This window comes from Streptomyces sp. MP131-18, from assembly GCF_001984575.1.
Classification (GTDB): domain Bacteria; phylum Actinomycetota; class Actinomycetes; order Streptomycetales; family Streptomycetaceae; genus Streptomyces; species Streptomyces johnsoniae.
Window position 1 is genome coordinate 3263874 of sequence record NZ_LZNS01000001.1, and the last position, 56463, is coordinate 3320336.

Annotated in this window: 54 protein-coding genes and 3 pseudogenes; 26 read left to right on the plus strand and 31 right to left on the minus strand. The window is 70.6% G+C overall.

The features are described from left to right. From STBA_RS14505 to STBA_RS14550, 10 genes and pseudogenes are all read left to right on the plus strand, one after another. A pseudogene (locus tag STBA_RS14505) lies at positions 1 to 226 on the plus strand (sensor histidine kinase); the annotation flags it as partial. 41 nt (positions 227 to 267) lie between these two features. Then, complete coding sequence (locus tag STBA_RS14510; protein ID WP_077059647.1) at positions 268 to 927, plus strand: response regulator transcription factor; 660 nt, start codon at positions 268 to 270, stop codon at positions 925 to 927. A 193-nt stretch (positions 928 to 1120) separates the two neighbouring features. Next, a complete protein-coding gene (locus STBA_RS14515) occupies positions 1121 to 3028 on the plus strand; it encodes a 2-oxoacid:acceptor oxidoreductase subunit alpha (protein WP_077059648.1) in 1908 nt (635 codons plus the stop codon). Then, positions 3018 to 4106, plus strand: a complete 1089-nt coding sequence (locus STBA_RS14520; protein WP_077059649.1) for a 2-oxoacid:ferredoxin oxidoreductase subunit beta — start codon at positions 3018 to 3020, stop codon at positions 4104 to 4106. The genes STBA_RS14515 and STBA_RS14520 overlap by 11 nt, the downstream gene beginning before the upstream one ends. 87 nt (positions 4107 to 4193) lie before the next feature. Next, positions 4194 to 5159 carry an EamA family transporter RarD gene (gene rarD / locus STBA_RS14525; RefSeq protein WP_077059650.1) on the plus strand — a complete coding sequence of 322 codons (966 nt, stop codon included), beginning with the start codon at positions 4194 to 4196 and terminating at the stop codon, positions 5157 to 5159. A 118-nt stretch (positions 5160 to 5277) separates the two neighbouring features. Beyond that, the gene (locus STBA_RS14530) at positions 5278 to 5694 is read left to right on the plus strand and encodes a hypothetical protein (protein ID WP_171987709.1); all 417 of its coding nucleotides are present in this window, start codon (positions 5278 to 5280) and stop codon (positions 5692 to 5694) included. Further along, complete coding sequence (locus STBA_RS14535; RefSeq protein ID WP_077059652.1) at positions 5694 to 6911, plus strand: Mov34/MPN/PAD-1 family protein; 1218 nt, start codon at positions 5694 to 5696, stop codon at positions 6909 to 6911. The genes STBA_RS14530 and STBA_RS14535 overlap by 1 nt, the downstream gene beginning before the upstream one ends. A 146-nt stretch (positions 6912 to 7057) precedes the next feature. After that, complete coding sequence (locus STBA_RS14540) at positions 7058 to 7615, plus strand: TetR/AcrR family transcriptional regulator (protein ID WP_079251921.1); 558 nt, start codon at positions 7058 to 7060, stop codon at positions 7613 to 7615. A gap of 16 nt (positions 7616 to 7631) precedes the next feature. Next, positions 7632 to 9155: an MFS transporter gene (locus tag STBA_RS14545; RefSeq protein WP_077059653.1), complete on the plus strand. Its 1524-nt coding sequence runs from the start codon at positions 7632 to 7634 to the stop codon at positions 9153 to 9155. Between the two features lie 93 nt (positions 9156 to 9248). Beyond that, complete coding sequence (locus STBA_RS14550; protein WP_077059654.1) at positions 9249 to 9659, plus strand: four-helix bundle copper-binding protein; 411 nt, start codon at positions 9249 to 9251, stop codon at positions 9657 to 9659. A gap of 20 nt (positions 9660 to 9679) precedes the next feature. Here the strand turns inward: STBA_RS14550 and STBA_RS14555 are convergent, their stop codons facing one another. Further along, entirely contained in the window at positions 9680 to 10282 is a 603-nt protein-coding gene (locus STBA_RS14555) for a CGNR zinc finger domain-containing protein (RefSeq protein WP_077059655.1), read from the minus strand. A gap of 21 nt (positions 10283 to 10303) precedes the next feature. On the opposite strand from STBA_RS14555, the gene STBA_RS14560 reads away from it, so the two are divergent. Continuing rightward, entirely contained in the window at positions 10304 to 10759 is a 456-nt protein-coding gene (locus STBA_RS14560) for a VOC family protein (RefSeq protein WP_077059656.1), read from the plus strand. A 78-nt stretch (positions 10760 to 10837) separates the two neighbouring features. Here STBA_RS14560 and STBA_RS14565 read toward each other — a convergent pair whose 3' ends face one another. Beyond that, a complete protein-coding gene (locus STBA_RS14565; protein WP_077059657.1) occupies positions 10838 to 11722 on the minus strand; it encodes a sigma-E factor regulatory protein RseB domain-containing protein in 885 nt (294 codons plus the stop codon). 175 nt (positions 11723 to 11897) lie between these two features. Continuing rightward, positions 11898 to 12908, minus strand: a complete 1011-nt coding sequence (locus STBA_RS14570) for a polyprenyl synthetase family protein (RefSeq protein ID WP_077059658.1) — start codon at positions 12906 to 12908, stop codon at positions 11898 to 11900. A 177-nt stretch (positions 12909 to 13085) separates the two neighbouring features. Here STBA_RS14570 and STBA_RS37785 point away from each other — a divergent pair, with 177 nt between their 5' ends. Beyond that, positions 13086 to 13232, plus strand: a complete 147-nt coding sequence (locus STBA_RS37785) for a hypothetical protein (RefSeq protein WP_171987710.1) — start codon at positions 13086 to 13088, stop codon at positions 13230 to 13232. A gap of 118 nt (positions 13233 to 13350) precedes the next feature. Then, positions 13351 to 13953 carry a hypothetical protein gene (locus STBA_RS14575; RefSeq protein ID WP_077059659.1) on the plus strand — a complete coding sequence of 201 codons (603 nt, stop codon included), beginning with the start codon at positions 13351 to 13353 and terminating at the stop codon, positions 13951 to 13953. Between the two features lie 83 nt (positions 13954 to 14036). On the opposite strand, the gene nuoN is transcribed toward STBA_RS14575, so the two are convergent. The 14 genes and pseudogenes from nuoN to STBA_RS14645 form a co-directional block, all read right to left on the minus strand. Then, positions 14037 to 15644, minus strand: a complete 1608-nt coding sequence (nuoN, locus tag STBA_RS14580) for an NADH-quinone oxidoreductase subunit NuoN (RefSeq protein ID WP_077059660.1) — start codon at positions 15642 to 15644, stop codon at positions 14037 to 14039. A 63-nt stretch (positions 15645 to 15707) separates the two neighbouring features. Continuing rightward, the gene (locus tag STBA_RS14585; protein ID WP_077059661.1) at positions 15708 to 17321 is read right to left on the minus strand and encodes an NADH-quinone oxidoreductase subunit M; all 1614 of its coding nucleotides are present in this window, start codon (positions 17319 to 17321) and stop codon (positions 15708 to 15710) included. Positions 17322 to 17331: 10 nt separating this feature from the next. Beyond that, positions 17332 to 19227 carry an NADH-quinone oxidoreductase subunit L gene (nuoL, locus tag STBA_RS14590; protein ID WP_077059662.1) on the minus strand — a complete coding sequence of 632 codons (1896 nt, stop codon included), beginning with the start codon at positions 19225 to 19227 and terminating at the stop codon, positions 17332 to 17334. A gap of 13 nt (positions 19228 to 19240) precedes the next feature. Beyond that, positions 19241 to 19540, minus strand: a complete 300-nt coding sequence (nuoK, locus tag STBA_RS14595) for an NADH-quinone oxidoreductase subunit NuoK (protein WP_077059663.1) — start codon at positions 19538 to 19540, stop codon at positions 19241 to 19243. Continuing rightward, complete coding sequence (locus STBA_RS14600) at positions 19537 to 20424, minus strand: NADH-quinone oxidoreductase subunit J (protein ID WP_077059664.1); 888 nt, start codon at positions 20422 to 20424, stop codon at positions 19537 to 19539. Before STBA_RS14600 ends, nuoK begins: the two co-directional genes overlap by 4 nt. Next, positions 20421 to 21032: an NADH-quinone oxidoreductase subunit NuoI gene (gene nuoI / locus STBA_RS14605; protein ID WP_077059665.1), complete on the minus strand. Its 612-nt coding sequence runs from the start codon at positions 21030 to 21032 to the stop codon at positions 20421 to 20423. The genes STBA_RS14600 and nuoI overlap by 4 nt, the downstream gene beginning before the upstream one ends. After that, entirely contained in the window at positions 21025 to 22383 is a 1359-nt protein-coding gene (gene nuoH / locus STBA_RS14610) for an NADH-quinone oxidoreductase subunit NuoH (protein ID WP_077059666.1), read from the minus strand. The genes nuoI and nuoH overlap by 8 nt, the downstream gene beginning before the upstream one ends. Then, positions 22383 to 24851 carry an NADH-quinone oxidoreductase subunit G gene (locus STBA_RS14615; protein WP_077059667.1) on the minus strand — a complete coding sequence of 823 codons (2469 nt, stop codon included), beginning with the start codon at positions 24849 to 24851 and terminating at the stop codon, positions 22383 to 22385. Before STBA_RS14615 ends, nuoH begins: the two co-directional genes overlap by 1 nt. Continuing rightward, a pseudogene (gene nuoF, locus STBA_RS14620) lies at positions 24848 to 26202 on the minus strand (NADH-quinone oxidoreductase subunit NuoF). The gene STBA_RS14615 and the pseudogene nuoF overlap by 4 nt, the downstream one beginning before the upstream one ends. Next, a complete protein-coding gene (gene nuoE / locus STBA_RS14625) occupies positions 26199 to 27053 on the minus strand; it encodes an NADH-quinone oxidoreductase subunit NuoE (protein ID WP_077059668.1) in 855 nt (284 codons plus the stop codon). Before nuoE ends, nuoF begins: the two are co-directional and overlap by 4 nt. Beyond that, positions 27050 to 28387, minus strand: a complete 1338-nt coding sequence (locus STBA_RS14630; protein WP_077059669.1) for an NADH-quinone oxidoreductase subunit D — start codon at positions 28385 to 28387, stop codon at positions 27050 to 27052. The genes nuoE and STBA_RS14630 overlap by 4 nt, the downstream gene beginning before the upstream one ends. Continuing rightward, the gene (locus STBA_RS14635) at positions 28387 to 29115 is read right to left on the minus strand and encodes an NADH-quinone oxidoreductase subunit C (RefSeq protein ID WP_077059670.1); all 729 of its coding nucleotides are present in this window, start codon (positions 29113 to 29115) and stop codon (positions 28387 to 28389) included. Before STBA_RS14635 ends, STBA_RS14630 begins: the two co-directional genes overlap by 1 nt. 52 nt (positions 29116 to 29167) lie before the next feature. After that, a complete protein-coding gene (locus tag STBA_RS14640) occupies positions 29168 to 29722 on the minus strand; it encodes an NADH-quinone oxidoreductase subunit B (RefSeq protein ID WP_077059671.1) in 555 nt (184 codons plus the stop codon). A 16-nt stretch (positions 29723 to 29738) separates the two neighbouring features. After that, positions 29739 to 30098 carry an NADH-quinone oxidoreductase subunit A gene (locus tag STBA_RS14645; protein WP_077059672.1) on the minus strand — a complete coding sequence of 120 codons (360 nt, stop codon included), beginning with the start codon at positions 30096 to 30098 and terminating at the stop codon, positions 29739 to 29741. A 323-nt stretch (positions 30099 to 30421) separates the two neighbouring features. Between STBA_RS14645 and STBA_RS14650 the strand changes: the two genes are divergently transcribed. Together STBA_RS14650 and STBA_RS14655 are read left to right on the plus strand one after the other, a co-directional pair. Then, a complete protein-coding gene (locus STBA_RS14650) occupies positions 30422 to 31201 on the plus strand; it encodes a TSUP family transporter (protein ID WP_077063328.1) in 780 nt (259 codons plus the stop codon). 250 nt (positions 31202 to 31451) lie between these two features. After that, positions 31452 to 32285, plus strand: a complete 834-nt coding sequence (locus tag STBA_RS14655; protein ID WP_077059673.1) for a C40 family peptidase — start codon at positions 31452 to 31454, stop codon at positions 32283 to 32285. A gap of 151 nt (positions 32286 to 32436) precedes the next feature. On the opposite strand, the gene STBA_RS14660 is transcribed toward STBA_RS14655, so the two are convergent. Both STBA_RS14660 and STBA_RS14665 read right to left on the minus strand, forming a co-directional pair. Further along, positions 32437 to 33705, minus strand: a complete 1269-nt coding sequence (locus STBA_RS14660) for a geranylgeranyl reductase family protein (RefSeq protein ID WP_077059674.1) — start codon at positions 33703 to 33705, stop codon at positions 32437 to 32439. Between the two features lie 45 nt (positions 33706 to 33750). Beyond that, on the minus strand, positions 33751 to 34452 hold the full coding sequence (locus tag STBA_RS14665) for a demethylmenaquinone methyltransferase (RefSeq protein ID WP_077063329.1): 702 nt from the start codon (positions 34450 to 34452) through the stop codon (positions 33751 to 33753). 95 nt (positions 34453 to 34547) lie between these two features. Between STBA_RS14665 and STBA_RS37790 the strand changes: the two genes are divergently transcribed. Further along, the gene (locus STBA_RS37790; protein ID WP_077059675.1) at positions 34548 to 34892 is read left to right on the plus strand and encodes a hypothetical protein; all 345 of its coding nucleotides are present in this window, start codon (positions 34548 to 34550) and stop codon (positions 34890 to 34892) included. Between the two features lie 33 nt (positions 34893 to 34925). Here the strand turns inward: STBA_RS37790 and STBA_RS37795 are convergent, their stop codons facing one another. After that, the gene (locus tag STBA_RS37795) at positions 34926 to 35099 is read right to left on the minus strand and encodes a hypothetical protein (protein ID WP_171987711.1); all 174 of its coding nucleotides are present in this window, start codon (positions 35097 to 35099) and stop codon (positions 34926 to 34928) included. A gap of 273 nt (positions 35100 to 35372) precedes the next feature. On the opposite strand from STBA_RS37795, the gene STBA_RS14675 reads away from it, so the two are divergent. The 5 genes from STBA_RS14675 (at position 35373) to STBA_RS14695 (ending at position 39632) form a co-directional block, all read left to right on the plus strand. Further along, on the plus strand, positions 35373 to 35795 hold the full coding sequence (locus tag STBA_RS14675; RefSeq protein WP_079251922.1) for a DUF4279 domain-containing protein: 423 nt from the start codon (positions 35373 to 35375) through the stop codon (positions 35793 to 35795). A 10-nt stretch (positions 35796 to 35805) separates the two neighbouring features. After that, on the plus strand, positions 35806 to 36267 hold the full coding sequence (locus tag STBA_RS14680; RefSeq protein WP_077059677.1) for a hypothetical protein: 462 nt from the start codon (positions 35806 to 35808) through the stop codon (positions 36265 to 36267). Positions 36268 to 36393: 126 nt separating this feature from the next. Continuing rightward, positions 36394 to 37308: a sugar ABC transporter permease gene (locus tag STBA_RS14685; RefSeq protein ID WP_171987712.1), complete on the plus strand. Its 915-nt coding sequence runs from the start codon at positions 36394 to 36396 to the stop codon at positions 37306 to 37308. 11 nt (positions 37309 to 37319) lie between these two features. Next, positions 37320 to 38270 carry a carbohydrate ABC transporter permease gene (locus STBA_RS14690; protein ID WP_079251924.1) on the plus strand — a complete coding sequence of 317 codons (951 nt, stop codon included), beginning with the start codon at positions 37320 to 37322 and terminating at the stop codon, positions 38268 to 38270. A 21-nt stretch (positions 38271 to 38291) separates the two neighbouring features. Next, positions 38292 to 39632, plus strand: coding sequence for a sugar ABC transporter substrate-binding protein (locus tag STBA_RS14695; protein WP_077059678.1), 1341 nt, complete (start codon positions 38292 to 38294; stop codon positions 39630 to 39632). A gap of 34 nt (positions 39633 to 39666) precedes the next feature. Here STBA_RS14695 and mqnC read toward each other — a convergent pair whose 3' ends face one another. From mqnC to STBA_RS14710, 3 genes are read right to left on the minus strand one after another with little or no spacing between them, the layout of a single operon-like run. Next, positions 39667 to 40863 (minus strand): cyclic dehypoxanthinyl futalosine synthase, encoded by a 1197-nt coding sequence (gene mqnC, locus STBA_RS14700; protein ID WP_077059679.1) that lies wholly within the window; start codon positions 40861 to 40863, stop codon positions 39667 to 39669. A gap of 53 nt (positions 40864 to 40916) precedes the next feature. Then, positions 40917 to 42551 carry a serine/threonine-protein kinase gene (locus tag STBA_RS14705; protein ID WP_077059680.1) on the minus strand — a complete coding sequence of 545 codons (1635 nt, stop codon included), beginning with the start codon at positions 42549 to 42551 and terminating at the stop codon, positions 40917 to 40919. After that, positions 42539 to 43408 carry a menaquinone biosynthesis protein gene (locus STBA_RS14710; protein ID WP_171987713.1) on the minus strand — a complete coding sequence of 290 codons (870 nt, stop codon included), beginning with the start codon at positions 43406 to 43408 and terminating at the stop codon, positions 42539 to 42541. The genes STBA_RS14705 and STBA_RS14710 overlap by 13 nt, the downstream gene beginning before the upstream one ends. A gap of 233 nt (positions 43409 to 43641) precedes the next feature. On the opposite strand from STBA_RS14710, the gene STBA_RS14715 reads away from it, so the two are divergent. After that, positions 43642 to 43845: a cold-shock protein gene (locus STBA_RS14715; protein ID WP_077059682.1), complete on the plus strand. Its 204-nt coding sequence runs from the start codon at positions 43642 to 43644 to the stop codon at positions 43843 to 43845. Between the two features lie 99 nt (positions 43846 to 43944). Here the strand turns inward: STBA_RS14715 and STBA_RS14720 are convergent, their stop codons facing one another. The 5 genes from STBA_RS14720 to STBA_RS14740 form a co-directional block, all read right to left on the minus strand. Continuing rightward, positions 43945 to 44574, minus strand: a complete 630-nt coding sequence (locus STBA_RS14720) for a hypothetical protein (RefSeq protein ID WP_077059683.1) — start codon at positions 44572 to 44574, stop codon at positions 43945 to 43947. After that, the gene (locus tag STBA_RS14725) at positions 44571 to 46511 is read right to left on the minus strand and encodes an AMP-dependent synthetase/ligase (RefSeq protein WP_077063332.1); all 1941 of its coding nucleotides are present in this window, start codon (positions 46509 to 46511) and stop codon (positions 44571 to 44573) included. The genes STBA_RS14720 and STBA_RS14725 overlap by 4 nt, the downstream gene beginning before the upstream one ends. Positions 46512 to 46716: 205 nt before the next feature. Beyond that, positions 46717 to 47148 carry an ATP-binding protein gene (locus tag STBA_RS14730; protein ID WP_171987714.1) on the minus strand — a complete coding sequence of 144 codons (432 nt, stop codon included), beginning with the start codon at positions 47146 to 47148 and terminating at the stop codon, positions 46717 to 46719. 766 nt (positions 47149 to 47914) lie between these two features. Beyond that, a complete protein-coding gene (locus tag STBA_RS14735) occupies positions 47915 to 48196 on the minus strand; it encodes a hypothetical protein (protein ID WP_077059685.1) in 282 nt (93 codons plus the stop codon). Between the two features lie 171 nt (positions 48197 to 48367). Beyond that, entirely contained in the window at positions 48368 to 48553 is a 186-nt protein-coding gene (locus tag STBA_RS14740; protein ID WP_107485051.1) for a hypothetical protein, read from the minus strand. Positions 48554 to 48810: 257 nt separating this feature from the next. On the opposite strand from STBA_RS14740, the pseudogene STBA_RS39480 reads away from it, so the two are divergent. The 3 genes and pseudogenes from STBA_RS39480 to STBA_RS39485 form a co-directional block, all read left to right on the plus strand. Continuing rightward, a pseudogene (locus STBA_RS39480) lies at positions 48811 to 48948 on the plus strand (helix-turn-helix domain-containing protein); the annotation flags it as partial. 382 nt (positions 48949 to 49330) lie between these two features. Then, the gene (locus STBA_RS38820; RefSeq protein WP_253194734.1) at positions 49331 to 49468 is read left to right on the plus strand and encodes a hypothetical protein; all 138 of its coding nucleotides are present in this window, start codon (positions 49331 to 49333) and stop codon (positions 49466 to 49468) included. An 834-nt stretch (positions 49469 to 50302) separates the two neighbouring features. Continuing rightward, entirely contained in the window at positions 50303 to 51748 is a 1446-nt protein-coding gene (locus STBA_RS39485; protein ID WP_366510799.1) for a replication initiator, read from the plus strand. 207 nt (positions 51749 to 51955) lie between these two features. Here the strand turns inward: STBA_RS39485 and STBA_RS14755 are convergent, their stop codons facing one another. Together STBA_RS14755 and STBA_RS37800 are read right to left on the minus strand one after the other, a co-directional pair. Then, positions 51956 to 53530, minus strand: a complete 1575-nt coding sequence (locus STBA_RS14755) for a recombinase family protein (RefSeq protein WP_077059688.1) — start codon at positions 53528 to 53530, stop codon at positions 51956 to 51958. A 127-nt stretch (positions 53531 to 53657) separates the two neighbouring features. Next, complete coding sequence (locus STBA_RS37800; protein WP_171987715.1) at positions 53658 to 53801, minus strand: hypothetical protein; 144 nt, start codon at positions 53799 to 53801, stop codon at positions 53658 to 53660. Positions 53802 to 54058: 257 nt separating this feature from the next. On the opposite strand from STBA_RS37800, the gene STBA_RS14760 reads away from it, so the two are divergent. After that, the gene (locus STBA_RS14760) at positions 54059 to 55429 is read left to right on the plus strand and encodes a sporulation protein (RefSeq protein WP_077059689.1); all 1371 of its coding nucleotides are present in this window, start codon (positions 54059 to 54061) and stop codon (positions 55427 to 55429) included. A gap of 5 nt (positions 55430 to 55434) precedes the next feature. On the opposite strand, the gene STBA_RS14765 is transcribed toward STBA_RS14760, so the two are convergent. Then, positions 55435 to 56352, minus strand: coding sequence for an aminoglycoside phosphotransferase family protein (locus STBA_RS14765; protein ID WP_077059690.1), 918 nt, complete (start codon positions 56350 to 56352; stop codon positions 55435 to 55437). Positions 56353 to 56463 lie beyond the last annotated feature (111 nt).

Below are 56463 nucleotides of genomic sequence, written 5' to 3' on the forward strand. Positions count from 1 at the left end.
GAGCGTCGACGTGTGGCGCGCAGGCGAGCGCCTGATGATCCAGGTCACCGACGACGGCCGCGGCGGCGCCGACCCCACCACCGGCTCCGGCCTTGCCGGCCTCGCCGAACGCCTCGCCGCCGTCGACGGCCTCCTCGCCGTCACCTCCCCCACCGGCGGACCCACCACCGTCAACGCAGAACTGCCCTGGCGCGACCGGGCGGGGTCCCGCGCCGCCGCGAGGTGAGATCCTTCCAGCACCTTGCCAACGCGAACGGGGAGTAGGACGTGCGGGTAGTCATCGCCGAGGATTCGGTGCTGCTGCGGGAGGGGCTGACCCGGCTCCTGAACGACCGGGGGCACGAGGTCGTGGCCGGGGTGGGCGACGGGGAGGCGCTGTTCGCGGCGGTGCGCGAGCTGGCGGACGCGGGCGCGGCACCCGATGTGGTGGTGGCGGACGTCCGGATGCCGCCGACGCACACCGACGAGGGGGTGCGGGCGGCCGTGCGGCTGCGGCAGCGCTACCCGGACCTCGGGGTCCTGGTCCTCTCGCAGTACGTGGAGGAGCAGTACGCGACGGAGCTGATCGCCGGGTCGAGCCGTGGGGTCGGCTATCTGCTGAAGGACCGGGTCGCCGACGTCAGCGAGTTCGTCGAGGCGGTGACGCGCGTGGCGGCGGGCGGCACGGCGCTCGACCCCGAGGTCGTCGCGCAGCTGCTCGGCCGCAGTCGTAAACAGGACGTCCTTGCCGGGCTCACGCCGCGGGAAAGGGAAGTCCTAGGACTTATGGCCGAGGGACGCACGAACTCGGCCGTCGCGCAGCAACTCGTCGTCAGCCACGGCGCGGTCGAAAAACACGTCAGCAACATCTTTATGAAGCTGGGCTTGGCGCAGAGTGACACAGATCACCGGCGCGTTCTGGCGGTTCTCACCTATCTCAATTCCTAGGCGCTGCTGACACGCTGGAGCGGGGATCGCGCGGGACACGGGCGAATCTTTAGGGGGGCTTCAGGAAGCTTCGAGCACGGTACGGGACGGTGACCCGGGGCTACCCGCGTCCATGATGTGATCACCGCCGGGAAGGTCACCCTTACCCGCGTACCATGGCTGACAAGAGCCGCCTCGAAGGAGGGCTACAGCAGTGACCACTGAGGTCGACCAGGCGAGCCAGGACAATAAGGACGTCAGGCGTCTGGACCGGGTGATCATCCGCTTCGCGGGGGATTCCGGGGACGGAATGCAGCTGACCGGGGACCGTTTCACCTCGGAGACCGCTTCCCTGGGTAATGATCTGTCCACGCTGCCGAACTTTCCGGCCGAAATCCGCGCCCCGGCCGGCACCCTGCCGGGCGTCTCCTCCTTCCAGGTGCACTTCGCCGACCACGACATCCTCACCCCGGGCGACGCCCCGGACGTGCTGGTCGCGATGAACCCGGCGGCCCTCAAGGCCAACGTGCCGGACGTGCCGCGCGGCGCGGAGATCATCGTCAACACCGATGAGTTCACCTCGCGGGCCCTGACAAAGGTCGGCTACGCGGGGAACCCGCTGGAGGACGGCTCCCTCGACGGCTACCGCGTGCACCGCGTGCCCCTGACGACGCTGACGGTGGAGGCCCTGAAGGGCTTCGACCTGACGCGCAAGGAGGCGGGCCGCTCCAAGAACATGTTCGCGCTCGGCCTGCTGTCGTGGATGTACCACCGGCCCACGGAGGGCACGGAGACGTTCCTGCGCCGGAAGTTCGCCAAGCGCCCTGAGATCGCCGAGGCCAACATCACGGCCTTCCGCGCCGGGTGGAACTTCGGCGAGACGACCGAGGACTTCGCCGTCTCCTACGAGGTCCTGCCCGCGGCCACCGCGTTCCCCGCCGGCACCTACCGGAACATCTCGGGGAACCTGGCGCTCGCCTACGGCCTGATCGCCGCCTCCCGGTGCGCCGACCTGCCGCTCTACCTCGGCTCGTACCCGATCACGCCGGCCTCCGACGTGCTGCACGAGCTGTCCCGCCACAAGAACTTCGGGGTGCGCACCTTCCAGGCCGAGGACGAGATCGCCGGCATCGGGGCCGCGCTGGGCGCGGCGTTCGGCGGCGCGCTCGGGGTGACCACGACCTCGGGCCCCGGCGTCGCGCTGAAGTCCGAGACGATCGGGCTCGCGGTCTCGCTCGAACTGCCGCTGCTGATCATCGACATCCAGCGCGGCGGGCCCTCCACGGGCCTGCCGACGAAGACCGAGCAGGCCGACCTGCTCCAGGCGATGTACGGGCGCAACGGCGAGGCGCCGGTGCCGATCGTCGCCCCGTCGACGCCCGCCGAGTGCTTCACCGCGGCCCTGGACGCGGCGCGCATCGCGCTGACGTACCGCACGCCGGTCTTCCTGCTCTCCGACGGCTACCTGGCCAACGGCTCCGAGCCGTGGCGCATCCCGGACGCGGACGAACTGCCGGACCTGCGCGTGCAGTTCGCGACCGGGGCGAATCACACGCTGGACGACGGCACCGAGGTGTTCTGGCCGTACAAGCGCGACTCGGCGACCCTGGCCCGCCCCTGGGCCGTGCCCGGCACGCCCGGTCTCGAACACCGCATCGGCGGCATCGAGAAGCAGGACGGCACGGGCAACATCTCCTACGACCCGGCCAACCACGACCACATGGTCCGCACCCGGCAGGCGAAGACCGACGGCATCGCGGTGCCGGACGTGGTGGTCGACGACCCGTCCGGCGCCCCCGGCGAGGGCGCCAAGGTGCTGGTGCTCGGCTGGGGTTCGACGTACGGGCCGATCACGGCGGCCGTCCGCCGCATCCGGCGGGCCGGGGGGCACATCGCGCAGACCCACGTGCGCAGCCTCAACCCGTTCCCCGCCAACCTCGGCGACGTGCTGCGGGCCTACGACCGGGTGGTACTCCCCGAGATGAACCTGGGCCAGCTCGCCACCCTGCTGCGTGCGAAGTACCTGGTGGACGTGCGGTCCATCACTCAGGTGACCGGGCTGCCCTTCAAGGCCGAGCAGCTCGCGTCCGCTTTCAAGGAGGCTCTCGACGATGTCCACTGAGGCGCCCGTTTCACCCCGCACCGCTCTGGCACTCGTCCCCACCGCCGACAAGCGCCAGACCGCGAAGGACTTCAAGTCGGACCAGGAGGTCCGCTGGTGCCCCGGCTGCGGCGACTACGCCGTACTGGCCGCCGTCCAGGGCTTCATGCCTGAGCTCGGCCTCGCCAAGGAGAACATCGTCTTCGTCTCCGGCATCGGCTGCTCCTCCCGGTTCCCGTACTACATGAACACGTACGGGATGCACTCCATCCACGGCCGCGCCCCGGCCATCGCGACCGGTCTGGCCACCGCCCGCCGCGACCTGTCGGTGTGGGTCGTCACCGGCGACGGGGACGCGCTGTCCATCGGCGGCAACCACCTGATCCACGCCCTGCGCCGCAACGTGAACCTGAAGATCCTGCTGTTCAACAACCGGATCTACGGCCTCACCAAGGGCCAGTACTCGCCCACTTCGGAGCCCGGCAAGATCACCAAATCCACGCCGATGGGCTCCCTGGACACCCCGTTCAACCCGCTGTCGCTCGCGCTGGGCGCGGAGGCGTCTTTCGTGGCCCGCACGATCGACTCCGACCGCAAGCACCTCACGGGCGTGCTGCGCGAGGCGGCTGACCACCGGGGCTCGGCCCTGGTGGAGATCTACCAGAACTGCAATATCTTCAACGACGGGGCGTTCGAGGCGCTGAAGGACAAGCAGCAGGCGCAGGAGGCCGTGATCCGCCTGGAGCACGGCGAGCCGATCCGCTTCGGCGCGCCGGCCGAGGACGGCCTCGGCGGCAAGGGCGTGGTCCGCGACCCGGCGACCGGCGATCTGAAGGTGATCGACGTCGCCGCCGAGGGCACCGAGGGAGTCCTGGTGCACGACGCGCACGCGCCGTCCCCGACCACGGCGTTTGCGCTGTCCCGGCTGGCGGACCCGCACACGCTCCACCGCACGCCGATCGGCGTGCTGCGCAACGTGCCGCGGCCCGCGTACGACGACCTGATGGCCGACCAGCTGGAGCAGGCGGTGGAGCAGCGCGGCAAGGGGGACCTGGCGGCGCTGCTGGCGGGCGGCGACACCTGGACGGTCGTCGGCTGACAGGACCGTAACGCAGAAACGGAAATGACAAACCGCCCGCCCGACGTTACGTTCATCAGGTCGTCGCAGCGGTAGCGGGAGGAAGTCGTGGCAGCAGGCAGGGGCCCGGCCGGGCGTTCGGGGCTGGCTTACGGACTCGCGGCCTTCGGCCTGTGGGGCCTGCTGCCGCTGTACTGGGACCTGCTGGCGTCCACCGGCGCCAGCGAGGTGCTGGCCCACCGCATGGTGTGGTCGCTGCCGACGGCCGTGCTGCTCCTGCTGCTGGCCCGTAGCTGGTCCTGGATACGGCCGCTGCTGCGCAACCCCGCGCAGCTGGCCCTGCTGGTCGTCTCCGCCACGCTGATATCGCTCAACTGGTATCTGTTCATCTGGGCCGTCGCCGAGGACCGCGTCCTGGAGGCGTCGCTCGGCTACTTCATCAACCCGCTCCTCACCATCGCCATGGGCGTGGTGCTGCTCGGCGAGCGCCTGCGCCGCATCCAGTGGATCGCCGTCGGCATCGGCGCCTGTGCCGTGGTGGTCATGAGCGTCGCCTACGGCCAGATTCCGTGGATCTCGCTGGCCCTCAGCGTGAGCTTCGCGCTGTACGGCCTGACCAAGAAGAAGACCGGCCTCGACGGCCTCCAGGGATTCACCGCCGACTCCGCGCTCCAGTTCCTGCCCGCCCTCGGCTTCCTGGTGGTGCTCGGCGCGCGCGGCGAGGGAACGTTCACCACGGAGGGCTCCGGCCACGCGCTGCTGCTGGTGGGCAGCGGCATCGCGACCGCGCTGCCGCTGATCTTTTTCGGCGCCGCGACCGTCCGCGCGCCGCTGTCCACCATCGGGCTGCTCCAGTACATCGCGCCGACGACGATGTTCCTGCTGGGACTGCTCGTCTTCGGCGAGGAGATGCCGCCCGAGCGGTGGGCCGGCTTCCTGCTGGTGTGGACCGCGCTGTGCCTGCTGACCTGGGACGCGCTGCGGAACGCCCGCCGCGGGCGGCGCACGGTGGCCCGCCACACGCCCGCCGCCCCCGCCGAGCACGGGCCGCGCCCGGCCCTCACCACCGACTGAACCCCGGCTCCGGGGAGGGCGGCGGCAGCCCCCGTCCCTGCCGGGTGGGCGGCAGGGACCGGGCGGCCCGGCCCGAAGCGCGGCGACCGCGGACTATGGCACCATCAGGCGGGAGACTGTGGCCGGGGAGAGCAGGGGGGCAGAAGGCATGCAGTTCCGGATTCGCATTGCGGCAGGCCAGGACGTGGCACGTGAGCTGGAGTCCCTCCGGCGGTGGCTGGAGTCCGAAACCGAACTGCGCGGCATGAGTGACGTCGAGCGACTCCCGGTCGGTACCGGCCAGATGGGGCTGCTTTCGGACACCCTGACGGTGGCGCTTGGCACCGGAGGTGCCGTCACGGTACTCGCGGGCTCGCTGTCCGGGTGGCTCCGGCAGCGCCGATCCGATGTGCGGATCGAGATCAGGACCGAAGACGGCAGGCACGTCTCGGTCAACGCTCAGCGGGTACGCGACGCGCCGGCCCTGATCGAGACCGTGCTGCGCTCCGAACAGGAAGACCGGGGCCCCGGCCCCGCACTGCCCAGCGCCGACTGATGGCCCGGCTCCCGGACCCGGCCGGCACCCGTGCCGTGCTCATCGGCGTCAGTCAGTACGAGCTGCTTCCCGACCTTCCCGGCGTGACCAACAACCTGTCCGCCCTGTACACGCTGTTCACCGCGCCGGACCTGCTCGGACTGCCCGCGGAGCACTGCGCGGTCCTGGACGGCCAGGTCTCCCCGGACGAGATGGACCGGGCCATCGCCTCGGCCGCGGCCGAGGCGACCGACACGTTGATCGTCTACTTCGCCGGGCACGGCCTGATCGACGAGTACGACGGGACCCTGCATCTCAGCTGGTACGGCACCGACGCCGACCGGGTCCACGCGACCGCGACTCCGTACGAATGGGTCCGCCGCACCCTGCCACGGGGCCCGGAGAGGCGTCTGGTCCTTCTCGACTGCTGCTTCAGCGGACGCGCGTTGAACAGCATGGCGGACGAGGACCGGATAACCGCCATCACCGCCGCGGAGGGAACGGCCGTGCTCGCCGCCGCCCACGAGAACCGCGTGGCTGCCGCGCCGCCGGGCGAGACGCATACCGCGTTCACCGGAGAAATCGTCGAGCTGCTGTCCCGGGGCATACCTGGCGGTCCCGAACTGCTCGACGTCGAGACCCTGTTCAACAGCATGCGGCGCGGACTGCGTGCGAAAGGGCGCCCGGCGCCCCAGGGGGCGTTCCGGAACACGGCCAAGAACCTCGCCCTCGGCCGCAACCGGTCCTGGACCCCGCGGAATGTCGTGCTGCACCAGCCTCCGCACGCCGCACCGCCGAGCGGGCCGGCCAGCCGTTCCGTGCTGACGATCAGCCGGGCCATCCGCGACGAGATCATCGCGCACGCCCGGGAGGACTACCCTCGCCAAGCCTGCGGGATGGTGGTGGGCCCGGACGGTTCCGACCGCCCGGAGCGGCTCATTCGGATCACCAACAGTTCGCCCACGCCCGAGACGACGTGGGAATTCGACATCCAGGAGTCGTTCCGGGCGTATCGCAGCATCGAGAGGACCGGCGAGGACATCATCGTCGTTTATCACTCCCGCCCGGAGCCGGGCGCCTACTTGTCGAGGCTGGACATCGCCTTCCTGGACGAGCAACGCACCGGCCGCCATCTCGTCATCGTCGCCATCCCGGAGCCGGACAGCGTCGAGCTGCGCTCCCACCGGATCTCGGACACCCGGATCATGGAGGAAGCCATCCACGTGCTGCCCTCGTAACCGCGGTCCTGACAGGCCCACGGGGATGGAACGTTTGCGTTTCATCGGGGACCCGGAGTACATTTTGGAACGAGACAGTTCCGTTCCATCTATGCCGGGAGTTCGTCATTTCCACGTCAGACGCGCCTTCGATCCGCCGCCCCCGCATGACCGAGGAGCGTGAGGCCGAGGTCCTCGCCACGGTCGTGGACGTGCTGCGGGAGACCGGTTACGAAGCACTGACGATGGATGCGATCGCCGCCAGGGCACGGTGCGGCAAGGCCACGCTGTACCGGCAGTGGCACAGCAAACCCCGGCTGGTGGCGGCAGCCCTGCACGCCCACCGTCCCACCCGGATAGATGGCGTGGACACCGGCTCGTTGCGTGGAGATCTGCACGACCTCTTCGTGCGCGCCTCGGAGCAGGCGCAGCAGGACACCGCCCTCATCGCCGGCCTTGCCAGGGCCACGCTCGACGCCCCGGAGCTAGCCCGGGCGCTTCGAGAGACCCTGGTGGAGCCGGAGATCGCGGAGTTCACCATCTTCATCGATCGCGCCATAGAGCGCGGCGAGCTGACCGGCCGGCCGGCCGCGATGGACTTTCTCCCGCAGATGGTCCTGGCCGCCGTGCTGACCCGCCCGCTGATCGAGGACGAGTTCGCGGACGCGGACTACCTGATCCGTTACCTCGACAGTGCACTGCTTCCTGCACTGCTACACAGTTGACCGGAGCCAGACGAACATGTCTCACTCTCAGACCACCGCCGAAGTTCCCGACGCACCCGATGTCCCCCCGGGGGGATCGGCCGCAGCCGCACGTGCGCACGCCCGCCGCTGGTGGGTCCTGGCCGTCATCGGGACAGCCCAGCTGATGGTGGTGCTCGACGCCACCATCGTGAACATTGCCCTGCCCTCGGCCCAGCAGGACCTCGGCTTCTCCGACGGCGACCGGCAGTGGGTGATCACCGCCTACGCGCTGGCGTTCGGCAGCCTGCTGCTCCTCGGCGGCCGGATCGCCGACCTGTTCGGCCGCAAGATCGTCTTTCTCGTCGGCGCGGTCGGGTTCGCCGCGGCCTCGGCGCTCGGCGGCGCCGCCGCCAACTTCGAGATCCTGGTGACGGCGCGCGCCCTCCAGGGCGTCTTCGGCGCGCTGCTCGCGCCGGCCGCGCTGTCGCTCCTGACCATTACGTTCACCGACACCAAGGAGCGCGCCAAGGCGTTCAGCGTGTACGGGGCCATCGCCGGTGCGGGCGGCGCCATCGGGCTGCTGCTCGGCGGCGTGCTCACCGAGTACCTGGACTGGCGCTGGACGCTCTACGTCAACCTGATCTTCGCCGCCATCGCCTTCGTCGGCGGCCTGATCCTGATGGTCCGCTCCGCGCGCAACCGGCACGTCGTCCTGGACGTGCCCGGCACCCTCCTGGTCTCCGCCGGTCTGTTCAGCATCGTCTACGGCTTCGCCAACGCCGAGTCGAACGACTGGGACCACGTGGCCACCTGGGGCTTCCTGATCGCCGGCACCGTCCTGATCGCCGCGTTCGGCTGGTGGCAGACGCGCAGCGCGCACCCGCTGCTGCCGCTGCGCGTGCTGCTCCACCGGAACCGGGGCGCCTCGTTCGCCGCCGTGCTGATCAGCGGCGCGGGCATGTTCGGCCTCTTCCTGTTCGTCACCTACTACCTCCAGGCCTCGCTGGGGTACACGCCGGTCGAGACCGGCCTGGCGTTCCTGCCCATGATCGGCGGGCTGATGATCACCGCCACGCTCGCGACCACCACGCTGCTGCCGCGCTTCGGTGGGCGGCCCATCGTGACGGCGGGCATGGCGCTCTCGGCCGCGGGCCTGGCCTGGCTGACCACGCTCGACCTGGACAGTTCCTTCGCGGCCGACGTGATGCCGCCGCTGATCGTCGCCGGCCTCGGCCTGGGCGCGATCGTCGCCCCCGCGATGAACCTGGCGACCGCCGGGGTCGCCGCGGAGGACGCCGGGGTGGCCTCCGCCACGGTCAACACCATGCAGCAGATCGGCGGTTCCATCGGCACGGCCGTGCTGAACACTTTGGCCGCGAGTGCCGCCACCGACTACCTGGCCGGCAAGGACCCGCGGGACCCCGCGGTGCGGGCGCAGGCCAGCCTGGAGAGCTACGCGACGGCGTACTGGTGGTCGGCCGCGTTCTTCGCAGCGGGCGTGGTGATCTCCGTCCTCCTCTACCGCCGCGGCGCGACCGGGGCGGGCCGCGAGGACGGGATGCCGACCGTGCACATGTGACCAGGTCGCCGGCCGTCCCCGGGCTGTTTCTCGTCCCCGCCCACCGGTTACCCGGGCGGGGACGAGTCACGTTCCGACCTGCTGGAGCACGCGATGACCATGGCAATCGACGACATGCTGGCCACCTACCCCGCCGACCTCGGCCGGGTGGACCGTGAGCGGCTGATCCGCTGCATCGAGGAGTGCGCGGCCTGCGCGCAGGCGTGTACCGCATGCGCGGACGCCTGCCTGTCCGAGGCCGAGGTCGCGGATCTTGCCAAGTGCATCAGGACCGACCTGGACTGCGCGGACATCTGCGAGACCACCGGCCGCGTGCTGTCCCGCCACACCGGCTACGACGCGAACATCACCCGCGCACAGCTCCAGGCGTGCGCCACCGTCTGCGCCGCCTGCGCCGACGAGTGCGGCCGGCACGCGGGGACGCACGAGCACTGCCGGGTGTGCGCGGAGGCGTGCCGCCGCTGCGAGCAGGCGTGCAACGACCTGCTGGCCACGCTCGGCTGAGGCCCGCCGCCGCAGGCGCGTCAGCCCGACTCCCTGCGGGCGCGCAGGGCACGGACCTTGTGGATGTTTCCGCAGTGCTCCATCGAGCACCAGCGACGGCGGCCGGGCCGTGAGGTGTCCACGTAGACCAGGTGGCAGCGCTCGCCCGCGCACATCCGCACCCGGTCCCGGTACGGGCCGGTCAGGAGCCGCACCGCGTCGCGGGCGACGGTGGCGAGCAGCGCCGTGCCGGTCGCGGCCCCGGCCCAGGCCGGGCCGCCGTCCGCGCCGATGGCGGGGGCCAGCGGGGTCCTGGCCGCCGCCGCGTTGAGCGCGGCGACATCGTCCGGTGGCGGCGGCTCGCCGCCGACGTGCGCCAGCACCAGCCGCCAGAGCGCGTCCCGCGTCCGTCTGGCCGCCGCCGTCTCCTCCCGGGACACCTCGACGCGGGGCGTCGGATCGAGGCGCGAACGGGCCGCCCAGTCGGCCAGATCGGCGGGCCCGTGCAGGACCTCGTACCCGGCGAACGCGCCGGGGCCGCCCGTGACCAGCAGCTCCAGGCACAGCGCCCCGGGGTCGAACCGGTACGTCGTGCCGGAGAACGACCGCAACACCAGTCCGGGGGACGTTGCATCCAAAGCCATGTAACTAATATAACTGGTTACATGACGCTTGAGTGGAAACTGGTCATCGACAGCAGGAACGCCCCGGCGATCGCGGACTTCTGGGCCGCGGCCCTGGAGTACGAGGTGGAGGACCCGAGCGCGCTCATCGAACGGCTGCTTGCCGCCGGGCACATCGGCGAGGAGGCGGTCACCGAGCACGGCGGACACCGGATCTTCCGCGGCTACGCGGGCGTCCGGCACCCAGAGGACCCGTTCGACGAGGTCAGCGGCGTCGGCCACGGGCGCAGGCTGCTGTTCCAGGACGTGCCCGAGGGCAAGACGGTGAAGAACCGGCTGCACATCGATGTCCACCGCCCGCAGGGCACCGGTCTGGACGAGCTGGTGGCGCGCCTCGAAGGGCTCGGCGCCACGCGCGTGCGCGAGGAGGACCAGGGCCCCGCGGGCCACTGGTGGCAGATGCGGGACCCGGAGGGCAATGAGTTCTGCGCGAGCTGACAACATCGACGCCCGCCCTCACGGGCCCCACGCGAGGAGGGCGCGCGGCGGGCCGCTCCCGCCCCGCGCCCGGCGCCGTCAGCGCGCCGCGTCGGGCAGCAGCCCCTCCAGCCCTTCGAGACCGCCCAGTGCCGCGAACGGGTCCTCCGGGTTGACCTCCACGATCTCCGCGTCGCTCGGCGGCGTGAAGTCGAAGACGCCGCCCGCGGGCTGCGTGTAGTCGATCTGCGAGAAGGACACGTCCAGGGCCTGGCCGTCGCCGCGGTCGGCGGTGACGGCGAGCGGCACGCCCGTCTCCCCGTCCACCGAGATACGCACCGACGTCAGCCCGCTCTCCGTATCCTTCGGCTCCACCACCAGCTGGTAGGCGTCGCGGCCCGCGACCCGGGCCGTGCCGTCCACGGAGATGTCCGCGTGCTCCCCGGCCGCGTCGAGCAGCCGCGCGGCCGCGTCCTGCGGCGTCAGCCCGCCCGACCACTCCCCGGCCGGCCCGTCCGGCAGCTCCTCCGCCGCCTCGGCGGGCACCTCGGCCTCGTACACGGTGTTGTCCGCGGAGTCGTAGGCCCACAGCCGGTCACCATTGTGGATCACGGCGAACTCGTCCGAGCCGTTCACCACGGCCAGGCGCTGGCGCTCGGGGCCGTCCATCGCGACCCGCAGCGTGCTGTCCCCGGTGGCGAGGCCGGCCAGCCGTCCCGCCGGGCCCTCGATCCCGCTCAACACGCCGTCGAGCATCCCGCCGAAGTCCGGGATGCCGAGATCGGCGTCCACCCGCACCGTGCCGGAGAGCTGCGCCGTGTCCGCCTCCGCCATCCGCACCAGCAGCTCCTCGGCCGTGATGTCCGGCAGGTCGGGACTCCCGTCGCTCGCCAGCGCCGGCCAGAGACCGGCCCCCACCGCGGCGACCCCGGCCACCACCGCGGCCGGCACGGCCGCCCGGCGGATAGTGCTGTTCTTTGCCATCGAAATGCCCCTCCACTCGGCTTTCAGCACCACCAATTGCAACAGGCCGGGAGCTTCGCGGCATCCGCCGACGGTTGGCATCGGTCTACGACCAGCGGAGGACTGCACCCCCGCGCAGCTGCCCCTAACCCGTAGGGGATCTACCCCGCGGAAGGCAGGGTTCACGCCCCGCGCGCTACGCCGTACGATCCGCCACGACGTTGCACAGCGCGTCCAGCGCTTCCTTCGCCGGAGTGTCCGGCAGCGGCGCCAGCGTCCGCCGCGCCTCCTCCGCGAACGAGAGGGCGTCCTGCCGGGCCGCCCGCAGCGCCGGGTGGGCCCGCAGCCCCGCCAGCGCCTCCGCATGCCGGGCGTCGTCCGTGAGGTCGCCGTCGAGCAGCTCGCACAGCGCCTGGTCCGCGGGGGACCCGCCCTTGGCCGTCATCTCCCGCAGCCGCAGCACGGGCAGCGTGGCCACGCCCTCCCGCAGGTCGGTGCCCGGCGTCTTGCCCGACTCCTGGCCGTCGCTCGCGACGTCGAGCACGTCGTCGGCGAGCTGGAACGCGATCCCGATGCGTTCGCCGTACTGCGCGAGGACGTCGACCACCGGCTCCGGGGCGCCGGCCATCAGCGCGCCCATGCGGCCGGCGACGGCGATCAGCGAGCCCGTCTTCCCGGCGATCACGTCCAGGTGGTGCCCGATGGGGTCCTCCCCCTCTCGCGGGCCCGCGGTCTCCTGGATCTGTCCGGTCACCAGGCGCTCGAACGCCTCCGCCTGGATGCGCACGGCGTCCGTGCCGAGATCGGCCACTATCGTCGAGGCGCGGGAGAAGAGGAAGTCGCCGGTCAGCACCGCGACCGAGTTGTTCCAGCGGGCGTTCGCGCTCGGCACGCCCCGCCTGACCTCGGCCTCGTCCATGATGTCGTCGTGGTAGAGAGTGGCGAGGTGCGTCAGCTCGACGACCACCGCGGCGGGCACCACCCCGGGCGCGTAGGGATCGCCGAACTGGGCGGCCAGCAGCTGCAAAAGCGGCCGGAAGCGCTTCCCCCCGGCCCGCACGAGATGTTGCGCCGTCTCCGTTATGAAGGGGACATCGCTCTTGGTGGCCTCCAGCAGCCCCGCCTCGACAGCCGAGAGACCGGCCTGGACATCGGCTTCCAGGGCCTGGTCCCGCACGCTCACCCCGAAGGGCCCCACGACGGTCACGAGCGTTCTCCCTGTCTCCAGTGCGTTGTCACCGGGCAGCGTAGCCGGTTGCGAGTCGATCACCGCCGCTGGGTGAGCCGTGCCGGACCGCGGCTGCGGCGCACGCGGGACCGGGCGGCCGCGCCCGGTGCGCCCCCCGCCGCGCGGACATCAACGCCCGCTGTCCCGGCGGCCGACGTGACGCGCGTCCACGAAGGGGAGACCCTGCGCGCGTCCTGGAGCGATGGCGTGGAGGAAACCTCCATATCGATGCTCGTCAACCAGGGGGATATGCCGGATATCTATGACTTTGGCCTCGGAGACTTCGGCTTCTGGCCGCCCTGACCGAAAGCCGTTCGCGTATCAGTCCGACGGCGAATGCCACACGGTCGTAACATCTCTGACTACCCCTCCACCGGCCAAGATAACCTGCCCGGACACGTTCAACATACGAGGGGAACCCATGCGCAGGTCCATACGGCTCGCCGTACCCGCGGTTGCGGCGGCCGCGCTGCTGCTGAGCGGCTGCGGAGACGACGACGACAGCGGCAGCCCGTTCAGCCCCGGCGGCAACCCCGGCGAGAACCAGCCGGAGCAGGGGGAAGAAGGCGGGGAGAACGGCGGCGACGAACAGCCCCCGGCCGAAGAAGGCGGGGACACCGGCGGCGGTGGCGGCGGGGCCAGCAGCGACGCCGACTTCGAAGGCACCTGGATGCTCAGCGGCTCCATGGAGAGTTCGCTGACCATCACGGGCGGAAGCGTCACCTTCGTCGAGAGCACCGACGCCGAGGGCGACGTCTGCTACGGCGAGGTGTCCGGCGGCCGGATGACCGTCGAGTGTACGCAGTTCGGGTCCGAACTGTTCCCCGACACCGAGGCGATGCTCAGCCTCGACGGCGGCACGCTGAACGTCGGCTGGGCCTCGGGCAACACCCAGACCTACGAGTCGATGGGTGACCTGGGCGAGATGCCCGAGATGCCCGAGATGCCGGAGATGCCAGACATGGAGGACATGCCCTCCATGCCGCCGCTGGAGGACTCCGACTTCGGGGACTTCGGCCTCTGAGCCGTACACCGCACGCCAGCAGGAGGCACACCGGAAGGCCCGGCCCCACACGGGGGCCGGGCCTTCGGTCGTTCCGGCCGGTCTCAGCGCACGAACACGCCCGCGTCGCTCGCCAGGTCGAGGAAGAACTGCGGCGCAATGCCGAGCACCACCGTCACGGCCGCGGCGAGCCCCACCACCGACATCGTCAGCGGGCTGGGGATGACCACGGAAGGGCCGTCCGCCTTCGGCTCGCTGAAGAACATCAGCACGATCACCCGCACGTAGAAGAACGCCGCGATCGCCGAGGCGAGCACACCGACGATCACCAGGCCCATCGCCCCGGCGTCCGCCGCCGCCCGGAACACCGCGAACTTGCCGGCGAAGCCCGACGTCAGCGGAATCCCCGCGAAGGCCAGCAGGAACAGCGCGAAGACCGCCGCAAGCAGCGGCGAACGCCGCCCGAGCCCCGCCCACTTGGACAGGTGCGTCGCCTCGCCGTCGCCATCCCGCACCAGCGTCACCACGGCGAACGCGCCGAGCGTCACGAACGAGTAGGCCGACAGGTAGAACAGCACGGACGACACCCCGTCCTCGCTGACCGCGACCACGCCGGACAGGATGAACCCGGCGTGCGCGATCGAGGAGTAGGCCAGCAGCCGCTTCACGTCGGTCTGCGTGATCGCGACCACCGCGCCCGCCACCATGGAGGCGATGGCGACGCCCCACAGCACCGGCTCCCAGTCCCACCGCAGTCCCGGCAGCACCACGTACAGCAGCCGCAGCAGCGCGCCGAACGCGGCCACCTTGGTGGCCGCGGCCATGAAGCCGGTCACCGGCGTCGGGGCGCCCTGGTAGACGTCGGGCGTCCACATGTGGAACGGCACGGCGCCGACCTTGAACAGCAGGCCCATCGTCACCATGGCGCCGCCGATCAGCAGCAGCGCGTCGTTCCCCATGGTGGAGGCGAGCCCCGCGTCCACCGCCGCGGGCTCGCCGCTGACGACGTCGGCGATGCCCGCGTAGGACACCGTGCCCGCGTACCCGTACAGCATCGCGATGCCGAACAGGAGGAACGCCGAGGCGAACGCGCCCAGCAGGAAGTACTTGAGCGCCGCCTCCTGCGACAGCAGCCGCTTGCGGCGCGCCAGCGCGCACAGCAGGTACAGCGGCAGCGACAGGACCTCAAGGGCGATGAACAGCACCAGCAGGTCGTTGGCCATCGGGAACAGCAGCATGCCGCCGATCGCGAACAGCAGCAGCGGGAAGATCTCCGTGGTGGTGTGCCCGGCCCGCTCCGCCGCCGCCTCGGCCTTGCCGCCCGGCACCGCCGCCGGCTGGGCGGCGAAGGAGTCCACCGCCTGGCCGTGCAAGGCCGGTTCGAGACGGCGCTCGGCGAACAGGAACACCGACACCAGACCGACCAGGACGATGAGGCCCTGGAGGAACAGCGCGGGACCGTCGACGGCCAGCGAGCCCATGCCCGCGACCTGCGCCTCCGTCGTGGCGTGCCCGCCCGCGGCGAGCGCGACGACGGCGGCGAACGCACCGGCGAGGCCGGCGATCCCGACGAACACCTCCGCCGGATAGCGGGAGCGGCGCGGCGCGAACGCCTCGATCAGCACGCCGATGATGGCCGCGCCGAACACGATCAGGCTCGGCGAGAGCGCAGCCCACTCGATGTCCGGAGCCTGGAGCTCCCCCGGGTTCATGCTGCGACTCCTTCGTTCGCCCCGCCGCGCCGTTGCCGGATCGGGCCGTTGGCCCTCGCCCGGTCACTCACGAGTGGCCTCCACTTCGGGAACATGCGGTTGTGGATCGGTCTGCTCGACGTCGGAGAGCGTGTGCTCCACCGCCGGGTTGACGATGTCGGTGAGCGGCTTGGGGTAGACGCCGAGGAACAGCAGCAGCCCGATCAGCGGCCCGACCACGGCCAGCTCCCGCACCTTGAGGTCCGGCAGCTTTTCCAGCCCTTCCTTCAGCGGTCCCGTCATGGTCCGCTGGTAGAGCACCAGCACGTACAGCGCCGCCAGCACTATGCCGCTACAGGCGATGATGCCGGCCACCTCGTAGCGGCTGAACGTGCCGACCAGCACCAGGAATTCACTGACGAACGGCCCGGTGCCCGGGAGCGACAGAGTCGCGAGGCCGCCGATGAGGAACGTGCCGGCGAGCATGGGCGCCGTCTTCTGCACGCCGCCGTAGTCGGCGATGAGGCGCGAGCCGCGGCGCGAGATGAGGAAGCCGGCCACCAGCATCAGCGCCGCGGTCGCGATGCCGTGGTTGATCATGTAGAGCGTCGCGCCGCCCTGGCCCTGGCTGGTCATCGCGAAGATGCCCAGCACGATGAACCCGAAGTGGCTGACCGACGCGTACGCGATCAGCCGCTTCATGTCCCGCTGGCCGAGCGCGAGCAGCGCCCCGTAGATGATGCTGACCAGCGCCAGGGTGATCACCACGGGCGTCGCCCACTCGCTGGCCTCGGGGAACAGGCCGAGGCAGAAGCGGAGCATCGCGAACGTGCCGACCTTGTCGACCACGGCGGTGATCAGCACGGCCACCGGCGCCGTCGACTCGCCCATGGCGTTGGGCAGCCAGGTGTGCACCGGCCACAGCGGCGCCTTGATCGCGAAGGCGATGAAGAAGCCGAGGAACAGCCAGCGTTCGGTGCCGGTCGCCAGCTCCAGGTCGCCGGAGGCCCGCGCGTCCAGGATGGCCTGGAGCGAGAACGTCCCGGCGTCGAGCTGGTCCGCGGTGGCGATGTACAGGCCGATGACGGCCGCCAGCATGATCAGGCCACCGGCCAGGTTGTAGAGGAGGAACTTGACCGCGGCGTAGGAACGCTGCCTGGCCTGCCCCTCCTCGCCCTGCTCCCCCGCCCGGTCGCCGAAGCCGCCGATGAGGAAGTACATCGGGATCAGCATGGCTTCGAAGAAGATGTAGAAGAGGAACACGTCGGTGGCGGCGAAGGACAGAATGACCATCGCCTCGACCGCGAGGATCAGCGCGAAGAAGCCCTGGGTGGGCCGCCACCGCGTCGCGGGGGTCTGGCCCTCCTTGGGGTCCGCGTCGTTCCAGCCGGCGCCGATCAGGAACGGGATCAGCACGGCCGTCAGCGCGATCATCGCGACGCCGATGCCGTCGACGCCCAGTTCGTACCGGACGCCGAAGTCCTCGATCCAGGAGCGGGATTCGGTCAGCTGGAAGCGGTCGGCACCGTCACCGGTGTCGAACCGCAGCAGCACCGCCGCCGCGAACCCGGCCGTGGCCAGGGAGAACAGCAGCGCGAGCCACTTGGCGGCGGTCCGCCGCGCGGCGGGGACCGCGGCGGTGACGATCGCGCCGATGGCGGGAGTGAGGGCCGTGGCCGTCAGCAGGGGAAAAGACATATCAGACCTCTCAGACCGCCCTCATCAGCAGGGTCGCGGCGACGAGCAGGGCGGCACCGCCGAACATGGAGACCGCGTACGAGCGGGCGAACCCGTTCTGGATGCGCCGCAGCCGCCCGGACAGCCCGCCGAAGGAGGCGGCCGTGCCGTTGACCACGCCGTCCACCAGCTTGTGGTCGAGGTAGACCAGGCCGCGGGTGAGGTAGTTGCCCGGCGTGACGAACGCCGCGTGGTTGAAGTCGTCCTGGAGCAGGTCCCGCCGCGCGGCCCGGGTCAGCAGCCCGCCGGTCGGCGCCACCGCGGGCACCGGGCGGCGGCCATACTGCCACCACGCGCCCGCGACGCCGAGCAGCATCACGCCGGTGGCCGCCAGGCCGACCGTGCCGTGGCTGACCGGCGAATCGCCGTGCTCAAGACCGGTGACCGGCTCGAGCCAGTGCACGAACGCCTCGCCCGAGTCGAACAGGAAGCCCGCGAAGACCGAGCCGAAGGCCAGCACGATCATCGGGATCGTCATGCTGAGCGGCGACTCGTGCGGGTGCGGCTCGTGCCCGTTCGCGTCGGGCTGCCAGCGCTTCTCGCCGAAGAACGTCATCAGCATGATGCGCGTCATGTAGTACGCGGTGAGCGCCGCGCCGAGCAGCATCACGCCGCCGAGAATCCAGCCCTCGGTCCCGCCCTTGCTGAACCCGGCGTAGATGATCTCGTCCTTGGAGAAGAAGCCGGAGAGGTAGGGGAAGCCGATGATGGCCAGATAGGCCAGGCCGAACGTGACGAACGTGATCGGCATGTGCTTCCGCAGGCCGCCGTAACGCCGCATGTCCACCTCGTCGTTCATGCCGTGCATGACCGACCCGGCACCGAGGAAGAGGCCCGCCTTGAAGAAGCCGTGCGTCACCAGGTGCATGATCGCGAAGACGTAGCCGATGGGGCCAAGGCCCGTGGCCAGCATCATGTAGCCGATCTGCGACATCGTCGAGCCGGCCAGGGCCTTCTTGATGTCGTCCTTCGCGCAACCGACGATCGCACCGAAGAGCAGCGTCACCGCGCCGACCACGACCACGACGGTCTGCGCGTCGGGCGCCGCGTTGAAGATCGCCCCCGAGCGCGTGATCAGGTACACGCCCGCGGTCACCATCGTGGCCGCGTGGATCAGCGCCGAGACCGGCGTGGGGCCCTCCATCGCGTCGCCCAGCCAGGACTGGAGCGGCACCTGCGCCGACTTGCCGCAGGCGGCGAGCAGCAGCATCAGCCCGATGCCGGTCAGCGTCGCCTCGCTCGCCTCCGTCGCGCTGCCGAGCACCGGCTCGAACGCGAAGGAGCCGAACGTGGTGAACATCAGCAGAATCGCAATGGCCAGGCCCACGTCACCGACGCGGTTGACGACGAACGCCTTCTTCGCCGCCGTCGCCGCGGTCGGCTTGTGCTGCCAGAAGCCGATGAGCAGGAACGAGGCGAGGCCCACGCCCTCCCAGCCGACGTACAGCAGCAGGTAGTTGTCCGCGAGGACGAGCAGCAGCATCGCCCCGAGGAAAAGATTCAGATAGGCGAAGAAGCGCCGCCGCCGCTCGTCGTGCTCCATGTAGCCGACCGAGTAAAGGTGGATCAGGGTGCCCACGCTCGTGATCAGCAGCACGAAGGTCATCGAGAGCTGGTCGAGCTGGAACGCCACGTCCGCCTGGAAGTCGGCGACCGGCACCCAGCTGAACAGATGCTGGTGCAGCGCGCGGTCCTCGCCCTCCTTCTCCAGCAGGTCGAAGAAGAGCACCACGGCCAGGACGAAGGACACGGCGGCGAGCCCGGTGGCCAGCCAGTGCCCCACACGGTCCAGGCGCCGCCCGCCCAACAGCAGCACGGCGGCGCCGAACAAGGGCGCCCCGACGAGCAGTCCGATCAATGACTCCACTGGATGTGTCCCCTTACAGCTTCATCAGGCTGGCGTCGTCGACCGAGGCCGAGTGACGGGCGCGATAGACCATGACGATGATGGCCAGCCCGACCACGACCTCCGCGGCGGCCACGACCATCACGAAGAACGCCATGATCTGTCCGTCGAGATTGCCGTGCATGCGGGAGAAGGCGACCAGCGCCAGGTTCGCCGCGTTCAGCATCAGCTCGATGGACATGAACACCACGATGGCGTTCCGCCGCAGCAGCACCCCGCAGGCGCCCAGCGTGAACAGCAGGGCGGCCAGGTAGAGGTAGTTCTCCGGGCTCACTTGGGGTCCTCCTCGGCCGGCGCCTCCGCCTCGTCCACGGCCGAGCCGTTGACGCCGGGCGCCGCCTTCTCGTTCACGTAACGCTGGCCGTGATACCGCGCGGTGCGGCCTTCGAGCGCGGCCACGTCCCGCACCGCCTGCCCGTGCACCTCGCGGACCTGGCCGCGGCTGCGCAGGGTGCTGTTGACGGTCAGCTCGGAGGGAGTGCCGTCGGGCAGCAGCCCGGGCAGGTCCACCGCGTTGTGCCGGGCGTAGACGCCGGGCGCGGGCAGCGGCGGCAGCTGCTTGCCCGAACGCACCCGCTCCTCGGCCTGCTCGCGCTGCGACTTGGTGCGATCGATCCGCTCGCGGTGCGTCAGCAGCGTGGCGCCGACCGCGGCGATCGTCAGCAGGATGCCGGTCACCTCGAAGGCCACCACGTAGCGGGTGAACAGCAGCGAGGCAAGACCCTGCACATTGCCGCCCGCGTTGGCCTCGGACAGGCCGGTGAAGGAGCCGACGGACGCCTGGCCGATGCCGGCGATCAGCAGGATGCCGAGCCCGAGCCCGCAGCCCGCGGCCAGCCAGCGCTGCCCGAGGAGCGTCTCCTTCAGCGAGTCGGCCGCGCTCACGCCGATCAGCATGAGCACGAACAGGAACAGCATCATCACGGCACCGGTGTAGACGACGATCTGCACCATGCCGAGGAAGTACGCGCCGTTGGCGAGGTAGAACAGCGCCAGGATCACCATGGTCCCGGCCAGGCAGAGCGCGGAGTACACCGCGCGCCGCATCATGATCGTGCCGATGCCGCCGGCGACGGCCAGCGGACCGAGCAGCCAGAACTGCACGGCCTCGCCGGTCGATGTGGAGGTCTCCGCGGCGAGCGCGGCGAGCCCGCTCATGCCTGCCCCCCGGACGGGTCGTGCAGGCGGGTCGCGGCGGCGACCGCGTCGTCCTCGGCCAGCTGCTCGCCGGTGACCTGCTGCCGCACCGTGCCGGGCGCCGCGCCGCGCACCTCGCCGCGGTAGTACGACTGCTCGTCGGTGCCGGGGTACATCGCGTGCGGCGAGTCGACCATGCCGTCCTGGAGCCCCGCCAGCAGCTCCTCCTTGGTGTAGATGAGGGAGGCGCGGCTGCGGTCGGCCAGCTCGTACTCGTTCGTCATGGTCAGCGCCCGCGTCGGACACGCCTCGACGCAGAGACCGCACAGGATGCAGCGCAGGTAGTTGATCTGGTAGACGCGGCCGTAACGTTCGCCCGGGGAGTAGCGCTCCTCCTCGGTGTTGTCCGCGCCCTCCACGTAGATCGCGTCGGCGGGGCAGGCCCAGGCGCACAGCTCGCAGCCGATGCACTTCTCCAGGCCGTCCGGGTGGCGGTTGAGCTGGTGGCGGCCGTGGAAGCGCGGCGCCGTCGGCTTCTTCTCCTCCGGGTACTGCTCCGTGAGCCGCTTCTTGAACATGGCCTTGAAGGTCACGCCGAAGCCGCCCACGGGATTGCGGAACTCAGCCATCGTCGCCCTCCCTTCCTTCGGGGCTTCCTTCGGTGTCGGCGGCGACTCCGGCCGTCGTCCGCTCCGCCCTGGACGGGCGGCGCGGCACGGGCGGCAGAGTCTGTCCTGGCAGGGGCGGCACGGGGTAGCCGCCCGCCATCGGATCGAACTCCGGCTCTGGCGCCTCGCCCCGCTCGTCCTCCTCGCGCTGCTCGGCACGGTCGCGGAAGAAGTCCACGACGAAGGAGATCAGCAACAGCGTGAGCACCCCGCCGAGCACCCACATCAGGATGTCCGAGAACGCGTAGTCCTCGTTCTGCATGGCGCGGACGGTGGCCACCAGCATCAGCCAGACCAGCGCGATCGGAATGAGGATCTTCCAGCCGAGGACCATGAACTGGTCGTAGCGCACGCGGGGCAGGGAGGCGCGGACCCAGACGAACAGGAAGATCACCATGGTCAGCTTGATGGTGAACCACAGCATGGGCCACCAGCCGGAGTTGGCGCCCTCCCAGAGGCTGAGCGGCACGGGTGCGCGCCAGCCGCCGAGGAAGAGGGTGACCATCAGTCCGGAGACGGTGACGACGTGGACGTACTCGGACATCATGAAGAACGCGAACTTGATCGACGAGTACTCGGTGAGGTACCCGCCGACGAGGTCGCCCTCGGACTCCGGCATGTCGAACGGCGGCCGGTGGGCCTCGCCGATCATCGCCACCATGTAGATCAGGAACGACACCGGCAGCAGGATCATGAACCAGCGGTCGTCCTGCGCGTCCACGATGGCCGAGGTGGACATCGAGCCGGAGTAGAGGAAGACGGCCGCGAAGGACAGACCCATCGCGACCTCGTAGCTGATGATCTGCGCGGTGGCGCGGACGCCGCCGAGCAGCGGGTACGTGGAGCCGGAGGACCAGCCCGCCAGCACCGTGCCGTACACCGCGATGGCCGAGGTGGCCAGCACGTACAGGATCGCGACCGGCAGGTCCGTCACCTGGAGGACGGTCTCGGTGCCGAAGATGCTGACCGGATCGTCCTTGGGGCCGAAGGGGATCACGGCGAACGCCATGAACGCCGGGATGACCGCGAGGATCGGCGCCAGCATGAACAGGGCTTTGTCGGAGCCCTTGGGGATGATGTCTTCCTTCAGCATCAGCTTGATGGCGTCGCCGAGGGACTGGAGCATGCCCCAGGGGCCGTGCCGGTTCGGCCCGATGCGCAACTGCATCCAGCCCAGGACCTTGCGCTCCATCACGATGCAGATGACCACCGTGACCAGCACGAACGCGAAGACGAAGACCACCTTCAGCAGCACGAGCCACAGCGGGTCGTCGCCGAATACCGACAGGTCGGGCTCCTGCGCGAGCGGCATCACGCGTTCACCTCCTCAGCCTGGGCAGAGATGCGGACGACGTTCCCCGGGCCGGTGCCCAGGTCGTCGAGGGCGCCGCCGCCGGTCGAGTTGAGGGGAAGCCAGACCACCCGGTCCGGCATCTCCTCCGTCACCGCGAGCGGCAGCGTCACGGAACCGGCCGGGCCGGTGACGGACAGCGCGTCGCCGTCCTTGACGCCGGTCTCGCGGGCGGTGGCGGCGGACAGCCTGGCCACGGCGGCGTGCCGCGTACCGGCCAGCGCCTCGTCGCCGATCTGGAGGGCGCCCTGGTCGAGCAGCAGCCGGTGCCCGGCGAGCACGGCGCTGCCCTCCCCGGGGCCGACCGGCTCGGTGGGCGTCGCGGTCGGGCCGAGCGGCAGCTCGCCGCGCCAGTCGGCGAGCCCGTCCAGCTCGCGGCGGATCGCCGGCAGGTCGGGCAGGCCGAGGTGCACGTCGAGGGCGTCGGCCAGCATGTGGAGCGCGCGGGCGTCGGTCTGCACCAGGCGGCGCGTCATCTGGTCCGGCTTGATCGCGGCGGCGAACTGCCGTGCGCGGCCTTCCCAGTTGAGGAACGTGCCGGACTTCTCGACGGCCGCGGCCACCGGCAGCACCACGTGGGCGCGGGCCGTGACCTCCGAGGGGCGCAGCTCCAGGCTGAGCAGGAAGCCGTCCGCGGCGACCCGGTCGAGCGCGGCGCGGGCCCGCGCCGGGTCCGGCAGGTCGGCCACCTCGACGCCCGCCACGACCAGCGCGCCGAGATCGCCGGCCGCGGCGGCCTCGACGATCTGCGCGGTGTCGCGGCCCGGGCGCTCCGGCAGGGCGCCGATGCCCCAGGCGGCGGCGACCTCCTCGCGCGCCCGCCGGGAGCCCTCCGGCCTGCCGCCGGGCAGCAGCCCGGGCAGCGCGCCGGCCTCGATGGCGCCGCGCTCGCCCGCGCGGCGCGGAATCCACACCAGCGCGGCGCCGGTGGCCGCCGCCGCGGCGACGGCTGCGGTGTACGCGCCGGGGGCGGCGGCGAGCCGTTCGCCGACGACGATGACCGCGCCCGGCTCGCGCAGCGCGGCGGCGGCGCGCTGCCCGGCCCCGGTCAGGCCCTCGCCGTCCGCCAGGGCGTTCAGCCAGGCCGGCTCGGTGCCGGGCGCGGCCGGCAGCAGGGTGCCGTTCGTCTTGGCGAGGCCGCGGGTGATGTGGGTGGCGAGGGAGAAGATCCGCATGCCGTGCTTGCGGTTGGCCTTGCGCAGCCGCAGGAAGACGCCGGGGGCTTCCTCCTCCGACTCGAAGCCGGCCAGCAGCACGGCGGGCGCGGCCTCGAGCGCGCGGTTGGTGATGCCGCCGCCGTCCAGGTCGACACCGTGCCCCGCGACCCGGGAGGCCAGGAACGCGGCTTCCTCGGCGCTGTGCACACGGGCCCTGAAGTCGATGTCGTTGGTACCCAGGGCGACCCGCGCGAACTTGGCGTACGCGTAGGAGTCCTCGACGGTCAGCCGGCCGCCGGTCAGCACCGCGGCGCCGCCGGACCTGGCCGCGGCGAGGCCCTCGGCCGCCACCCGCAGCGCCTCCGGCCAGCTGGCCGGGACGAGTTCACCGGTGTCCGGGTCCCGCACCAGCGGGGAGGTGAGCCGGTCGGGCTGCTGCGCGTAGCGGAACGCGAAGCGGCCCTTGTCGCAGATCCACTCCTCGTTGACCTCGTGGTCCTCGGCCGCCATGCGCCGCATCACCTTGCCGCGGCGGTGGTCGGTGCGGGTGGCGCAGCCGCCCGCGCAGTGCTCGCACACGCTCGGCGAGGACACCAGGTCGAACGGGCGGGAGCGGAACCGGTAGGCGGCCGAGGTCAGCGCGCCGACCGGGCAGATCTGGATGGTGTTGCCGGAGAAGTACGACTCGAACGGGTCGCCCTCGCCGGTGCCGACCTGCTGGAGCGCGCCGCGTTCCAGCAGCTCGATCATCGGGTCGCCGGCGATCTGCTGCGAGAAGCGGGTGCACCGGGCGCACAGCACGCACCGTTCGCGGTCGAGCAGCACCTGCGTGGAAATGGGCACCGGCTTGTCGAACGTCCGCTTGACGCCGTCGAACCGGGTCTCCGGGTCGCCGGTGGACATCGCCTGGTTCTGCAGGGGGCACTCGCCGCCCTTGTCGCAGACCGGGCAGTCCAGCGGGTGGTTGATGAGCAGCAGCTCCATCACCCCGCGCTGCGCCTTCTCGGCGACGGGCGAGCTGAGGTGGGTTTTGACGACCATGCCGTCGGTGCACGTGATGGTGCAGGAGGCCATCGGCTTGCGCTGGCCCTCGACCTCCACGATGCACTGCCGGCACGCGCCGGCCGGGTCGAGCAGCGGATGGTCGCAGAACCGCGGGATCTCGATGCCGAGCTGCTCGGCGGCGCGGATGACCAGGGTCCCCTTCGGCACCGAGAGCTCGATGCCGTCGATGGTCAGCGTCACCAGGTCGGCATCCTGCTGCGCCGTCATGCGTTCACCTCCTGGTGAGCGGTGGAGCCTTCGTCCGCCCAGGCGGTGGACTTGGCCGGGTCGAACGGACAGCCGCCGCCGGTGACGTGGCGCTCGTACTCGTCGCGGAAGTACTTCAGCGACGAGAAGATCGGGGCGGCCGCACCGTCGCCGAGGGCGCAGAAGGACTTGCCGTTGATGTTGTCGGCGATGTCGGCGAGCTTGTCGAGGTCGCTGAGCAGCCCCTTGCCGGCCTCGATGTCGCGCAGCAGCTGCACGAGCCAGTAGGTGCCCTCGCGGCAGGGTGTGCACTTGCCGCAGGACTCGTGGGCGTAGAACTCGGTCCACCGGGTCACGGCCCGCACCACGCACGTCGTTTCGTCGAAGCACTGGAGCGCCTTGGTGCCCAGCATCGACCCGGCGCCCATGACGCCCTCGTAGTCGAGGGGGACGTCGAGGTGCTCCTCGGTGAACATGGGGGTCGAGGACCCGCCCGGCGTCCAGAACTTGAGCCGGTGCCCCGGCCGCATCCGCCGCCGAGCTGGAGCAGCTCCCGCAGGGTGATGCCGAGCGGCGCCTCGTACTGGCCGGGGCGGGCGACGTGGCCCGAGAGGGAGTAGAGCGTGAAGCCGGGCGACTTCTCGCTGCCCATGGAGCGGAACCACTCCTTGCCGCGGTCCATGATGGCGGGAACGGACGCGATGGACTCGACGTTGTTCACCACGGTGGGGCAGGCGTAGAGGCCGGCGACCGCGGGGAAGGGGGGCCGCAGGCGCGGCTGGCCGCGGCGGCCCTCCAGGGAGTCGAGGAGCGCCGTCTCCTCGCCGCAGATGTAGGCGCCCGCGCCGGCGTGGACGGTGATGTCCAGGTCGCCGCCGTCGCCGAGGGCGCCCTTGCCGAGGTAGCCCGCGGCGTATGCCTCGGCGACCGCCGCGTGCAGGCGGCGCAGCACGGGGACGACCTCGCCGCGGAGGTAGATGAACGCGTGGTTGGAGCGGATGGCGTGACAGGCGATCACGATGCCCTCGACGAGGGAGTGCGGGTTCGCCAGGAGCAGCGGGATGTCCTTGCAGGTGCCGGGCTCCGACTCGTCGGCGTTGACGACGAGATAGTGCGGCTTGTCGTCGCCCTGCGGGATGAACTGCCACTTCATGCCCGTGGGGAAGCCGGCGCCGCCGCGTCCGCGCAGCCCGGATTCCTTGACGTAGGCGATCACGTCGTCCGGCGGCATGGCCAGGGCCTTCGCGAGACCGCGGTAGCCGCCGTGCGCCCGGTAGACGTCCAGCGTCCAGGATTCGTCCTCGTCCCAGAACGCGGAGAGCACCGGGGTGAGGAGCTTCTCCGGGCTGGTCCGGTCAACTGCTTCTGTCATGACTCATCCCCCTCGGTCACCGGCCCCGCGGGGTGGTGCGGGTCGGAGGCCGAGCTCGGCTGCGGCGCGTCGTGGCGGCTGGCGTGCGTCGTGACCGGCTCCTCGTGCGGCACCTCGGGGTGGCGCGGGGAGACGACGGTCTCGGGGCCGCGTTCGCCCTTGGCCAGCTTCAGGCCGACGAGCGAGGCGGGCCCCGCGCTGCCGCCTGCCTCGACCGAGCCGGGGCGCTGGTCGGGGAAGCCGGCCAGGACGCGGGCGGTCTGCTTGAAGTCGCACAGCGGGGCGCCGCGGGTCGGGATCACCTCGTTGCCCGCGCGCAGGTCGTCGACGAGACGCTTGGCCGACTCGATGGTCTGGTTGTCGAAGAACTCCCAGTTGACCATCAGGACCGGCGCGAAGTCACAGGCCGCGTTGCACTCGATGTGCTCCAGGGTGACCTTGCCGTCGGCGGTGGTCTCGCCGTTGCCGACGCCCAGGTGCTCGCGCAGCGCGCCGAAGATGGCGTCGCCGCCCATCACCGCGCACAGCGTGTTGGTGCAGACGCCGACCTGGTAGTCCCCCGAGGGGCGGCGCCGGTACATCGAGTAGAACGTGGCGACGGCGGTCACCTCGGCCGTGGTCAGCCCGAGCACGTCGGCACAGAACTGCATGCCGGTGCGGGTGACGTGGCCCTCCTCCGACTGCACGAGGTGCAGCAGCGGCAGCAGGGCGGAACGGCTGTCGGGGTAGCGGGAGATCACCTCCGCCGCGTCCGTCTCCAGCCGGGTCCGCACCTCGGGCGGGTAGTCCGGCGCGGGCATCGGCGGGATTCCGAGCTGGACGTCCCCGCGCGCTGTCTCGTGGGCGCTCACCTGTCGACGCCTCCCATCACGGGGTCGAGGGATGCCACGGCGACGATGACGTCGGCGACCATGCCGCCTTCGCACATCGCCGCCATGGACTGGAGGTTGGTGAAGGAGGGATCGCGGAAGTGGACCCGGTAGGGGCGCGTGCCGCCGTCGCTGACCAGGTGCACCCCCAACTCGCCCTTGGCCGACTCCACCGCCGTGTACACCTGTCCCGGCGGGACCCGGAAGCCCTCCGTCACCAGCTTGAAGTGGTGGATCAGGGCTTCCATGGAGGTGCCCATGATGTTCCTGATGTGGTCGAGCGAGTTGCCCAGGCCGTCGGGTCCGAGGGCGAGCTGCGCGGGCCAGGCGATCTTCTTGTCGGCGACCATGACCGGACCGGGCTCGGCGAGCCGGTCGATGCACTGCTCGACGATCCGCAGCGACTGGTGCATCTCCTCAAGACGCAGCAGGAAGCGGCCGAAGGAGTCGCAGGTGTCGGTCGTCGGGACCTCGAAGTCGTAGGTCTCGTAGCCGCAGTAGGGGTCGGTCTTGCGCAGGTCGTGGGGCAGTCCCGCGGAGCGCAGGACCGGTCCTGTGGCGCCGAGCGCGAGGCAGCCGGTCAGGTCGAGGTAACCGACGTCCTTCAGCCGGGCCTTGAAGACCGGGTTGCCGGTGCAGAGCTTGTCGTACTCCGGCAGGTTCTTGCGCATCTTCTTCACGAACTCGCGCAGCGCGTCGATTCCGCCGGGCGGCAGGTCCTGGGCGAGGCCGCCGGGCCTGATGAACGCGTGGTTCATCCGCAGACCGGTGATCAGCTCGAAGATGTCCAGGCATACTTCACGGTCGCGGAAGCCGTAGATCATCACCGTGGAGGCGCCCAGCTCCATCCCGCCGGTGGCGAAGGCCACGAAGTGGGAGGACAGCCGGTTGATCTCCATGAGCAGGACGCGGATGATCGACGCCCGGTCGGGGACGTCGTCGGTGATGCCGAGCAGCTTCTCCACGCCCAGGCAGTACGCCGCCTCGTTGAAGAACGGGGTGAGGTAGTCCATGCGCGTGACGAAGGTGGGCCCCTGCGTCCAGGTCCGGTACTCGAGGTTCTTCTCGATGCCGGTGTGCAGGTAGCCGATGCCGGCCCTGGCCTCGGTGACGGTCTCGCCGTCGATCTCCAGGATGAGCCGCAGCACGCCGTGGGTGGAGGGGTGCTGGGGCCCCATGTTGACGATGATCTTCTCGTCGTCGGCGCGGTCGGCCACCTCCCGGGCGACCTCGTCCCAGTCGCCGCCGGTGACGGTGTAGACCGTGCCTTCCGTCGTCTCCCTGGCCCCCGCGGGCCGGGTCGCGTGTGTGGTCATCAGCTGTACGACCTCCGCTGGTCGGGTGCCGGGATCTGGGCGCCCTTGTACTCGACGGGTACGCCGCCGAGCGGGTAGTCCTTGCGCTGCGGGTGGCCCTGCCAGTCGTCGGGCATCATGATCCGCGTCAGCGCGGGGTGCCCGTCGAAGATGAGGCCGAAGAAGTCGTAGGTCTCCCGCTCGTGCCAGTCGTTCGTCGGGTAGATGTCGACGATCGAGGGCACGTGCGGGTCGCTGTCCGGGGCGCTGACCTCCAGGCGGATGAGGCGCCCGTGGGTCAGCGACCGCAGGTGGTAGACGGCGTGCAGCTCGCGGCCCGTGTCGTGCGGGTTGTGCACGCCGCTGACACCGGTGCACAGCTCGAAGCGCAGCGCCGGGTCGTCGCGGAGCGTGCGGGCGACCTGCGGCAGGTGCTCGCGGGCGATGTGGAAAGTGATCTCCCCGCGGTCCACCACCGTCCGCTCGATCGCGGCCTCCGGATCGGTGCCCTGCTCCTCGAGCGCGCCTTCGAGCTCGTCCGCGACCTCGTCGAAGTACCCGCCGTACGGCCGGGAGGAGGCGCCCGGCATGTGCACGGTCCGCGTCAGGCCGCCATAACCGGTGGTGTCGCCGCCGTTGTTGGCGCCGAACATGCCGCGCCGCCGCGCGATGGGCTCGCCCGCGTCCGCGCGCTGCGCCGGCGGTCCGCTTGTGCTTGTGTTCCCGTTCACCTGCTCGTCGCCGCTCACGGCAGCACCCTTTCCTCCACGGCTTCGCCCACGGCCGCGCGCCGAGCGCACCTCATCGCAGGAGCCCCTTCATCTCGATCGTCGGCAGCGCCTTGAGGGCCGCCTCCTCCGCCTCGCGGGCCGCCTGCTCGCGGTTGACGCCGAGCTTCTCGCCGCGGATCTTCTCGTGCAGCTTGAGGATCGCGTCCATGAGCATCTCTGGACGCGGCGGGCAGCCGGGCAGGTAGATGTCGACAGGGACGATGTGGTCGACGCCCTGCACGATCGCGTAGTTGTTGAACATGCCGCCCGAGGAGGCGCAGACGCCCATGGAGATGACCCACTTCGGGTTCGGCATCTGGTCGTAGACCTGGCGCAGCACCGGGGCCATCTTCTGGCTGACGCGGCCGGCCACGATCATCAGGTCGGCCTGCCGCGGCGAACCGCGGAAGACCTCCATGCCGAAGCGCGCCAGGTCGTAGCGGCCGGCGCCGGTGGTCATCATCTCGATGGCGCAGCAGGCGAGACCGAACGTCGCGGGGAAGACGGACGACTTCCTGGCCAGCGACGCCAGGTTCTCGACGGTGTTCAGCAGAAAACCGCTGGGCAGCTTCTCTTCGAGACCCATCAGGGAAGCCTCTCTCTCAGTCCCATTCGAGTCCTCCTCGACGCCAGTCGTAGGCGTAGGCGACGCCGATGAGGGCGACAAAAATCAGCATCTGCACCAGACCGAACATCCCCAGCGAGTCGAACTGCACGGCCCAGGGATAGAGAAAGACGATCTCGATGTCGAAGATGATGAACAGCATGGCCGTCAGGTAGTACTTGACGGGGAACCGCCCGCCGCCGACCGGCTGCGGGGTCGGCTCGACTCCGCATTCGTAGGCCGCAAGCTTGGCCCGGTTGTAGCGCTTGGGACCGGTCACCGCCCCCACGACCACGGAGAAGACGGCAAAGGCGGCCCCGAGGGCACCCAGCACGAGGATGGGAACGTACGCGTTCACCGCAGCTCGCTCCTTCCAGTCGACGGCGACTGCTTATCACTGTGATCATCGCTATGTGAGTCAGTTCACAAGGCTTCCCGCATCCTATGCTGCGATGCCTGTGACCTTCGACACGGGGTCGCCTAACAATCTTGTGATCTCTCCCACCCGACCAAGTCGATCAAGCCGCCCTGGGGCCGGACGTTTCACCCATGGTGGCCGATCGCGTACGAAGCGCCGATTCGGGCATGATCGGGGCGGCCGCACGATCGCGTTCTGTACCACCACGCAGCGTGGGCGAGCAAATTCGCATCCGGGACCACCCGGTGATAGAGGTCGGGCCGGTGTCAGACATAACGTTCACGACGGCCGTCCTGCTGTGCATCGCCGCCGGGCTCGCCGGCTGGATCGACGCGGTCGTCGGCGGCGGCGGCCTGCTCCAGCTTCCGGCCCTGCTCATCGGCCTGCCGGACGTCTCGCCGACCTACGCGCTCGGCACCAACAAGGCCGTTGCGGTCACCGGTACGTCCATCGCGGCGGTCACCTATGCCCGCAGGGCGCCGGTCGACGTGCGGCTCGCGCTGCGTCTCGGCGCCGTCGCGCTGGCCGCCGCGGGCGGCGGCGCACTGTTTGCATCAGCGGTGGACAAACGTGTCCTGCAACCGTTGATCATGGTCGCCCTGCTCGCGGTGGCCGCATTCGTCTTCCTGCGCCCGCAGTTCGGCACGGCCTCCCCCGGGGGCACTCCCTCGCGCCGCAGGGCCGCCGCGGCGCTCCTCGTGGTGGGGGTCGGCATCGGCTTCTACGACGGCATCCTGGGGCCCGGCACGGGCACCTTCCTCGTGATCGCGCTCGTGGCGCTGCTGCACATGAACCTGCTGACGGCCTCCGCCACCGCGAAGGTCGTGAACGTCGGCACAAACCTCGGCGCCCTGGCCGTCTTCGCCGCCGGGGGAACGGTGCTGTGGCGACTCGCCGCGGGGATGGCGCTGTTCAACATGGCGGGCGGCTGGGTGGGCGCCCACATGGCACTGCGGCGGGGCAGCGGCTTCGTCCGCGTCGTCCTGCTCGTGGTCGTCGCGGGCCTCGTGGCCCGGCTCGCCTGGGACCAGTGGGGGACGTGACGTGCGCCACGGCGGGAGCGGTGGCCGGGGCCGGACGTTGATGGGGCCGCCCACCGCGTGATAGGCACCGCCCGACGCCCGGACAATCCGGACAACGTGCTGGGCAGGGGACGTCTCCACGGAAGGCGACCACGCCCGTAACAAACGGCACTTCGGGCATATGCCTCAGCAACTCGCCGCGTACACGCCGACTGTGGCGTATCACACGTTGATTGAGATCAACCACCAGGTACTGATAGCCGTTATCTCCATGTCCCCAATCCGTTATCAAGGACGGCACCGAAAACCCCGGGCCTCCCGCACCAGCAGCCTCATACGCGGCGGCGTCCTCTCCGGCGTCGTGGGCACGGTCGCCGTCACCGGCGCCACGACCCCCGCCTCCGCCGACGAGAAGCCCGCCGAGTCCACCGGCGAACTCCCGGTGCTCGACACGGCACTCGCCCACGCCGACCGCGCGGCCCGCGCGACGCAGGCGTACGCGAGCGAAGCCGTCACCCAGGACAACTGGCAGCGCGCGCAGGACCGCGTCGTCTCCCGCGCCCAGGAAGCCGCCGCCGAGCGCCGCGCGGCCGCCGAGGAGGCGGAGCGCCGCGCCGAGGCCGAGCGCCGCGCCCAGGAGGCCGCCGCGGCAGAGGCCCAGGCGGCCGAGGAGGCGGCGGCCGCGGAGGCCGCGGCAGAGGCCACGACGTTCGCCGCGGCCGGGGAGGCTCCCGCCACCTCGGGCGGCGGCGGGAGCGGGAGCGCCATCGTCGACTTCGTCCGCGCGCAGCTCGGCGACGGCTACGTGATGGGCGCCTCAGGCCCCGGCTCCTGGGACTGCTCCGGCCTGGTCCAGGCCGCCTACGCGCAGGTCGGCGTCACGCTGCCGCGCACCGCCGCCGAACAGTCGGTGCTGGGCACCCAGGTGTCGCTCGACGCGCTCCAGGCCGGCGACATCCTCTACTGGGGCGGCGCGGGCAGCGCCTACCACGTGGCCGTCTACACGGGGAACGGCACGTTCATCGGCGCCCAGAACCCCTCGACCGGCGTGGCCGAACACGACCTCGGCTGGGACGCCCCGACCGGAGCCGTCCGCGTCCTGTAGAGCCCACGACCGGTGGCGCCGCGGGCCGCTCGTGCGCGGCCAGGCCCGCGGCGCCACCTTCACGCGGCCAGGCCCGCGGCGCCACCTTCACGCGGCCAGGCCCGCGGCGCCACCTTCACGCGGCCAGGCCCGCGGCGCCACCTTCACGCGGCTAGGCCCGCGGCGCCACCTTCGTCAGGCCGTTGATCACGCGGTCCATCGCGTCGCCGCCCGTCGGGTCCGTCAGGTTGGCCAGCAGCTTCAGCAGGAAGCGCATCAGCACCGGGTGGCTCAGCCCCCGGTCCGCCGCCACCCGCATGATCGTCGGGTTGCTGATCAGCTGCACGAACGCCCGGCCGAGCGAGTAGTACCCGCCGTAGGTGTCGCGCAGCACCTTCGGGTAGCCCCGCAGCGCCAGTTCCCGCTGCGCGGGCGTCTGCCGCGCCAGCGCCTGGCTGACGACCTCGGCCGCGATCCGCCCGGACTCCATGGCGTAGGCGATGCCCTCGCCGTTGAACGGGTTCACCAGGCCGCCCGCGTCGCCGACCAGCATCAGCCCGCGCGCGTAGTGCGGCTTGCGGTTGAAGGCCATCGGCAGCGCCGCCCCGCGGATCGGCCCCGTCATGTGCTCCGGGGTGAACTGCCAGTCCGTCGGGAGCGTTTCGCACCAGGTGCGCAGCACCTCGCGCCAGTCCAGCTCCTTGAACGAGGAGGAGCTGTTGAGCACGCCGAGGCCGACGTTCGACGTGCCGTCGCCCATGCCGAAGATCCAGCCGTAGCCGGGCAGCAGCCGGTCCTTGTCCGCCCTGCGGTCCCACAGCTCGAACCAGGACTCCAGGTAGTCGTCGTCGTGGCGCGGCGAGGTGAAGTAGGTGCGCACCGCCACGCCCATGGGCCGCTTGGGGCTGCGGTGCAGCCCCATCGCGAGCGAGAGCCGTGAGGAGTTCCCGTCGGCGGCCACGACGACGGGCGCCGTGAACGTGACGCGCTTCTTCTCGTCGCCGAGCTTCGCCTCGACGCCCGTGATGCGGCCGGTGCGCTCGTCGCGGACCGGACCCGACACGTTGCACCGCTCGTACAGCCGCGCGCCCGCCTTCTGGGCGGCGCGCGCCAGCTGCTCGTCGAAGTCGTCCCGCTTGCGGACCAGGCCGTAGTCCGGGTAGGACGCCAGCTCGGGCCAGTCCAGCTGGAGCCGCTGCCCGCCGCCGATGACGCGCAGGCCCTTGTTGTGCAGCCAGCCGGCCTCCTCGGACACGTCGATGCCCATGGCCACCAGCTGCTTCACCGCCCGCGGCGTCAGGCCGTCGCCGCAGACCTTCTCGCGCGGGAACGCGGTCTTCTCCAGCAGCGCCACCTCAAGTCCGGCCTGCGCGAGGTGGAATGCGGTCGCCGAACCGGCCGGTCCGGCCCCGACGACGATCACATCAGCGGTCTCGGCCACGTTGGCTCTCCCATTCGAAAGGGCGTGTCAGGGGTTGCGGGAAGTCTATGCACCGCGGGGTTTGACGCCCCGGTGCAGGGCGACGATGCCGCCCGTCAGATTGCGCCAGGCCACGCGGGACCAGCCGGCCCGCGTCAACCGCCCGGCGAGACCGGCCTGGTCGGGCCAGGAGCGGATGGACTCGGCGAGGTAGACGTACGCGTCGGGGCTGCTCGACACGCGCGTGGCGACCGGCGGCAGCGCCCGCATCAGGTACTCGGTGTACACGGTGCGGAACGGCGCCCAGGTGGGGTGGCTGAACTCGCAGACCACGAGCCGCCCGCCGGGTGCGGTCACCCGCAGCAGCTCGCGCAGCGCGGCCTCGGTGTCCTGCACGTTCCGCAGGCCGAAGGAGACCGTCACCGCGTCGAAGGCGCCGTCCCGGAACGGCAGCCGCGTCCCGTCCCCGGCGACGAACGGCATCCACGGCTTGCGCCGCTTGCCCTCCGTCAGCATCCCCAGGGAGAAGTCACACGGCACGGTGAACGCCCCGCGGGCGGCGAACGGCTCGGCCGAGGTGCCCGTTCCGGCCGCCAGGTCGAGCACGGTCTCCCCCGGCCGCGCCCCCACGGCCCGCGCCACCGCCTTGCGCCAGCGGCGGTTCTGCCCGAGCGCCAGCACGTCGTTGGTGAGGTCGTAACGGGCCGCCACGGCGTCGAACATCGCGGCGACTTCGCGGGGCTGCTTGTCCAGTGAGGCACGAGTCACGGTGCCCATTCTCCCCGATGCCCGATTACGCCGATCGGGCGACTTGCCGAATCCCGGGGTGAACCCTGCGCGCCCGGTCAACTACCGTGCGTGCCATGACTCAGCTTTCCCGTGCCCTCGGCCTGGCCGGCGTGTCGGCCGGTGCCGTGCTGGCGTCCGCGGGCAGCGCGGCGGCCTCGCCCGTGCCCCAGATCGTCCCGATCGTGGCCGGCTCGACGGAGGCGGCCCTCGACCCGGCCCTCGACCTCCAGCTCGACCCCCTCGCCGGAACGGGCAGCGACCCGCTGGCGAACGGGGTGCGGACGCAGGTGGCCGACTTCCCCGCGCTCGGCACCGATGTCGTCACCGGCCCGCTGACCCGCGGCGCATCGGCGCGCGAGCTGCCGGGCGAGGTGATCGGGGGCCTGCTCGGCGGCCTGCCGGTGACCTTCCCGGCCTGAGGGCCGCGGCGCCCCGCGGCTGCCGCGCGCCGGTCACTCCTCGCGTTCCGCCTCCAGGCGCGCCACGCCCTCCTCGTAGGCGTCGACCTCGCGCAGCGCCGCCGCATGGTAGATCTCCGCGACCAGGCCCCGCGCGGTCCGCTCGTCGAGGGCGCCGCCCGCGCTCGCGAGGAGCCGTCTCGTCCAGGCGTCGATGAAGTCGTCCATGGGGCCATGTGACCGCAGGCCCCGGCCTTCCGCACCTCGGCCGGGCCGCGTGCGCGATTGCGACAGCCCTGTGACGAAATCCGTATTGAGCGGTCGTGCGGCGTATGACTTACTGGGGAGGTGGTGACTCTTCGTCCCGCCCGGGGGAGCGGGGGCGAAAGCCCGCACTTTATGCGGGGCGCCACGAGGGCGGTAGGGGCGCCTTCGAAAATGCGTCACGGTGGCGGAAAAACGGCGCGATTCCCTGCCGGAAACGCGCGATAGGATTTCACGGTGACTACTGCGAGTTACACCTATGCCGAACGGAAATGGGCGGACACCGACGCCACGCTCGTCGTGCGCAAGGACGATCTCGACCCGCAGGCGGTCACGGCCCGGCTGGGCCTCGATCCGACGGCCACCCGGCTGCCAGGGCCCGCCCGCCTGCGCTCCGCGGGGGACACGTCCGGCCTGTGGCTCTACCAGTGCTCGACCGCGGCCCTGGGGCTGCCCGAGCAGATCGACCGCGTGGTGGACGCGGTCGAGGAGCGCGCCGGGGTCCTGCACGAACTGGCCGCGGAGGGGCACGAGGTGACGCTCACGGCCTTCGGATTCGTGGGCAACGGGTCAGTTCTCGAAATCATGCCGCAAACCGCATTGCGCATTGCGTCGCTCGGCATTCCGCTGGAGCTGCGCGTGAGCGGCAGCGAGCGATAGGGGAAGGGTCATGTCAGGCAGCACCGCGCACGGTGCGGACCATTGGGAATCGCTCACCGCGACCCTCCTGATCACGAAAAGCGACCTGAATCCGGACGACCTCACGCAACGGCTCGGCACGCCCCCCGACTTCAGCCGCTCCGCGGACGCCGACGCAGGAGCGCGGTTCCGCGGCGGCGTCGGCTGCTGGGCGCTGCGCACCGCGGGGGACGACGTCCCCGGGGCGCTGGGCGCGCTGCTGCCCCGCGTCGCGCCGCTCATCGGGGAGTTGGCGGCGCTGCGCGCCGAGGGGCACCGGGTACAGATCAACGTGGCGGGCGGCATCGACCGCGGCCGCCGGCTGACGGTGCCGGGGGAGATCCTGGCCCGCGTGGCCGGGCTCGGCCTGCCGCTGTCGTTCACGACGGAGTCGGCCGCGGGCAACGGGACGGAGGAGTTCCTCGACTCCCTCGCACGCCCGGCGCGCACATAACGCTGCGGTAAAGCCGAAGGTACGCGGCCTTGACCGCGCAGAGGCCCGGCGACAACATTTCCGCTCACGACTCAACAAGCCGCTGACCACGGCCTGAGTTCCCGTGAGCACAAGGAGGTGCGTGCCGTGGCCGTCGCCCGAGGTGTCCGTGAACGCGAGACCGCCCCCCGATGGCGCGGCAGGGAGACCGGCGTCGCGCTCATCTTCCTGGCGCCCGCCCTGCTCGGCTTCATCGCCTTCTACGCCTGGCCGACCGTCCGCGGCGTGTACCTCAGCTTCACCGACTACGACCTGCTCACCGCGCCGGACTTCTCCGGCCTCGACAACTACCGCAGGCTGCTGACGGACGACGTCTTCTGGAACTCCCTGTGGGTCACCCTGAAATACGTCGTCCTCAACATCGGGGTGCAGACCGTCGTCGCGCTCGCGCTCGCCGTGCTCCTCCACCGGCTGACCCGTTCCACCGTGATCCGCGGCCTCATCCTGCTGCCCTACCTCATCTCCAACGTCGTCGTCGCCCTGGTCTGGTACTGGATGGCCGACTACAACCTGGGGATCATCAACCAGATGCTCGGCTGGGTCGGCATCGACGCCATCGGCTTCTTCGGCGACGAGGCGTGGGCCATCCCCACCATCGCGGGCATCAACGTCTGGCGTCACATGGGCTACACGGCCCTGCTGATCTTCGCCGGGCTCCAGACCATCAACCGCGACGTGTACGAGGCGGCGGCCGTGGACGGCGCCGGCGAGTTCCGCATCTTCTTCCGCATCACGCTGCCGCTGCTGCGGCCGGTGCTCGCGCTGGTGCTGGTGCTGACCGTCATCGGCTCCTGGCAGATCTTCGACACCGTCGCCGTCACCACCCAGGGCGGTCCCGTCGACGCCACCCGCGTGATCCAGTACTACATCTTCGACCAGGCGTTCACCCGCTTCGACTTCGGCTACGCCTCGGCCATCTCGGTCGTCCTGTTCCTCATCCTCGCCGGGGTCGCCTTCGCGCAGCTCAAGCTGCTGCGCGCGGGCGAGTCCGACCAGTCCTGAAGGAGGCCACGATGACCGCTGTCGTGCAGCCGGCCACCGGCGACCCCGCCGGTTCCGGCGCGCCGGGAGACGGGCCGGGCGGGCGGCCGCGCCGGAGTGCCGGCCGCCTGCTGGCCTGGCTCGTCCTGTTCCTCTTCATCGTCATCAGCCTGGCGCCGTTCCTGTGGATGCTGCGCACCGCGCTGTCCAACAACCGCACGCTGTTCACCGATCCGGACTCGCCGCTGCCCATCGACTTCACCTGGGGGCCGCTCGAGCGCGTGCTCGGCACGGCGACCACCGAGGAGGCGCAGGCGGAGGGCGGCTCCGGCGCGTCCCTCGAGTTCTGGACCTACCTGCGCAACTCGGTGATCATCTCCACGGCCATCACCGTGGGCCAGGTCTTCTTCAGCGCGCTGGCGGCCTACGCGTTCGCGCGCCTGCGCTGGCCGGGCCGCGACAAGGTGTTCTTCGCGTTCATCACCGCGCTGATGGTGCCGCCGGTCTTCGCGATGCTGCCGAACTTCGTGCTGATCAAGAACCTCGGCCTGCTCAACACCTACCCCGGCATCGTCGCGCCGTTCTTCTTCATGACGCCGTTCGCGGTGTTCTTCCTGCGGCAGTTCTTCCTCGGCATCAGCCGCGAGATGGAGGAGGCCGCCATGATCGACGGCGCCGGCTACTTCCGGATCTTCTTCCGCATCATCCTGCCGATGAGTGCCGCGCCGATGGTCACGCTCGCCATCCTCACGTTCATCAACGCGTGGAACGAGTACTTCTGGCCGCAGCTCGTCGGCCAGGACGAGAGCGTCCGGCCGCTCACCGTCGCGCTCGCCGCGTTCCGCACCGCGACGCCCCAGACCGGGCCCGACTGGGCCGGGCTGATGGCGGCCAGCCTGGTGGCCGCGGTGCCGACCATGCTCCTCTTCCTCGCCTTCGGCCGGAAGATCGTCAACTCCATCCAGTTCACCGGCATGAAGTAGGAAGTAGGAGGTGCGGCAGCGATGCATCAGACCCGCGCATGGACGGCCGGCGCGGCGGCCGGCGCCCTCGTCCTGGCCGCCTGCGGTGGCGGCGCGGGCGCGGACGGCGGCTCGGAAACGGTCACGTACTGGCTGTGGGACGCCAACCAGCAGCCCGCCTACCAGCGGTGCGCCGACGACTTCGAGGCCGCCCACCCGGACATCGACATCGAGATCGAGCAGCGCGGCTGGGACAACTACTGGACCGGCCTGACGCTCGGCTTCGTCTCCGAATCCGCCCCCGACGTCTTCACCGACCACCTCTCGCGCTATCCCGAGTACGTCACGCGCGACCTGCTGCTCCCGCTCGACGCTTACGTCGAACGGGACGAACTGCCGCTCGGCATCTACGAGGAGGGCCTGGCCGACCTGTGGATCGGCGAGGACGGCCACCGCTACGGCCTGCCCAAGGACTGGGACGCCGTCGGCCTCTTCTACAACAAGGACATGACCGAGGCGGCAGGCCTCACCGAGGAACAGCTGAACGGCCTCACCTGGAACCCGGAGGACGGCGGCACCTACGAGGACGTCATCGCCCGCCTCACCGTCGACGACAACGGCGTGCGCGGCGACGAGCCCGGCTTCGACAAGAACAACGTGCGCACCTACGGGCTGTGGCTGGAGATGCCCGTCGACTACAACCACGGCCAGACGCAGTGGTCCATGTACGCCGTCGCCAACGGCTGGCAGGCCACCGACCGCAACCCGTGGGGCACCGCGTTCAACTACGACGACCCGGCGTTCCAGGAGACCATCGCCTGGTGGAAGGGCCTGGTCGACAAGGGCTACATGCCGAGCCTCGCCGCCCAGACCGGCCTGGAGTCCCCCGACCAGCTCGCCGCGGGCAACGCCGCCCTCATCACCCACGGCAGCTGGATGACCAGCTCGATCTTCGGCTACGAGGGCCTGAACGCGGGCATCGCCCCCACCCCGGTGGGCCCCACCGGCAGCCGCGCCAGCATGTTCAACGGACTCGCCGACTCCATCTGGGCCGGCACGGACAGCCCCGAGGCGTCCTGGCAGTGGGTCAGCTACCTGGCGTCCCCTGCGTGCCAGCGGGTCGTCGGGGAGCACCAGGTGGTCTTTCCCGCCATCACCGAGGCGTGGGAGACGGCGCAGGAGGAGTTCGCCGAGGACGGCATCGACGTGTCCCCGTTCACCGACCACGTCGAGGACGGCACCACGTTCCTCTTCCCCATCACCGGCAACGCCGGTGACATCGCGGCCCTCATGGTGCCCGCCCTGGAGGCGGTGATGTCGGGCCGGGCCCCGGTCGACTCGCTGACGGGGGTGAACGAGGAGATCAACGACCTGTTCCGGTGAGGTCCGGCCGGTGCACCGGCCGGGGGCACCGGCCTCAGTTGGCCGCGACGACCTTCAGCTCCGGGTGAGCCGTGCCGCCCTCGATCGCCGTGGAGGACAGGTGCGACACCACCCGGTCGTCCACCGGGTCCTGCGCCGGGTCCTCGTGCACCACCAGGTGCTCGTAGGTGGTGGCGCGCTGCGCCGGAACGCGGCCGGCCGCGCGGATCAGGTGCAGCAGCTCCAGCCGGTTCGACCGGTGCTTCGCCCCGGCCGAGGAGACCACGTTCTCCTCCAGCATCACCGAGCCCAGGTCGTCGGCGCCGTAGTGCAGCGACAGCTGGCCGACCTCCTTGCCCGTGGTCAGCCACGAGCCCTGGATATGCGCCACGTTGTCGAGGAAGATCCGCGCGATCGCGATGATCCGCAGGTACTCGAAAAGGGTGGCCTGCGTGCGGCCCTTCAGGTGGTTGTTCTCCGGCTGGTAGGTGTACGGGATGAACGCGCGGAAGCCGCCGGTGCGGTCCTGCACATCGCGGATCATCCGCAGGTGCTCGATCCGTTCCGCGTTGGTCTCCCCGGTGCCCATCAGCATCGTCGAGGTGGACTCGACGCCCAGCCGGTGCGCCGACTCCATGATCTCGAGCCAGCGCTCGCCCGACTCCTTCAGCGGCGCGATGGCCTTCCGCGGGCGGGCGGGCAGCAGCTCGGCGCCCGCGCCGGCGAACGAGTCGAGCCCGGCGGCGTGGATGCGGCGGATCGCCTCCTCGGCGGTCACCCCGGAGATCCGCGCCATGTGCTCCACCTCGGAGGCGCCGAGGGAGTGGATCACCAGCTGGGGGAACTCCTTCTTGATCGCCGCGAAGTGCCGCTCGTAGTACTCGACTCCGTAGTCCGGGTGGTGGCCGCCCTGGAACATGATCTGGGTGCCGCCGAGCGCCACCGTCTCCGCGCAGCGCCGCAGGATGTCGTCCAGGTCCCGGGTCCACACGCCGTCGCTCTTGGGCGCGGCGTAGAACGCGCAGAACTTGCAGGCCGTCACGCAGGCGTTGGTGTAGTTGATGTTGCGCTCGATGATGTACGTGGCGATGTGCTCCGTGCCCGCGTAGCGCCGCCGGCGCACGGCGTCCGCCGCCCGCCCCAGGGCGTGCAGGGGCGCGGAACGGTACAGGTCCAGCGCCTCCTCGGGACTGATCCGCCCGCCCTCCGCGGCGCGGTCGAGCACGTGTCGAAGCCCGGCGCTCTGCCCCATGGGTGCGATCCCTTCCTCACGACAGCGGCCGGACCAGCGTACGTCACCCCCGTTCACCGCAACTGGTGCAGTTCCCCCTCCAGCTCGTCGCTGCGGTAGTGCATCACGCCCTGCTCGTCGATCGTCAGCGTGACCCGCCCCGGCTCCTGCGTGCACACCCCGTCGCCGCCCCGCGACTCCTCCTGGTCGATCAGCGAGTCGAACGTCAGCTCGTCCGCGCCCGCCTCGGCGAGCGTCAGCCGGTCCACGCAGCGCGAGAGGCCCATGACGTCCGAGGACTGCACGGTCCCGACCTCCTCGCCGACCGCGCCCTGCTCCAGCGTGACGTCCAGGGGCCCCATGGACATGCCGCCGATACGGATGTCGCCCGACCAGTCGCCGATGAACTCCTCGGGCACCGTGCCCTCGCCGTCCCCCCCGTTCCCGCCATTCCCCCCGGTGCCACCGCTGCCGCCCTCCTCGCCGGAGCCGCCCACCAGCCCCGTCAGGAACGCGGCGGCCACCAGCGCGGCCACGGCGACCGCCGCGGCCGGCACGATCAGCCACCGCCGCGACCGCCGCCGGGGCGCGGGCGGCGGCGTCGCGGACTGCGTCACGTACGGCGGGGTGGGCCACTGCGGCGGGTGGTCCGCCGGTTGCGTCGCATACGGTCCCGCGGCGGGTACCGGCGGCCCGTACGGCGTCGACGGCTGCGTCACCGGCGGCGGCGTCGGGGCGGGCGTGGGTGTCGGTGTGGGTGTCGGTGTGGGAGGCGGCGTCGGGTACTGGCTCTGCGCGGGCGGGGGCGCCGTGGCCTCCAGGTTCAGCAGCGCGACCGCGCGGCGGCTGACGTCCTCCACCACCGGCTGCGGCAGCCAGCCCGGCGCCACCAGGGCCGCCGCGCCTCCCTCGCCCGCGCACGCCAGCGCCACCTCCCGCGGCGCGGGCCGCGCCGCGGCGTCCTTCGCCAGACAGGCCGTGACCAGACCGCGCAGCCACTCCGGCACCCCGTCCAGCCGCGGCTCCTCGTGCACCACCTGGTACAGCAGCTGCGCCGGGGTGTCCCCGGGGAACGGCGCGCGCCCGCCCGCCGCGTACGCCAGCACCGCGCCGAAGGAGAACACGTCGGACGCCGGGCCCACCTGCCCGCCCACCACCTGTTCGGGCGCCATGTAGCCGGGCGAGCCGACCGTCACCCCGGTCGCCGTCAGCTGGGCCGTGGCCTCGCTGGCCCGCGCGATCCCGAAGTCGATCAGCCGCGGCCCCTCCAGGGACAGCAGCACGTTGGACGGTTTGACGTCCCGGTGCACCAGACCCCGTGCGTGCACGGCGGCCAGCGCCTCGGCGAGGCCCGCGCCCAGGGCCATGACGCTGCGCCGCGGCAGCGGCCCGTGCGCCTGGACCGCGCCGTGCAGGTCCGGACCCGCCACGTAGCCGGTCGCCACCCACGGCACGTCGGCCGCCGGATCGGCGTCGAGCACCGGCGCCGTCCAGTCCCCGCCGACCAGTCGGGCCGCGGCCACCTCCCTGGCGAACCTGGCCCGGAAGGCCTCGTCCGCCGCGAAGTGCGGGTGCACCACCTTGATCGCGACCGTCCGGCCCCCGGCGCTGCGGCCCAGGTACACCCGGCCCATGCCGCCTTTGCCCAGCCGCCCGATCACCTGGTAGGTGCCGATGCGCCGCGGATCGTCCGCGCTCAGCGGCTCCACGGGCGCGTCCCCGGTGAGGCGTCGAGGAGGGCGACGCGCCCGGCGTCCTCCGCCCGGCCGACGCGGCGGGCGAACTCGGTGACGCCTTCGAGCTGCCGCCGGCCGAGCCGGTAGTCGAGCGTCGTGAAGTACCGTTCGAGCACCTCGGCGTCGAAGTCCTCCCAGCGGGCGGCCTGCTCGGCGACCTTGCCGACCTCGGCGAGGGACAGGTCGCGCGAGTCGAGGAACGCCCGGTGGACCTGATGCACCGTCTCCTCCTCGCGCGCGAGGTAGTCGCGGCGCACGCCCCAGGCGGCGAAGACGAACGGCAGCCCCGTCCACTCGTGCCACATCCGCCCCAGGTCGTGCACCTCAAGACCGAGCCGCGGGGCGTCGTGCAGCGAGGCGCGCAGCGCCGCGTCACCGATGAGGACGGCGGCCTCCGCCTCCTGCATCATCAGCCCGAGGTCGGGCGGGCAGGTGTAGTAGTCGGGGGCGACGCCGTGCCGCTCGGCCAGCAGCAGCCGCGCGAGGCGCACGGAGGTGCGGGAGGTGGAGCCCAGAGCCACGCGCGCCCCGTCGAGGCGGTCCAGCGGAACCTGAGAAACGATCACGCACGACATCACGGGGCCGTCGCAGCCGACGGCGATGTCCGGGAGCGCGACCAGCTCGTCCGCATGGTCCAGGAAGTCCACGAGGGACACCGGGCCGATGTCCAGCTCACCGTTCACCAGACGCTCCCCCAGCTTCTCCGGGGTGTCCTTCGTCAGCTCCAGGTCCAGCAGACTGCCGCTCCTGGCGAGGCCCCAGTAGAGGGGGAGGCAGTTGAGGAACTGGATGTGGCCGACACGAGGGCGGAACCGGTGGTGTGTAGTCACCCTTCGGAGGGTACGCCTCAGGGCATGCGAGCCAGCGGCCAGGGAAGGACCCCCTCCGGGGGTGATCTTTCCTCTTCCGGCCGTGCACAGCGCGTGCTAGGCTCACAGCGAGTTGCAGTTTGGTTTCCCTTGCAGTACGAGCCTGCGGAGCATGTGACCGCGGGCTTTCGTCGTTTTCAGGCTTCATGTGGGTTCTGGAGCAGGGCGACCCTTTTTAGGCCCAGGGAGGGCTTATGGCTACCGGAACCGTCAAGTGGTTCAACGCCGAGAAGGGCTTTGGATTCATCGCCCAGGATGGCGGCGGCCCCGATGTCTTCGTTCACTACTCCGCAATCAATGCCAACGGTTTCCGCTCTCTTGAGGAGAGCCAGGCCGTGACTTTCGACGTCACCCAGGGCCCGAAGGGCCCGCAGGCGGAGAATGTCACCGTCGTCTGAGGCCAGCAGCCACCCGGCCGCAGGACGGACCACGTAAGCGCCGAAGCCCCCGCCCCGCCGGGCGGGGGCTTCGGCGTGCGCGCCGGGCCCTACCGGCCGTCAGAAGAACGCGTCGGCCAGCCGCCCGGCCACTGCGCCGGGGTCCTCCCGGCCGTCCACCTCGATCACCGGCAGGCCGAACGCCTCTGCCTGACGGCGGATTTCGGCGTCCCACAGCAGGTCACGCGCCAGTCTCCGCCCCAGCATGACGGCCGGGTCGGCATCCCCCCAGTTCGCACGGGCCCGCTCCGGGTCGGCGTAACGTGCGGAGAGCGCGGCGCGGCGGAAATCGGGGTCCGGCAGCAGGAAGGCGGCGTGCCCCGGTCGGGCCAGCAGCCGCGCGACCTCGCGCGGCAGCGTCCTGAAGTCGTCCACCAGCAGCGGCCGGTCGGCCGGCAGGGCCCGCAGATCCTCCACCACCAGCGGGAACGTCTCGCCGTGCAGGCTCGGCATGGCCGCGACCGCCTCCTCCGGCGTCGGCACCAGCCACTTCTCCGCAGGACTCTTCCCGGCCAGCGCGTGCAGCCTGGGTTGGCCCTCCGGCGTGCAGCGCGCCAGGTACCCGGCCTCGCCCGCGTCGCCGTCGTAGACCGTCACCTCCCGGCCGCGCGCCAGCAGCCCGGTCACGGTGGTCTTCCCCGCGCCGGTGCCACCGCCGATCCACCGCACATGCGCAAACTCCTGCGTCACCCCGTCTCCCCTTCCCGGTAGAGCCCGTCCACCTCGTCCGCGAAATCGCGCAGCACCGCGGCCCTGCGCAGCTTCATCGAGGGTGTCAGATGCCCGGATTCGACCGTGAAGTCACGGGCCAGCACGCGAAATCCGCGGATCGACTCGGCGGCGGAGACCAGGGCGTTCGCCTCGTCCACCGCGCGCTGGAGATGCTGGTGCAGCTCGGGGTCGCGCGCCAGCTCGTCCGCGGGGGCGCGCCGCCGGCCGGTGACCTGCTGCCAGTGCGCCAGGCCCTCCGCGTCGAGCGTGAGCAACGCCGTCAGGTGCGGGCGGTCGTCGCCGACCACCAGGCACTGGCTGATCAGCGGGTGCGCCCGCAAGGTGTCCTCCAGCGGCCCGGGGGCCACGTTCTTGCCGCCCGAGGTGACGATGAGGTCCTTCTTGCGGCCGGTGATGGTCAGGTACCCGTCCTCGTCGAGGGAGCCGAGGTCGCCGGTGGCGAGCCAGCCGCCGGCGTCGGTGGCCGGCATCACCTCGCGGCGCTCCGCGTTCCAGTAGCCGCCGAACACCTGCGGGCCGCGCACCAGGACCTCCCCGTCCGGGGCGATGCCGACGGCGGTCCCCGGCATCGGCCAGCCGACGGTGCCGATGCGCGGCGCGTTCGGCGGCGTGACGGTGGCGGCCGCGGCGGTCTCGGTCAGTCCGTACCCCTCGTAGATGGACACGCCCGCGCCTTCGAAGAACGTGCCCAGGCGGCGGCCGAGCGGCGAGCCGCCGCAGACGACGTGCCGCAGCCTGCCGCCGAGCGCGGTCCTGATCCGGCGGTACACCAGCGGGTCGTACAGGCTGCGGGCCGCGCGCAGCCCGAGCCCCGGCCTGGCGGCCCCTCCGTGCTGCATGGCCTCGGCGGCGGCGCCGTACTTGCGCGCGACCCGGGCCGCCCGGTCGAAGGCTCCGGCGCGGCCCGACTTCTCCGCGGTGGCGCGACCGGTGTTGAAGACCTTCTCCAGCAGGTGGGGGATGGCGAAGAGGAACGTCGGCCGGAAGCTCGCCAGGTCGGCCAGCAGATCCTCGGTCCGCACACTGGGCGCGTGCCCGAGCCGGACGCGGGCCCTGACGCAGCCGAGGGCGACCGTGCGGCCCAGCACATGGGCCAGCGGCAGGAACAGCAGCGTCGAGGCGGGCTCGTCGGTCAGCGACCTGAACATGGGGTAGAGCAGCTCGATGGCGTTGTCCACCTCGGCGAAGAGGTTGGCGTGGGTGAGCACGCAGCCCTTCGGCTCCCCGGTGGTGCCCGAGGTGTAGATGAGGGTGGCGGCCAGCCAGGGCGAGAGCAGCGCGCGGCGCTCCGCGACCGCCGTATCCGGAACGTCGTGCCCCGCGGCGGAGATCTGGCCGATGGCGCTGGTCTCGTTCCCCGACATCGCGGTGAGCTGCCACACGTGCTCGAGCCCTGGCAGCTCGTGCCGGACCGCGGTGAGCGTGCGCGCCTCCTGCACGCCCTCCACCGCGCACGCGCGCGCCCCCGAGTCGTGCAGGATCCAGCGGACCTGGACCGGCGAGGAGGTCGGGTAGACGGGAACGGTGATGAGCCCCGCCGCCCAGGCGGCGAAATCCAGCAGCGTCCACTCGTAGCGGGTGCGGGACATGATGGCCAGCCGGTCACCCGGGCGCAGCCCATGGGCGATCAACCCCTTGGCGACCGCGACCACTTCGGCGGCGAACTCCCTACAGGTGACATCGCGCCAGGTTCCGTCGCGGTGACGGCGGCTGAGAGTCACCGTATCGGGCGCCTCGTAGGCGTTGACGAACGGTACGTCGGCGAGACTCCCTTGCTCGACTGCGGGTGCGAGCGCCGGCACGAACGCGCTGGTGACAACGCCGTTCTCGCGACGCAACTCGGGGCGGACCAGCCGCGGCGCCGTTGGCGCGGCGTGCACGTTCCCTGATGACATGATGGCGGCCTCCGGGTGCTGCCCCATGCGGGGCCCTTCGGATTCTGCACCGCCCAGGCGGGCTTGACCGGCAGTTTCACCGGACCGTCACGCACCCTGCGCCCCACGGCGACCACAACACCCAGGAGTGGCTTCCCGCCAGCACGCGGTGACCGAAAAGCTCCGCTCCCGCCCGCCCCTCAGGACACGCGCCTCAGGACACGCCTCAGGACACGTCGAGCGGGTCGAAGTCGAAGCGGCACAGGACGCTCTTGCCGCCCTGGTCCCGCGGCGCCCACCAGGTCGCGTCGGCGAGGGCCCGCACGATGAACAGGCCGCGTCCGCTGTCGGACAGCGGCAGTTGCGCCGCGGGCAGCGTGGGCGGGGTGGGGTCCTGGTCGGACACCTCGACGATCAGCCAGCGCACCGAGCAGCGCAGCGCCAGCACGACCGCCCGCTCGCCGCGCACCCCCTTGGCGTGCAGCACCGCGTTCCCCACCAACTCCGAGACACACAGCTCCACATCGTCGGCCAGGCGGCCGAGCCCCCACTCGTGCAGCGCAAGGCGCGCCGTCCGCCGCGCGGCGGACGGCGCGCCGGGGTGGTCCGCGAGAAGAGAGACGGTGCGGACACGGCCTGCCGCTGGTTCGACTCTCATGTCCGGCGATGTCATCGACTTTCCTCCCCCTGGTGAGAATTCCAGTCAAGTGCCACCGGGGCCACTTTGGAAACGTTCACGAGGGGGTTCACGCGGACACACGGGGGGTTCACGGGGCGCACGCGCGATGGCGACAATACGCCCCCCACCGGACCTGCGAGAACACCTTACCGGCGCGGCAGCCGCCGGGGGTTCACACGGCGGGCGGCCCACAGGACCGTGGTGCGGCACATGGTGAAGCTCTCCCCACTCCGGAAGCGCAGGCGCTTACCACCCGCCGCGACGTTCACCATGTCACTCACGACGCACGCCTGACCACCGACCATGATCTGATCGCAGCTTCGGCGCTAAGAGTGGCCTCTGACCTGCGGCTTTGTGGCGTTTGGAAGCGTTGCGGGATCGTGACCTGAGGTGGTTGGGCGGCTCGGGTGCGGTGGCGGGTGGTGGCCGGTTCGGTGTGCGGATCGGGCGGTGCTGGGCCTGCCCGTGTCTGGGTTGGACGGCAGTGTCGTGGGCGTGATGGGGCCAGCTGGCCGGAGAGGCTTTGGGCGGGAGCTGCCTTGGGGCGAGGGAGCGGGGGCCGTACGCTGACCGGCGGATCGGGCAGCCCTGGCCTGCCCGCCTCAGTGCCCGATGGGCCCCCGCTCGTCGAGGCTCGCCCCGAGGTGGCTGCCTAAAGCCTCGGAGGCCCCCGGCCCACCAGGAACCCGCCCCGGGCGGTTAGATGCTCGGGGCGGGTCCTTGTTGTGCGTAAGGGAGGGCTCGACTATCCCGGGGTGTGGCGGGCGGGCCGAACGATTCGCGTGTTTCTGACCCGGGGATCAACATTGCGAGCGGCCCACATTATGGTGCTGCGAAGCATGGTGAACGTCTCGCCCGAGTGGAAGAGCAGTTGCTTGCGTCCGCCTGGGGCCGTCTTCATGTCGCGCACTGAATACAGCATGCCGCCGATCATGATCCGGTCGTTGACTTGCACAGTTGAGACAGTGATCTCCACCGATATCTCGACCGTGCCAGCACTGTAGCTACCGTGCTGGGCAGGGGACATTACTTCTCCTTCAAGGAATGGGCGTCGGTCGCCGCCGTCAGTACCGCTCAGCGGCGTGTGGCTTCTTTGAGTGCCTTGTGCAGTCGGTTCGCGATTCGGCAATCACGCCCGTGGCGGCAGGTTGGGCAGTCGACCACGTGGTTCGCGATATCGCGCCGTACCGCTGCCGAATCACCCAAGCCGCTCGCCCCGCAATTCGGCGACGCTCAGCGCCGTACCCAACGCCTCAGCGAGTTGTTCTGCCACAAACCGTAGATCGGCGCCGTCGTCGTCGATGACGTCACGCGCCCATTGATGTACGAGGGCTGCCGTATCCACCATCTCGGCCTCGCGCGCGTCGGCGAGGCGTTCCAGCATTCCGCCGCGTTCTGCCTCAAGGAACGCGGGGGTTCCTTCCGGCGTGGTCCACGGTGCCCGGCGTGGCTTGTAGGGTCGCATTGTCGATCACTCTTCCGTTGAGTGGTTGGCCAGGGCCCCGGGCGTTCGCGCGTCGCGGGGCCACCTCTCCGAGTGATTCAACGCCCGCACAGACAGTGCATCGACGCTCACGCTGTGGCCAACTCGGCGCTACTGTGGCCAGCATGAGTTTCAGTCCCGAGGCAGCCCGGTTGGCCATGAGCGCGAAGGGATGGTCGCTGCGCCGCCTCGCAGGCGCTGTCCCCATCGATCCGTCCCACCTGTCGCGCATGCTCCGGGGCAGGCGACCAGTCCCGGCCCACGTCGCCGCCGCTCTCGCGGTCCTGCTCGACCTGGACGACGACGCGGCCCGTATTGCTTACGTCATGGCTGACCCAAGGCGGCTTGATGCTGCCGCCGTGGAAGCGCTCGCCGCGGCGCTCGCGGTCCAGCGCCGAGAAGACGACATTGTGGGCCCTGCGCCACTTGTCGAGCCTGCCGAGGAACAGCGGGCTGCGCTTCTGAGGTTGCTTCGAGAGGCACGGGGGCCGTATCGGAGCGCGTTGGCACCGGTTGTCGCTGAGCACGTGCAGTTTCTCGGGTACCTCCACACAGCCGTTCGCAGCGACGTGCGGGGCGTGCAACTGCTGACGGAGTCAATCAACCTGGCAGACGAAGCGGATGATGACGAACTCGCCTGTCAGGGACACAATTTCGTGGCTCACGTACACCGCCGACATGGCAGGTACGGCGCAGCGGCGCGGCATTTCCAAGCTGGCGCTGCTGCGACTGGCGCTCATCCGGCACAGCGTGTTCGTGATCTCGCACGGGCGGCGCAGGCTCTCGGTCAAGCAGGCGATCGACAAGACGCGTTGAGGTTGCTGGGACGAGCGGAAGACGACGCAGCCAAGATTGGGGGCGTATCAGCGCCCTCGTGCGCGTACTGGCTGAATGAACCGTTCATCGTGGTGAATCTCGGGCTGGCGAACCACGCCGTTGGACGCGTTGACCATGCGGCAGGGCTGTTGCGGGATGGGATTGCGAAGTTCGACCTCGAAGGGGCGTACGTCCGGGAGGCGAAGGAAATCTTGGACGGTCAAACGGACACGTCTGATTCCGCCCCGCGCCCTCCTGTCGCATAGAGGAAACTGATAGGTAGGGACGGCCAGATCTTCCGGCGTCGCCCCGGCCATTCTGCGCACGTGGCCAAGCTTTCACCGAGTTGAGCCACCAGCCCAGGACAGCGCCGGGAACCTCGAAGCGGTCCGGCAGCCGAACATTGAGGGACCCGGCGTTCACTGGCCGGAGGGGTGTCATCCGGTGGGGCGGCCTGGCCGCTCGGGCGCGACCGGCCGAAGGCCGCAGCGCGCCCGAGGGCGGCTGGGGCTGCCCGCGCGCCGGTAGGCGCGTGCTCTTGAGCCAGTAAAGAAACTTCGGACCGGGGTTGCTCCGGCTGTTGTGTGGGCGGTCGGTGTGGGCGTCTGTGGGCACGGGCGCGTGGGATGGGTGCTGGGAGCGGGGGCGAGGTGGGTCGGGCGTGGTGAGCGGGGGCGGGCGGTCGGTTGGGATTGAGGGAACTTCGTCTCGTCTGGGGGCGTTTGAGGGGCAGAACGGTCGATTGTGTCTGGTTCCCTGGGGGCTGGTTGCTCTTGGGGCGAAGGAGGGAGTTGTGGTGTCTGATCCTGTTGCGTCTGATTTGGTGGGTCCGTCATGGGTGCGGGGCGGGCGGTCGCGGTTGGCGGTGGGGTTGCCGGATGGCGCGGGCGGGAACGTCTGTCTGGGCTGTCGTGGGTGGAGCGGGACCTGGTTCGCGTGGCGCAGGAGCCGGGGTTCGGCCGGTGGCTGGAACAGATCAAGAGCACCGGAGGATGCGCACAGCCGGTGTATCTGGCGGGCCGTTCGACTGTCGTAGACGCTGGTTCGGGTGAGGTGCTGAGGCACTTCGACTCGGCGGGCGAGCCGGGCGGTCGTGTGGCTGTGCGGTGCGGGAATCGGCGGGAGTCGCGGTGTGAGTCGTGTTCGCGGGAGCATGCCGGGGATACCTGGCATCTGGTCGCGGCGGGGCTTGCCGGGGGCAAGGGCGTGCCGTCTTCGGTGGTGGTGCATCCGCGTCTTTTGGTGACGCTGACGGCTCCGGGTTTCGGTGCGGTGCACCGGGCTGGGCGGTGTGTCCGTGCGGATGACCGGGTGTGTGAGCATGGGCGGCCGGTTGGCTGCGGGCGTCGGCACCCGGACGATGCCGGGCTGGTGGGTGAGCCGCTGTGCGGGGACTGTTACGACTACTCGGCGCATGTGTTGTGGAACGCGATGCTGGGCGAGTTGTGGTCACGCACGGTTCGTGGGGTGCGGCGTGCCCTGGCTGCGGCCGGGGGTGTGCACCGTTCCCGGCTCGGCGAAGTCCTGCGGGTGTCCTTCGCGAAGGTTGCGGAGTACCAGAAGCGTGGCGCGGTCCATGTTCATGCAGTGGTCCGGCTGGACGGGCCGGACGGTCCCGGGAGTCCTCCGCCCGCCTGGGCGACGGCGGCCGTGCTTGATGCTGCGGTCCGCGCCGCCGTAGGCGCAGCAAGGGTGCGTACCCCGTACGCGCCTGAGGTGGGGGAGTTCACGTGTCGGTGGGGGCGGCAGCTCGATGTTCACCCCATCCTGGAGCGGTCGGCCGAATCTGGTGCCCTCTCGGGTGAGGCGGTGGCGGGGTATGTGGCGAAGTACACGTCCAAGTCCGTGGGCGATAGCGGGGGTTCGGACTATCCGGTCCGCTCCTGGGCCGACCTGGCCTCGCGGCGGGTCTCCGCGCACGTGCGGGCGCTCATGGCGGTCTGCTGGCGGCTCGGGGCGGTTGCTGAGTTGGCTGGGCTGCGGTTGCGGACGTGGTGTCACATGCTTGGCTTCCGGGGCCATGTGCTCACCAAGTCCCGCCGGTACTCGACGACGTTCACGGAGCTGCGGGGTGCGCGGGCGGCTTTCCGGTCGGCGTCTGTTGCCTGCGGGGAGGTGGTGACGGTTTCGGCCTGGCGGTTCGTCGGGGCGGGCCATTCCCCGGGTGAGGCGGAACTCGCTCGCGGTGTCTGGCTGGACCGGGTTGAGGCCCGATGGGCGCTGGCGGCGGAAGCGGATCGTGGCGGGGGCGGGGGCTGGTGGGTGGGGCGCGGTGGGTAGCGGCCGGCGTGGACAGGACCCCGGTGTGGTTGAAGCGGGTGCGGGAGTGGTGGGGGGTGAGGATGAAAGAGAGGTGTTCTTGGATGAGTGGCTGAGGGCGGCTGGGGTGCCGTCCCGGGAAGTGGTGGAGCGGTTGCGTGACCTGCTGCCTGGGGATGCCCGGGACCCTCTTGAGGAGTGAGGGCACCGGGCATCCGCGCCGGGTGATCAGGTGGGCGGGGCCGGTTCCGGGTTCGTGTCCGGCGTCGTGGTGTAGGAGATCCGGTGCAGGACACCGGACTTGCCTTCCCGGCGCCGGATGCGGACTTCCCCCAGAGCGGCGGGGGAGAAGATCAGGCGGGCTGCTTCGCGGCGGGCGGTCAGCTCGATACGGGCCCACCGCTCGGCGATGTCCTGCCCCGGGGCGACGAGAGACCGGATGGTGGAGGGCATCGCGGCGGCCTGCTGCCGGGCCTCCAACGCGGCGATGTCCGCGGTGATGCCGTCCAGCGTCTTCGCGATCATCAGCGCTTCGGCTGCTGTCTTCGTCTGGGTGCTTTCACACACGGCCTTTTCCGCGCGTAATTCGGCAAGTTGTGCGCGCACGCGGGCGTCCCGCGCGTCGTCCGTGGGCGGCGCGGCGAAATCCCGGTAGATGGCATCTGAGGCGAGATACCGCAGGAGCGCCCCGGGGTTGTGCACGTCGCCGATGAGCACGGCATCAACGGCGGCCTTGCTGATCTGGACGCATTGCCGCCGCAGGCATACATAGACTGCGTCGGGCATGTCCGGCCGCTTCACCCGCAACGGGCCCGCGCACACGTCGCACCGGATAACCGAAGTGAGTACGTGAACCGCGCGGCCGTGACGGTAGGTGCGTCGGGCGGGGTCCGCAAGAATCTTCTGGACCTTCCAGAAGACCTCGGGAGATACGAGCGGTTCCCATATGGCCCCGGTGATCTGTGGATTTTTCACCCCGCGTCGCCGTACCGGTTCCCCGTCTATCTCGTTGGGGATGTGCACTCTTAACCCGGCGTATGCGTAGGTTTTCGCCATTCCAAGTAGGCGCTGGTGCGTGAACGGGCGTCCCCTGTGTGTGAGGTATCCGCGTTTCGCGAGATACCGTTCAATGCGCTTGAACGAGATGCCCCTCACGAGAGCATGGAAGAGGATCTTGGGAACGCGGGCGGCGGGCCGGTCCTCGACCCAGTTGACAAGGTCGCCCGTGGCCTGGTCGTACACCGGACGGAAGCCGTAGGGAGCGGGACCGTACGGCCGCCCCACCCTGGCGAGCCTGCGGGCCGTCCGCTTGATCCGCTCGCTCGTCTCGAACGAGCTGTACTCGCCCTTGTTCGCCTCGTCATACAGCACGCTCCGGTCACGGCCGTTCCTCGGGTCGTACAGCCGCTCATGAGAGGTGACGAAAATCCGTACCCGCTTCTCGGCGCATACTTCGATCAACTGCACCCACTCCGTCATCTGACGGCTTCCTCGCGACGCCTCCCACAGGACGAGTATCTGCGCGCCGAACAGATCGCTTTTCAGGTCGTTCATCAGGCGCCCGAAATCCTCGCGTTGCTTCCGTGCGTAACGCGACGCCGACAGATCATTGTCCGTGTAAGGCTCCCCGGAAATCGTGATCCCGTGCTCGGCTGCGATCTCCTTGTTTTCGCCGTGCTGCTCGGTGACACTGCGCTTCTGGCCGGACCTGTCCTGGGACACCCTGAGGTATTCCCGCCCGGTAAGGGTGAGATGCTGACTGATCCGGGGCTGTGATGCCTCGATTGCTGCCGTCGTGTTCATGCCTCCATTTTCTCAATTCCCAAGAGAATAGGCCACTATTAAGGCGGCTTTCCCTCCCCACGCCGGACGGTCGCCGCGTCGATCTCTATCGAGACCAGTACGCCGAGCGGTTGGTGCAAGTAGCCGCTCATGAGTTCGTCAACCGTTTCAGGTGCTCGTCGATCCGCTTGCTCAGCTCGGCCAGTGCCGTATGGAGATCTTCCTCTCGACCGTCGCCCTCGTCGCCCTTGTCGCCACCGGACGCGGGCGGACGTTCTTCCGAGTCTGTCATCTCAAGGTCACCTGCCAACCGATCCGTTCATAGGGAAGCAGCACGCGCGAGCCGCGCGCCCGCTGCGGAACGCCTGTTTGCCACCGCCGACGTTCCTTCGCTGTCGTGCCACCAGTGAACGGCGCGACAGCCAGTGCCGGCAGTGTTCGCAAGGGGGTTCACGTAGTCGCCGGGTTCATCGGGCGTTCGCGGGGGTTCGCACGTGAAGTCGTGACAGGATGGCCACCCAGCGTCATCTCGCCGCCTGCGGAGGGACCGTGACCAAGAGGCCCAACCACCGGCTCGCCGCGCTCATGGCGGAAGCCGGAGTCTCGAACAAGGGACTCGCCCGGCGCGTCCAGGATGTCGCGGCACGGCACGGGGCAGCCGTGGGGACCACGCATGTCGCCGTGCAGCGCTGGCTCAACGGCAGTGGCATCCAGCCGCAGACGGCTGTCTTCCTCGCCGCAGCCCTCACCGAGAAGCTGCGGCGCAGGATCACCAACACCGATCTGGGGTTCACCGTTCCGTCACCCGGCCAGGCGCACCTCGCCGCGGGGAACGGCTACGCCGACACCCCGCCGGAAGCCCTCGGCATCATGGAAGGGCTGACACGGATCAGCCCAGACGCTCGAAACGGTGACCTGCTCGGCGATTCGGAAGTCAACTCCGCCGTGCTGTCCTGGCTCGTCTCCCGGCCGGACGGCTTGCCACCGGCTGCCGCAGACGCACGCCGAGTGAGTATGCGCGACGTCGCAGCCATCCGGGCGGCGGCCGGAATGTTCATGCAACTCGACTTCGAGTTCGGCGGCGGCCACGGCCACCGTGCGCTGCGGCACTACTTCCGCGAAGACGTCCTGCCGCTGCTGCGGGCCGGATACAGCGACAAGGTCGGCCGCGCCCTGTTCGGCGCCGCCGCCGAGATCGCCCAACTCCTGGCCTGGACCGCCTACGACACCGGCAACCATGCACTCGCCGACCGCTACCTGATGGGCACACTGCGGCTCACCCAAGTCGTGGACGACCGCATGATGGGCGCCCGCATCCTGGCGAACATGAGCCATCAGGCCAACTACCTCGGACAGGCTCCGCGCGCCGTGCGCCTGGCCCGCGCCTCGGTCGAAGGCGGCAAGGACCGCGCGACACCGCGGGCCATGGCCTTGTACTCCGCCCACGAGGCCCGCGCCCTGTCCACCGCCGGAGACATCAAAGGTGCCTGCCTGGCAATGAGCGAGGCTGAACGTCACTTCGAGCGCGCCGACAGTGGTGACGATCCCGACTGGCTCGCCTACATGGATGAGGCCGAGTTGACCGGCGAGTTCTGTCACTGCTTCCGAGACCTGAAGCGGGGCGAAGAAGCCGTGCGATTCGCCGAACGCGCCGTCACGCTCACCGATCCGAAGTACGCGCGGACCCTCGGCTTCTGCCGCCTGGTGCTGGCACAGAGCCACCTCCTCAACGGCGACCTCGAAGGGTCTGTTGCCACCGCCGCACTGGCCGTGGAGGCCGGTGACGCCCTCCAGTCCACCCGATTCCAGCGCTACGTCACCGACTACCAGCGCGAGGTCTCCTCACACGCCAGCCATCCGGCCGTCCGCGACCTCAACGAACGCGTCCGCATCGCGCTGGCCGAGATGGACGACGAGTAACCGGCCTAACCCGGCTGCCAGTCCCGCGGCGCGGCATCGTCCCGCAGGGAGGCGATCCGCCGCGCGTACTCCTCGGCCACGGCCCGGCTCTCCCCGACGTTCTGCATCAGCCACGTCGTCATGCGGAACTCCTGGATACCGCGCAGCACGCCGAACCCCTCCCAGTCCACCAGGTCCCGGCCGTACGCGGCGACGAAGTCGGCGTACTGCTCACGCGACTGCCACCCAAGGCTGTGGTGCTCGGTGGCCGTGACCATCAGATCCCACTCCGGATGGTCGAAGCTGAAGTTTTCGAAGTCGATCAGCAGGACACGCCCGGAGCGGTCCACCATCAGGTTCTGAACATGCGCATCACCATGCACCGGCCCCCTGACCGACTCGAATGACAGCCCGGCCAGCCGCTCCCGCAGCTCCCACCCACGCTTGCGCAGAAACGACCGGTCATCCTCGGGTATCCCTACCGCCCGGTCCACCCGCAGCTCCGTCCGACCGAACGCATCATGCGCCGGCAGTTCGAGAACGTCTGGCGGCGTCAACGAGTGCAGGTCCCGCAACACCCCACCCAACTCCCCGTAGGTCGCCTTCCGTTCCCCCTCCCTGATCAGCTGCCAGAGGGTCACCGGGTGCCCCTCCACCACAAGCGGCTGCTTCACATCCTCGACCACCCTTGCCGCGGGAAACCCCTCCCCCGCCAACCACCGAGATACCGCCACCTCGTTCCGCACCGACGCCAGGTACTCCACCGACCGCGCCACCCGCACGATTACCGGACGCGAGGCAAGCCGAAACAGCGCGTTCTCCCCAAACCGGATCAACTCCGCGCCGTCCCCACGCATCCCAGCCATACGGCATGCCGCCGACATCACCCGCCATGCCGCCTCGGACGAGAACTCCTCGTACCCCCACGCCCCGGCAGACGACATGCTTAAACCAACTCCCTCGGACGATCCGCAGCCACAGGCCACCAGGTCAGGCGGCGGCGCCGGTGGTGACCAGGCCGACCGTACCCACTGGACCGAACCCCCAGCATGCGG

Coding starts and splice junctions, on each gene's coding strand:
- STBA_RS14520 (WP_077059649.1), top strand. CDS start 3,018: ATGTCCACTGAGGCGCCCGTTTCACCCCGCACCGCTCTGGCACTCGTC.
- STBA_RS14535 (WP_077059652.1), top strand. CDS start 5,694: ATGGCCCGGCTCCCGGACCCGGCCGGCACCCGTGCCGTGCTCATCGGC.
- STBA_RS14540 (WP_079251921.1), top strand. CDS start 7,058: ATGACCGAGGAGCGTGAGGCCGAGGTCCTCGCCACGGTCGTGGACGTG.
- STBA_RS14545 (WP_077059653.1), top strand. CDS start 7,632: ATGTCTCACTCTCAGACCACCGCCGAAGTTCCCGACGCACCCGATGTC.
- STBA_RS14550 (WP_077059654.1), top strand. CDS start 9,249: ATGACCATGGCAATCGACGACATGCTGGCCACCTACCCCGCCGACCTC.
- STBA_RS14555 (WP_077059655.1), bottom strand. CDS start 10,282: ATGGCTTTGGATGCAACGTCCCCCGGACTGGTGTTGCGGTCGTTCTCC.
- STBA_RS14560 (WP_077059656.1), top strand. CDS start 10,304: ATGACGCTTGAGTGGAAACTGGTCATCGACAGCAGGAACGCCCCGGCG.
- STBA_RS14565 (WP_077059657.1), bottom strand. CDS start 11,722: ATGGCAAAGAACAGCACTATCCGCCGGGCGGCCGTGCCGGCCGCGGTG.
- STBA_RS14575 (WP_077059659.1), top strand. CDS start 13,351: ATGCGCAGGTCCATACGGCTCGCCGTACCCGCGGTTGCGGCGGCCGCG.
- nuoN (WP_077059660.1), bottom strand. CDS start 15,644: ATGAACCCGGGGGAGCTCCAGGCTCCGGACATCGAGTGGGCTGCGCTC.
- STBA_RS14585 (WP_077059661.1), bottom strand. CDS start 17,321: ATGTCTTTTCCCCTGCTGACGGCCACGGCCCTCACTCCCGCCATCGGC.
- STBA_RS14600 (WP_077059664.1), bottom strand. CDS start 20,424: ATGAGCGGGCTCGCCGCGCTCGCCGCGGAGACCTCCACATCGACCGGC.
- nuoI (WP_077059665.1), bottom strand. CDS start 21,032: ATGGCTGAGTTCCGCAATCCCGTGGGCGGCTTCGGCGTGACCTTCAAG.
- nuoH (WP_077059666.1), bottom strand. CDS start 22,383: ATGCCGCTCGCGCAGGAGCCCGACCTGTCGGTATTCGGCGACGACCCG.
- STBA_RS14615 (WP_077059667.1), bottom strand. CDS start 24,851: ATGACGGCGCAGCAGGATGCCGACCTGGTGACGCTGACCATCGACGGC.
- STBA_RS14630 (WP_077059669.1), bottom strand. CDS start 28,387: ATGACCACACACGCGACCCGGCCCGCGGGGGCCAGGGAGACGACGGAA.
- STBA_RS14640 (WP_077059671.1), bottom strand. CDS start 29,722: ATGGGTCTCGAAGAGAAGCTGCCCAGCGGTTTTCTGCTGAACACCGTC.
- STBA_RS14655 (WP_077059673.1), top strand. CDS start 31,452: ATGTCCCCAATCCGTTATCAAGGACGGCACCGAAAACCCCGGGCCTCC.
- STBA_RS37790 (WP_077059675.1), top strand. CDS start 34,548: ATGACTCAGCTTTCCCGTGCCCTCGGCCTGGCCGGCGTGTCGGCCGGT.
- STBA_RS37795 (WP_171987711.1), bottom strand. CDS start 35,099: ATGGACGACTTCATCGACGCCTGGACGAGACGGCTCCTCGCGAGCGCG.
- STBA_RS14680 (WP_077059677.1), top strand. CDS start 35,806: ATGTCAGGCAGCACCGCGCACGGTGCGGACCATTGGGAATCGCTCACC.
- STBA_RS14690 (WP_079251924.1), top strand. CDS start 37,320: ATGACCGCTGTCGTGCAGCCGGCCACCGGCGACCCCGCCGGTTCCGGC.
- STBA_RS14695 (WP_077059678.1), top strand. CDS start 38,292: ATGCATCAGACCCGCGCATGGACGGCCGGCGCGGCGGCCGGCGCCCTC.
- mqnC (WP_077059679.1), bottom strand. CDS start 40,863: ATGGGGCAGAGCGCCGGGCTTCGACACGTGCTCGACCGCGCCGCGGAG.
- STBA_RS14715 (WP_077059682.1), top strand. CDS start 43,642: ATGGCTACCGGAACCGTCAAGTGGTTCAACGCCGAGAAGGGCTTTGGA.
- STBA_RS14725 (WP_077063332.1), bottom strand. CDS start 46,511: ATGTCATCAGGGAACGTGCACGCCGCGCCAACGGCGCCGCGGCTGGTC.
- STBA_RS14730 (WP_171987714.1), bottom strand. CDS start 47,148: ATGAGAGTCGAACCAGCGGCAGGCCGTGTCCGCACCGTCTCTCTTCTC.
- STBA_RS14735 (WP_077059685.1), bottom strand. CDS start 48,196: ATGTCCCCTGCCCAGCACGGTAGCTACAGTGCTGGCACGGTCGAGATA.
- STBA_RS14740 (WP_107485051.1), bottom strand. CDS start 48,553: ATGCTGGAACGCCTCGCCGACGCGCGCGAGGCCGAGATGGTGGATACG.
- STBA_RS38820 (WP_253194734.1), top strand. CDS start 49,331: ATGGCAGGTACGGCGCAGCGGCGCGGCATTTCCAAGCTGGCGCTGCTG.
- STBA_RS39485 (WP_366510799.1), top strand. CDS start 50,303: ATGGGTGCGGGGCGGGCGGTCGCGGTTGGCGGTGGGGTTGCCGGATGG.
- STBA_RS14755 (WP_077059688.1), bottom strand. CDS start 53,530: ATGAACACGACGGCAGCAATCGAGGCATCACAGCCCCGGATCAGTCAG.
- STBA_RS37800 (WP_171987715.1), bottom strand. CDS start 53,801: ATGACAGACTCGGAAGAACGTCCGCCCGCGTCCGGTGGCGACAAGGGC.
- STBA_RS14765 (WP_077059690.1), bottom strand. CDS start 56,352: ATGTCGTCTGCCGGGGCGTGGGGGTACGAGGAGTTCTCGTCCGAGGCG.